This is a genomic window from Flintibacter hominis (assembly GCF_014287965.1).
Lineage (GTDB): Bacteria > Bacillota > Clostridia > Oscillospirales > Oscillospiraceae > Lawsonibacter > Lawsonibacter aceti.
Window position 1 is genome coordinate 513,671 of sequence record NZ_JACOPO010000001.1, and the last position, 56,474, is coordinate 570,144.

Annotated in this window: 55 protein-coding genes (2 of these 55 running past the window's edge); 28 read left to right on the forward strand and 27 right to left on the reverse strand. The window is 57.1% G+C overall.

The genetic code is table 11. The features are described 5' to 3' along the window. From H8S11_RS02450 to H8S11_RS02460, 3 genes are all read right to left on the reverse strand, one after another. Window positions 1-764, reverse strand: the 5' portion of a protein-coding gene (locus H8S11_RS02450) for a M20 metallopeptidase family protein (RefSeq protein ID WP_186852058.1). Its footprint begins 430 nt before the window's first position; 764 of the gene's 1,194 nt are visible here — the first part of the coding sequence; it begins with the start codon at window positions 762-764; its stop codon lies beyond the left edge, outside the window. A 98-nt stretch (window positions 765-862) separates the two neighbouring features. Further along, window positions 863-1,255: a tautomerase family protein gene (locus tag H8S11_RS02455; protein WP_147572106.1), complete on the reverse strand. Its 393-nt coding sequence runs from the start codon at window positions 1,253-1,255 to the stop codon at window positions 863-865. A 147-nt stretch (window positions 1,256-1,402) separates the two neighbouring features. Then, window positions 1,403-2,317 (reverse strand): LysR family transcriptional regulator, encoded by a 915-nt coding sequence (locus H8S11_RS02460; protein WP_186852059.1) that lies wholly within the window; start codon window positions 2,315-2,317, stop codon window positions 1,403-1,405. Window positions 2,318-2,595: 278 nt separating this feature from the next. Here H8S11_RS02460 and H8S11_RS02465 point away from each other — a divergent pair, with 278 nt between their 5' ends. The 6 genes from H8S11_RS02465 (at window position 2,596) to H8S11_RS02490 (ending at window position 9,334) form a co-directional block, all read left to right on the forward strand. Beyond that, window positions 2,596-3,774 (forward strand): M20 metallopeptidase family protein, encoded by a 1,179-nt coding sequence (locus H8S11_RS02465; RefSeq protein WP_186852060.1) that lies wholly within the window; start codon window positions 2,596-2,598, stop codon window positions 3,772-3,774. Window positions 3,775-3,826: 52 nt separating this feature from the next. Then, a complete protein-coding gene (locus H8S11_RS02470; RefSeq protein WP_186852061.1) occupies window positions 3,827-5,374 on the forward strand; it encodes an ABC transporter substrate-binding protein in 1,548 nt (515 codons plus the stop codon). A gap of 139 nt (window positions 5,375-5,513) precedes the next feature. Next, entirely contained in the window at window positions 5,514-6,491 is a 978-nt protein-coding gene (locus H8S11_RS02475; protein ID WP_147572110.1) for an ABC transporter permease, read from the forward strand. After that, window positions 6,488-7,381 carry an ABC transporter permease gene (locus H8S11_RS02480; protein ID WP_186852062.1) on the forward strand — a complete coding sequence of 298 codons (894 nt, stop codon included), beginning with the start codon at window positions 6,488-6,490 and terminating at the stop codon, window positions 7,379-7,381. The genes H8S11_RS02475 and H8S11_RS02480 overlap by 4 nt, the downstream gene beginning before the upstream one ends. 10 nt (window positions 7,382-7,391) lie before the next feature. After that, on the forward strand, window positions 7,392-8,375 hold the full coding sequence (locus tag H8S11_RS02485) for an ABC transporter ATP-binding protein (protein WP_186852160.1): 984 nt from the start codon (window positions 7,392-7,394) through the stop codon (window positions 8,373-8,375). Beyond that, window positions 8,372-9,334: an ABC transporter ATP-binding protein gene (locus tag H8S11_RS02490; RefSeq protein WP_147572113.1), complete on the forward strand. Its 963-nt coding sequence runs from the start codon at window positions 8,372-8,374 to the stop codon at window positions 9,332-9,334. Before H8S11_RS02485 ends, H8S11_RS02490 begins: the two co-directional genes overlap by 4 nt. A gap of 231 nt (window positions 9,335-9,565) precedes the next feature. On the opposite strand, the gene H8S11_RS02495 is transcribed toward H8S11_RS02490, so the two are convergent. The 5 genes from H8S11_RS02495 to yaaA form a co-directional block, all read right to left on the reverse strand. Further along, complete coding sequence (locus H8S11_RS02495; RefSeq protein WP_186852063.1) at window positions 9,566-12,229, reverse strand: ABC transporter permease; 2,664 nt, start codon at window positions 12,227-12,229, stop codon at window positions 9,566-9,568. Between the two features lie 13 nt (window positions 12,230-12,242). After that, window positions 12,243-12,911 (reverse strand): ABC transporter ATP-binding protein, encoded by a 669-nt coding sequence (locus H8S11_RS02500; protein WP_147572115.1) that lies wholly within the window; start codon window positions 12,909-12,911, stop codon window positions 12,243-12,245. Window positions 12,912-13,024: 113 nt separating this feature from the next. Further along, complete coding sequence (locus tag H8S11_RS02505) at window positions 13,025-13,927, reverse strand: sensor histidine kinase (protein WP_186852064.1); 903 nt, start codon at window positions 13,925-13,927, stop codon at window positions 13,025-13,027. Further along, a complete protein-coding gene (locus H8S11_RS02510; protein WP_147572116.1) occupies window positions 13,927-14,586 on the reverse strand; it encodes a response regulator transcription factor in 660 nt (219 codons plus the stop codon). Before H8S11_RS02510 ends, H8S11_RS02505 begins: the two co-directional genes overlap by 1 nt. A gap of 23 nt (window positions 14,587-14,609) precedes the next feature. Next, window positions 14,610-15,371: a peroxide stress protein YaaA gene (gene yaaA, locus H8S11_RS02515; RefSeq protein ID WP_186852065.1), complete on the reverse strand. Its 762-nt coding sequence runs from the start codon at window positions 15,369-15,371 to the stop codon at window positions 14,610-14,612. A 117-nt stretch (window positions 15,372-15,488) separates the two neighbouring features. On the opposite strand from yaaA, the gene H8S11_RS02520 reads away from it, so the two are divergent. Next, a complete protein-coding gene (locus H8S11_RS02520; protein WP_186852066.1) occupies window positions 15,489-15,929 on the forward strand; it encodes an HAD family hydrolase in 441 nt (146 codons plus the stop codon). 98 nt (window positions 15,930-16,027) lie between these two features. On the opposite strand, the gene H8S11_RS02525 is transcribed toward H8S11_RS02520, so the two are convergent. From H8S11_RS02525 to glpK, 4 genes are read right to left on the reverse strand one after another with little or no spacing between them, the layout of a single operon-like run. Further along, the gene (locus H8S11_RS02525) at window positions 16,028-17,218 is read right to left on the reverse strand and encodes an iron-containing alcohol dehydrogenase (protein ID WP_186852067.1); all 1,191 of its coding nucleotides are present in this window, start codon (window positions 17,216-17,218) and stop codon (window positions 16,028-16,030) included. 11 nt (window positions 17,219-17,229) lie between these two features. Then, complete coding sequence (locus H8S11_RS02530; protein ID WP_186852068.1) at window positions 17,230-17,520, reverse strand: hypothetical protein; 291 nt, start codon at window positions 17,518-17,520, stop codon at window positions 17,230-17,232. 33 nt (window positions 17,521-17,553) lie between these two features. Beyond that, window positions 17,554-18,147 carry a GNAT family N-acetyltransferase gene (locus H8S11_RS02535; protein ID WP_186852069.1) on the reverse strand — a complete coding sequence of 198 codons (594 nt, stop codon included), beginning with the start codon at window positions 18,145-18,147 and terminating at the stop codon, window positions 17,554-17,556. Window position 18,148: 1 nt separating this feature from the next. Beyond that, window positions 18,149-19,642 (reverse strand): glycerol kinase GlpK, encoded by a 1,494-nt coding sequence (glpK, locus tag H8S11_RS02540; RefSeq protein ID WP_186852070.1) that lies wholly within the window; start codon window positions 19,640-19,642, stop codon window positions 18,149-18,151. A gap of 176 nt (window positions 19,643-19,818) precedes the next feature. Here glpK and H8S11_RS02545 point away from each other — a divergent pair, with 176 nt between their 5' ends. Further along, on the forward strand, window positions 19,819-21,195 hold the full coding sequence (locus H8S11_RS02545; protein ID WP_186852071.1) for a BclA C-terminal domain-containing protein: 1,377 nt from the start codon (window positions 19,819-19,821) through the stop codon (window positions 21,193-21,195). Between the two features lie 88 nt (window positions 21,196-21,283). After that, a complete protein-coding gene (locus H8S11_RS02550) occupies window positions 21,284-22,372 on the forward strand; it encodes a tetratricopeptide repeat-containing glycosyltransferase (protein WP_186852072.1) in 1,089 nt (362 codons plus the stop codon). Window positions 22,373-22,416: 44 nt separating this feature from the next. On the opposite strand, the gene spoVAE is transcribed toward H8S11_RS02550, so the two are convergent. Both spoVAE and spoVAD read right to left on the reverse strand, forming a co-directional pair. After that, on the reverse strand, window positions 22,417-22,773 hold the full coding sequence (gene spoVAE / locus H8S11_RS02555) for a stage V sporulation protein AE (protein WP_186852073.1): 357 nt from the start codon (window positions 22,771-22,773) through the stop codon (window positions 22,417-22,419). Window positions 22,774-22,840: 67 nt separating this feature from the next. After that, the gene (gene spoVAD / locus H8S11_RS02560) at window positions 22,841-23,866 is read right to left on the reverse strand and encodes a stage V sporulation protein AD (RefSeq protein WP_147572123.1); all 1,026 of its coding nucleotides are present in this window, start codon (window positions 23,864-23,866) and stop codon (window positions 22,841-22,843) included. 174 nt (window positions 23,867-24,040) lie between these two features. Here spoVAD and H8S11_RS02565 point away from each other — a divergent pair, with 174 nt between their 5' ends. Further along, window positions 24,041-25,669 carry a gamma-glutamyltransferase family protein gene (locus H8S11_RS02565; protein WP_186852074.1) on the forward strand — a complete coding sequence of 543 codons (1,629 nt, stop codon included), beginning with the start codon at window positions 24,041-24,043 and terminating at the stop codon, window positions 25,667-25,669. Window positions 25,670-25,686: 17 nt separating this feature from the next. Continuing rightward, complete coding sequence (gene ybeY / locus H8S11_RS02570; protein ID WP_186852075.1) at window positions 25,687-26,193, forward strand: rRNA maturation RNase YbeY; 507 nt, start codon at window positions 25,687-25,689, stop codon at window positions 26,191-26,193. A 39-nt stretch (window positions 26,194-26,232) separates the two neighbouring features. On the opposite strand, the gene H8S11_RS02575 is transcribed toward ybeY, so the two are convergent. Then, entirely contained in the window at window positions 26,233-27,105 is an 873-nt protein-coding gene (locus H8S11_RS02575) for a LysR family transcriptional regulator (protein WP_186852076.1), read from the reverse strand. Between the two features lie 117 nt (window positions 27,106-27,222). On the opposite strand from H8S11_RS02575, the gene H8S11_RS02580 reads away from it, so the two are divergent. The 4 genes from H8S11_RS02580 to recO all read left to right on the forward strand — a co-directional run bounded on the left by H8S11_RS02580 (window position 27,223) and on the right by recO (window position 30,358). Next, window positions 27,223-28,245 carry a YeiH family protein gene (locus H8S11_RS02580; protein ID WP_186852077.1) on the forward strand — a complete coding sequence of 341 codons (1,023 nt, stop codon included), beginning with the start codon at window positions 27,223-27,225 and terminating at the stop codon, window positions 28,243-28,245. 172 nt (window positions 28,246-28,417) lie between these two features. Next, window positions 28,418-29,317, forward strand: coding sequence for a GTPase Era (gene era, locus H8S11_RS02585; RefSeq protein WP_186852078.1), 900 nt, complete (start codon window positions 28,418-28,420; stop codon window positions 29,315-29,317). Window positions 29,318-29,414: 97 nt separating this feature from the next. After that, on the forward strand, window positions 29,415-29,561 hold the full coding sequence (locus tag H8S11_RS02590) for a hypothetical protein (protein WP_186852079.1): 147 nt from the start codon (window positions 29,415-29,417) through the stop codon (window positions 29,559-29,561). A gap of 35 nt (window positions 29,562-29,596) precedes the next feature. Continuing rightward, on the forward strand, window positions 29,597-30,358 hold the full coding sequence (recO, locus tag H8S11_RS02595) for a DNA repair protein RecO (protein WP_186852080.1): 762 nt from the start codon (window positions 29,597-29,599) through the stop codon (window positions 30,356-30,358). Between the two features lie 53 nt (window positions 30,359-30,411). Here the strand turns inward: recO and rpmF are convergent, their stop codons facing one another. Beyond that, the gene (rpmF, locus tag H8S11_RS02600) at window positions 30,412-30,600 is read right to left on the reverse strand and encodes a 50S ribosomal protein L32 (protein WP_147572136.1); all 189 of its coding nucleotides are present in this window, start codon (window positions 30,598-30,600) and stop codon (window positions 30,412-30,414) included. A 46-nt stretch (window positions 30,601-30,646) separates the two neighbouring features. Further along, window positions 30,647-31,150: a YceD family protein gene (locus H8S11_RS02605; RefSeq protein ID WP_147572137.1), complete on the reverse strand. Its 504-nt coding sequence runs from the start codon at window positions 31,148-31,150 to the stop codon at window positions 30,647-30,649. Window positions 31,151-31,318: 168 nt separating this feature from the next. On the opposite strand from H8S11_RS02605, the gene H8S11_RS02610 reads away from it, so the two are divergent. The 9 genes from H8S11_RS02610 to H8S11_RS02650 all read left to right on the forward strand — a co-directional run bounded on the left by H8S11_RS02610 (window position 31,319) and on the right by H8S11_RS02650 (window position 39,853). Continuing rightward, window positions 31,319-32,311: an RluA family pseudouridine synthase gene (locus tag H8S11_RS02610; protein WP_147572138.1), complete on the forward strand. Its 993-nt coding sequence runs from the start codon at window positions 31,319-31,321 to the stop codon at window positions 32,309-32,311. 127 nt (window positions 32,312-32,438) lie between these two features. Continuing rightward, entirely contained in the window at window positions 32,439-33,377 is a 939-nt protein-coding gene (locus H8S11_RS02615) for a hypothetical protein (protein WP_186852081.1), read from the forward strand. A 9-nt stretch (window positions 33,378-33,386) separates the two neighbouring features. Further along, window positions 33,387-33,623, forward strand: a complete 237-nt coding sequence (locus H8S11_RS02620; RefSeq protein WP_186852082.1) for a helix-turn-helix domain-containing protein — start codon at window positions 33,387-33,389, stop codon at window positions 33,621-33,623. Further along, entirely contained in the window at window positions 33,604-34,563 is a 960-nt protein-coding gene (locus H8S11_RS02625) for a hypothetical protein (RefSeq protein WP_186852083.1), read from the forward strand. The genes H8S11_RS02620 and H8S11_RS02625 overlap by 20 nt, the downstream gene beginning before the upstream one ends. A gap of 264 nt (window positions 34,564-34,827) precedes the next feature. Then, window positions 34,828-36,006 carry an ABC transporter ATP-binding protein gene (locus tag H8S11_RS02630; RefSeq protein WP_147572142.1) on the forward strand — a complete coding sequence of 393 codons (1,179 nt, stop codon included), beginning with the start codon at window positions 34,828-34,830 and terminating at the stop codon, window positions 36,004-36,006. Then, window positions 35,993-37,000 (forward strand): ABC transporter permease, encoded by a 1,008-nt coding sequence (locus H8S11_RS02635; RefSeq protein ID WP_243200895.1) that lies wholly within the window; start codon window positions 35,993-35,995, stop codon window positions 36,998-37,000. Before H8S11_RS02630 ends, H8S11_RS02635 begins: the two co-directional genes overlap by 14 nt. Beyond that, the gene (locus tag H8S11_RS02640) at window positions 36,997-37,851 is read left to right on the forward strand and encodes an ABC transporter permease (RefSeq protein ID WP_147572143.1); all 855 of its coding nucleotides are present in this window, start codon (window positions 36,997-36,999) and stop codon (window positions 37,849-37,851) included. The genes H8S11_RS02635 and H8S11_RS02640 overlap by 4 nt, the downstream gene beginning before the upstream one ends. Window positions 37,852-37,922: 71 nt before the next feature. Continuing rightward, on the forward strand, window positions 37,923-39,074 hold the full coding sequence (locus H8S11_RS02645; protein WP_243200896.1) for an ABC transporter substrate-binding protein: 1,152 nt from the start codon (window positions 37,923-37,925) through the stop codon (window positions 39,072-39,074). A 320-nt stretch (window positions 39,075-39,394) separates the two neighbouring features. Continuing rightward, window positions 39,395-39,853 (forward strand): helix-turn-helix domain-containing protein, encoded by a 459-nt coding sequence (locus H8S11_RS02650; RefSeq protein ID WP_147572144.1) that lies wholly within the window; start codon window positions 39,395-39,397, stop codon window positions 39,851-39,853. Window positions 39,854-40,135: 282 nt separating this feature from the next. Here H8S11_RS02650 and H8S11_RS02655 read toward each other — a convergent pair whose 3' ends face one another. Further along, a complete protein-coding gene (locus H8S11_RS02655) occupies window positions 40,136-40,771 on the reverse strand; it encodes a GyrI-like domain-containing protein (protein WP_147572145.1) in 636 nt (211 codons plus the stop codon). A 485-nt stretch (window positions 40,772-41,256) separates the two neighbouring features. Then, window positions 41,257-43,293: an LTA synthase family protein gene (locus H8S11_RS02660; protein WP_186852084.1), complete on the reverse strand. Its 2,037-nt coding sequence runs from the start codon at window positions 43,291-43,293 to the stop codon at window positions 41,257-41,259. Between the two features lie 379 nt (window positions 43,294-43,672). Here H8S11_RS02660 and H8S11_RS02665 point away from each other — a divergent pair, with 379 nt between their 5' ends. From H8S11_RS02665 to H8S11_RS02675, 3 genes are all read left to right on the forward strand, one after another. Next, the gene (locus H8S11_RS02665) at window positions 43,673-44,206 is read left to right on the forward strand and encodes a DUF8052 family protein (protein WP_186852085.1); all 534 of its coding nucleotides are present in this window, start codon (window positions 43,673-43,675) and stop codon (window positions 44,204-44,206) included. Beyond that, window positions 44,203-45,963, forward strand: coding sequence for a carbon starvation CstA family protein (locus tag H8S11_RS02670; protein WP_147572148.1), 1,761 nt, complete (start codon window positions 44,203-44,205; stop codon window positions 45,961-45,963). The genes H8S11_RS02665 and H8S11_RS02670 overlap by 4 nt, the downstream gene beginning before the upstream one ends. 393 nt (window positions 45,964-46,356) lie before the next feature. Further along, on the forward strand, window positions 46,357-47,076 hold the full coding sequence (locus H8S11_RS02675; RefSeq protein ID WP_186852086.1) for a TIGR01906 family membrane protein: 720 nt from the start codon (window positions 46,357-46,359) through the stop codon (window positions 47,074-47,076). Window positions 47,077-47,152: 76 nt separating this feature from the next. Here H8S11_RS02675 and H8S11_RS02680 read toward each other — a convergent pair whose 3' ends face one another. The 6 genes from H8S11_RS02680 to H8S11_RS02705 form a co-directional block, all read right to left on the reverse strand. After that, a complete protein-coding gene (locus tag H8S11_RS02680) occupies window positions 47,153-47,593 on the reverse strand; it encodes a GtrA family protein (RefSeq protein ID WP_147572150.1) in 441 nt (146 codons plus the stop codon). Continuing rightward, on the reverse strand, window positions 47,565-48,536 hold the full coding sequence (locus tag H8S11_RS02685) for a glycosyltransferase family 2 protein (protein ID WP_186852087.1): 972 nt from the start codon (window positions 48,534-48,536) through the stop codon (window positions 47,565-47,567). The genes H8S11_RS02680 and H8S11_RS02685 overlap by 29 nt, the downstream gene beginning before the upstream one ends. A 4-nt stretch (window positions 48,537-48,540) precedes the next feature. Further along, window positions 48,541-50,145, reverse strand: a complete 1,605-nt coding sequence (locus H8S11_RS02690) for a glucosyltransferase domain-containing protein (RefSeq protein ID WP_186852088.1) — start codon at window positions 50,143-50,145, stop codon at window positions 48,541-48,543. Between the two features lie 234 nt (window positions 50,146-50,379). After that, window positions 50,380-51,675 carry an MFS transporter gene (locus H8S11_RS02695; protein ID WP_186852089.1) on the reverse strand — a complete coding sequence of 432 codons (1,296 nt, stop codon included), beginning with the start codon at window positions 51,673-51,675 and terminating at the stop codon, window positions 50,380-50,382. 293 nt (window positions 51,676-51,968) lie between these two features. After that, window positions 51,969-52,748: a TIGR03915 family putative DNA repair protein gene (locus H8S11_RS02700; RefSeq protein ID WP_186852090.1), complete on the reverse strand. Its 780-nt coding sequence runs from the start codon at window positions 52,746-52,748 to the stop codon at window positions 51,969-51,971. Window positions 52,749-52,783: 35 nt separating this feature from the next. Further along, window positions 52,784-54,049, reverse strand: a complete 1,266-nt coding sequence (locus H8S11_RS02705) for a putative DNA modification/repair radical SAM protein (RefSeq protein ID WP_186852091.1) — start codon at window positions 54,047-54,049, stop codon at window positions 52,784-52,786. Between the two features lie 247 nt (window positions 54,050-54,296). On the opposite strand from H8S11_RS02705, the gene glsA reads away from it, so the two are divergent. Continuing rightward, complete coding sequence (gene glsA / locus H8S11_RS02710; RefSeq protein WP_147572156.1) at window positions 54,297-55,214, forward strand: glutaminase A; 918 nt, start codon at window positions 54,297-54,299, stop codon at window positions 55,212-55,214. A gap of 94 nt (window positions 55,215-55,308) precedes the next feature. Here the strand turns inward: glsA and H8S11_RS02715 are convergent, their stop codons facing one another. After that, a complete protein-coding gene (locus tag H8S11_RS02715) occupies window positions 55,309-56,256 on the reverse strand; it encodes a TIGR03943 family putative permease subunit (protein WP_186852092.1) in 948 nt (315 codons plus the stop codon). 57 nt (window positions 56,257-56,313) lie between these two features. After that, on the reverse strand, window positions 56,314-56,474 hold the end of the coding sequence (locus tag H8S11_RS02720; protein ID WP_147572158.1) for a CobW family GTP-binding protein. It continues 955 nt past the right edge of the window; 161 of the gene's 1,116 nt are visible here — the last part of the coding sequence; its start codon lies off the right edge, out of view — the gene reads right to left on this strand; it ends in the stop codon at window positions 56,314-56,316.

The following is a 56,474-nucleotide window of genomic DNA, read 5'->3' on the forward strand; positions in this document are numbered from 1 at the left end:
TTGACTTCGCCAGGGATGACATTGAAGGCGTCGCCGGCATGGATGGAGCACACACTAACCACCGCCTGCTTGGCGGTGACGATTTCGCTGGATACGATGTTTTGTAGAGCGCTAACCGCTAGGGCGGCGGCGGGGATGGGGTTCATGGCTTTATAGGGCCGGGCACCGTGTCCACCTTGGCCAATGACCCGGACCTGGAACATATCGGCGGAGGCCATATATTCTCCGGGCCATACTCCCACTTCACCTACCTTTAGATAGGGCCACCCGTGGAGGCATACCACCTCCTCCACGTCAGGATCTTTCAGGGCACCGGACTGAACGATCTTGAGGGCGCCATACAGTCCCTCCTCCCCGGGCTGGAAAATCAGCTTTACCACGCCGGAAAACCGATCCCGCCACTGGTGGAGCAGCTTGGCTACGCCCAGCAGGACGGCCACATGACCATCATGTCCGCAGGAGTGGGCTGCGCCAGGATTTTGGGAGGAATAGGGGGCACCGCTCTCTTCGGTGAGAGGAAGGGCATCGATATCAGCCCGAAGGCCGGTGACGGGACCATCGCCCAGACCGCCCCGGATGATGGCGACTAGGCCGGTCTCCAGCTCCAGAGGCAGGATCTCTACCCCCATTTCTTCTAGTTGCCGACGAATAAAGGCGGTGGTCTGAAACTCCTGGAAGGAGAGCTCAGGATTCTGATGGACGGTCTGGCGGCAGCCAGTGCAGTATTCCTTTAGGGCAAGAGCTTCTTTCAGCACATCTGTCATAGTGATATCCTCCTAGAAAGAGGGGCACGGGCCCCGTTCAGATGGGATAGGAGCTCGCCCGGTGCCGATAAAAGGATCAGGACCGGGCGAGGGGCGTATTATTGTTGGCTGCGATAGGGATTGATGGGGGGCTTTGGGTCCATGGTCTTCAGTACACCGCGGGCGCACACATTGGAATTGGGATGCTCCTTGAAGATAACAAAGGTATCCCCCTTCTGCTCGCCAAAGACGTCGCCGCAAACCTGGTCGAAGAGCTGTCCCACCTTGTTTTTCTGTTCGTCGGGCTTGCCTTCGGTGGTGTATACGATGAGGACACGTTTCTTAGCGGCGTCGGGGCACATATTTTCCGGCTCATACTCCTGGACCCAGAGGGAGATCGCCATGGGAATCAGGTCAAAAGCTTCACACAGGGCGTTCTTGGTTTCGCTGATAAAACGGGCCTTTTTCTCCGGACCAAAGCCGGCGGGAATCATTGCTGTCACAATAGCCATATTTCAGGACTCCTTTCAAACCTTTTTCTAAAAAATAGCACAAGAACGCTCCGGTGTAAAATGCTAAAAATGTGTGACATCAGAACAAAAACGTATCGGCAGCCCCTTATTGGGGGCTGCCGATGCCATAAAAACACGATGACCAACTCATGTGCCTGAAATAGAGGCCTTCTTTCTTGGAGGCAGGGCGGGAAGCAGGTCATAAAAGGCTTTAGCCGCCGGGTTAGTGTTATACTGGAGCATGGTGATATAAAACATAGCCTGGAGAGAGCTGCCAGTGAGAGGAAACACCCGGAAATTGGAGTCGAGCAGCTTCTTCTGCCCGGCGGTGATCAACGCCACTTTGCGGCTGACCTGAACCGTGAGTTTTTTGGCCTCGTAGGTGTTGACCACAAGGGTGCTGTTGGGGCGGAATCCCAGGAGAGAGCAGCTTTCAATAAAGTTTTTGGGAGATTTTGGACCGCCGGACTCCTGATGAATGACAAAATCCATCCCATTGAGATCCTGAGGGTCCAGCTTGTCCTTGCTAGCCAGGGGATGGCGCTTGCTCATCATCACATAGATATCAGACCGCTTGATTTCCTTATAGATGGTGCCCTCTACAGTGCCGGGGCAACAGGACAGGGAGAAGATGACGTCGAGAAAGCCATGGGCTAGATGGTCCACAAGAAGGCTGTAGTTATACTCCAGGCAAATGAGCTCCACTTTTGGGTAACGCTGAACAAACTGCTCCATGGAGGAGACGACAAGCTCACGCTCGGCGGAGGGACCGAAGCCGATGCGCAGCACCCCTTCATATCCATTGGCGATTAGCCGGGCTTGCGCGGCGGCCCGCTCTAGCCCCTCGGTCAGGAGGACAGCCTCTTGGTAGAAGGATTCGCCGGCTGCGGTCAGGGATACGTTTCGGTTGTCACGGTAAAACAGTTGGAAGCCCAGTTCACGTTCTAGGGAGGAGATATAGCGGCTCATGGCCGTCTGAGCAATATGGCACTCATTGGCGGCCTTGGTAAAATTTAAATGCTTGACCGCCGCGATAAAATAGATAAGTTTTTGTGTGTCCACAGCCAAAACGCTCCTTCCTGTTCGTTGGGTCGCATAGATCAGAAATGTTTTAGAATATTTGAATATTATACTGTAAAACCGGGGAGATTGCAATATTCTCTTGATCTTGGCTCAGTAGCTTGGTGGTGCTATGATAGACAAGGAAGGGGAGAAAGGGATACTTTCTATGCAATTAGCGGCTGATGCCATACATTTTCGATATTTTACAAGAAATCAGGATTATGGTACTTTTGAATAAAAATAGACTGCCTAAAGAAGTATCAGTGGGGTGAATTGCCATGCAGCGGTACCTAAAGCGCGCAAAGGAGTTAGAGTCGGAGATCGTAGAGAACCGCCGGAAGATCCATCAGTTTGGTGGAATTGGGTTCGATATTCAGGAGACTTCGGATTTCGTATTTGAAAAGTTACAGAGCTATGGCCTGCATCCTCAGCGGATGTGCGGCACTGGTATCGTGTGTACCATCGGCTCAGGAGGGAAGACCATCCTGCTGCGGGCGGACATGGATGCCCTGCCAATCCAGGAGGACACTGGCTTACCCTTCGCCTGTCAAAACGGCACGGCCCACGCCTGCGGACATGACATGCATACGGCTATGCTCCTGGCCGCGGCTAAAATGCTGTCTGAGACCCAGGACGAGCTGAAGGGCACCGTCAAGCTAATGTTTCAGCCAGCGGAGGAGGCCTTAAAAGGAGCCACCGCCATGATGGAGGCTGGTGTGCTGGAGAACCCTAAGGTGGACGCTGCCTTTGCCATTCATGTGACTACGGGGCACGAGAATTTCCCCACTGGTAGTATCCAATATGTCCGTGGGGTTGCCTTTGGGGCTTGCGATATGTTCCGTATCACCGTGAAAGGGAAGGAGTGTCACGGGGCCTATCCCTGTCGGGGCATTGATCCTATTAACATCGGAAGCCGTATTGTCACTGCAACTCAGGAGCTGGTATCTATGGAACTGCCCGCTACGGAGGAGGCTGTCATCACCTTCGGAAAATTCCACTCCGGCGAGGCATCCAATATTATCCCCTCAGAGGCGGTGCTGGACGGCACCATCCGCACCTTGTCCAAGGAGGCGAGGACCCTGCTCAAGACCCGCTTCAAAGAGATCGTGGAGCAGACTGCTGCCACCTTCCGGGGACAGGCCATCGTGGAATATCCTCTGGAAACCGGTTTTTGTATCACTGACCCCGACCTCTTTGACCAGTTGAAGCCCACGCTCTGTGCTCTGGCGGGGGAGGAGATGGTCCAGCAGATTGCTCCGGTCAACGGCAGTGAGGATTTTGGGCCTATCAGTGAGATCATCCCCACAGTGTATGTCTGGATGGGGGCCGGAACCCCCAGTGAAGGCTATCCAGAGAAGGTGCACAGCCCACGTACCAAGTTCTCTGAATCAGTCCTGCCCCTGGGCGCGGCTATCCATGCGACAGTGGCGGTAAATTGGCTGGCCCAAAACGCCTAAAACAGCGCATTACTTTATATCAAAGAAGTGAATTGAAAGGGAGGAACTCAATATGAAGAAAAGAAGACTGTTCAGCCTTCTGCTGGCGGCCGCCATGTCTCTGGCCCTGGTGAGCTGTGGAAACGGCGGTGACACCAGCGGGAATGGAACTGCCGACGGCGGGAACGCCAGCCAGGTGGACGCGGATGGCGACGGGTACAAGGACACCGTGAAGTTAGCCATTTCTACGGATCCCAACCTGGACCCGTGGCTGACCGGTATGGCCTATGACTTGAATGTGGGCCGCCAAATCTATGATCCCCTCTTCCGGGAAGGAGAGAACGGTGAAGTAGAGCCCTGGCTGGCCGAAGGCTATGAGATGGTGGATGATACCCATATCAAACTGACCCTGCGCAAGGGCGTCAAGTTCCACGACGGCAACGAGCTGACCACAAAGGACGTCAAGTTCTTCCTGGACAACATTGAAAGCAATGCGTCCGCGGCTTCTCGCTTTGTGTGTTATGACACAGCGAATACTGAGATTATCGACGACTACAACATGGTTGTGGCTCTGAAGTACCCTTATGCTGAGGGCGTCTACCTGATGACCCGTATGTATATCCCCTCCTCTGCCGCCTTCGAGAGTATGGGCGCGGACAAGTTTGCCACTGCTCCTGTGGGTACGGGCCCCTATAAGATGACCCGCTGGGACACCGCAAGTGAGATTGAACTGGACCGTTTTGACGAATACTGGAACGGCCCCGCCGCTACCCCGAAGCTGCTGTTCCGTGTCATCCCTGAGGCGTCCAGCCGCATGATCGAGCTGGAGACCGGTGGCGTGGACTTTGCTTACTCCATCTCTACCTCTGATTATGACCGCGTGAAGGAGACTGAGGGCCTGACTCTGGTAGAGGGTGACTCCTCTCTGTTTACCTCCTTGACCTTCAGTATGCAGGAGCCTCTGTTTGAGCACAAGGACGTGCGCTACGCCTTGTGCTATGCCATTGATAAGCAGTTCCTGATCGACACCTGCTATGGCGGCTATTATACCATCATGGACACTATTTATCCCAAGATGCTCTTTGGTGCCGAGGAAGTGGGCACTGTCCCCTTTGATCCTGACAAGGCGAAGGAGCTGATGGTGCAGGCCGGCTATCCCGACGGCTTTGATATCACCCTCCATGTGGTGGGCGAGGCTGAGAAGCGGGTCTGTGAGGCGATTCAGAGCATGTGGCTGCAGTATCTGAACGTCCGGGCTGAGATCATCCAGATGGACTACGTCAACTTCGAGGCTGCCGGCAATAAGTACCAGGCTGCGGTCCGCACTGGCGCCGCCACCAACCTGACCAGCGCTCTGGTCATCTACAAGACCTCCTTCGGCCGCACCCTGCAGGTGAATGACCAGTATCTGAACGATCTGGTCGAGGCGTCTGACCAGCAGACCGACCCCGCCAAGCGGCTGGAGATGGTCCAGGAGATCCAGGAGTATGTTTATGACCAGCGATATCAGATGGCCATTGCCAACGCGCCCATGGTGTATGCTATGAACGACAAGGCAGAGGGCTTTGAATTCGATATCTTTGGCGCTCCCTTCCTGGCCACCTTCCGCGTGGGCGTCTGATAAGCTCGTCGCGGACAGAGCGAAATGTGAGAAATGCCGCTCTGGGACGGCGGTCTACCTGAAAGGGAGACCGCTGACCGGAGCGGCTTTTCTGATTCGCAGCCAAGCGGAATGAACGTATGTAGGGGGGTATAGACCTTTGATCAAATATATTGGAAAGCGTCTGCTGATGATGATTCCAGTGCTGCTGGGCGTGGTGCTGGTGGTATTCAGCATGATGTACTTTTCTCCCGGCCGGGCCGCCGACTATATGTTGGGCGACATGGCCACAGAGGAGGACAAGCTGGCCTTTGAGGAGCAGAATGGCCTGAACCGGCCTTTCCTGGTCCAGTATGTGGACTATGTATGGGATGTGCTCCATGGAGACCTGGGAACTTCATACAGCAACAAGCGCCCGGTGCTGGACGAGATCCTGGCCCGCTTCCCCAACACTCTGATGCTCTGCTTTGTCAGTATGGTCATCGCTACGGTGGTGGGGGTCACTTTGGGCATTATATCAGCGACAAAACAGTATACCCTGTGGGACAACCTAGCCCGAGTCGGGTCTATCGTGGGCATATCCATGCCGAGCTTCTGGGAGGGCATGATGCTCATCTTGCTGTTCTCGGTGGGGCTGGGGTGGCTGCCTCCTTCCGGCTTTACTTCCTGGAAATGCTGGATTTTACCCGCTGTTACCATTTCTACGGTGCCCTGCGCGACTATCATGCGGATGACACGCTCCAGTATGCTGGAGGCGATTCGCCAGGACTATGTCCGGACGGCAAGGGCTAAGGGGCAGAGCGAGCGGGTGGTCATCTGGAAGCACGCCCTGAGAAACGCCCTCATTCCCGTGATGACGGTCATTGGACTGAACTTTGGCCGTCTGCTGGGCGGTATTGCTATCTGCGAGGCCGTCTTCGCCGTCCCTGGCGTGGGCAAGCTGATCGTGGATGCCATTCCCATCAAGAACACGCCGCTGGTCCAGGGTGGTATTCTGTTTATCGCCTTTGCCATGTCTATCATTAATCTGATTACCGATGTGCTCTACGCATATGTGGATCCCCGGATCCGCTCGCAGTATGTCCGGCGCAAGGCGCCCAAGAAAATGGCCGCCGTGGAAGGAGGGGAGAGTAAATGAGCAATGCCGCTACCGCTGTGCCTGAGACACGGCTGAGAGACAGGGCAAAGAACAGCCAGACGCGGGAGATTATCAGCCGATTCATGAAAAATAAAGTGGCTGTAGCTGGATTTTTCATTATTCTGCTCCTCGTTTTTTGCGCCCTTTTCCCCTCACTTATTGCACCCTATTCCTATGAAACCATGAGTACGGGTCCGAGCTTTGCCAACCCCAGTGCGGAGCACCTGTTTGGTACCGACGAGTTCGGCCGTGATATCTTTAGCCGCGTCATCTACGGGACCCGTACCTCCCTGGCCATCGGGCTGCTGTCCGTTCTTATTGCCTGTGTCCTGGGTACCATTTTGGGCTGTATCTCAGGCTATTATGGAAACCTGACCGATAATCTGATTATGCGGGCCGTGGATATTCTGCTGGCTATCCCCAACCTGATGTTGGCCATCTCCATCGTGGCCGCCCTGGGCCGCAGCCAGACCAACCTGATCCTGGCTCTTGGAATTGGTGCCACCGGCGGTTTTGCCCGCGTGGTCCGTGGACAGATCCTTACCGTCAAGGAACAGGAGTACATCGAGGTGGCACGCGCCATCGGAGCTAGTGACTTTCGCATTATTTTTTGCCATATCCTGCCCAACTGTCTGGCGCCTATCATTGTGCAGATTAGCATCAGTGTGGGTTCCTCTATTTTAGGTGCTGCCGGTATGAGCTTTATCGGACTGGGTATCGCGCCTCCCAACCCCGAGTGGGGCGCAATGCTGTCCGCAGGCCGCAGCTTCTTCCGAGACCACTGGTTTGTGGAAACATTCCCAGGCCTGGCCATTATGCTAGCTGTGTTTGCCTTTAACCTGTTCGGAGATGGCCTACGGGACGCTTTAGACCCCAGACTGAAGACTTGAGGTGAGCATGATGAGTGAAAAACTGTTAGATATTAAAAATCTGGCCGTTCATTATGCCTCCGGTAAGGATACGGTCAAGGCCGTCAACGGTATTAGCTTCGGTCTGGAAAAGGGAGAGTCTTTGGGACTGGTGGGTGAAACCGGGGCCGGTAAGACCACCACCGCCCTGGCCATCATGGGTCTGGTGCCCAATCCTCCAGGAAAGGTGGTCAACGGTGAGATCCTTTTTGAAGGGGAAGACCTGCTCCAAACCAGCCAGGCTGATATGCGTAAGATCCGGGGCGCCAAGATATCCATGATCTTTCAGGACCCCATGACCGCTTTGAACCCGGTCCTTACTGTGGGTGAGCAGATCTGCGAGGTCATCCACCTTCATCAGAATATCCCCCGGACAGAGGCAACTCAGAGGGCGGTCCAGATGATGGAGTTGGTTGGTATCGAAGGGAGCCGCTACAACGACTATCCTCACCAATTTTCCGGCGGTATGAAACAACGTATTGTGATTGCTATCGCCCTTGCCTGTAACCCGGAGCTGCTGGTGGCCGACGAGCCCACCACTGCCTTGGATGTAACCATCCAGGCCCAGGTGCTGGACCTGATTGAGAAGCTGAAGGCCGACTTTAACACCTCGCTGCTTCTGATTACCCACGATCTTGGCATTGTGGCCGAGGTATGCGACAAGGCTGCGATCATGTACGCCGGACGCATCGTGGAGTATGGCAATCTGGAGCATATTTACAACAATACTAAACATCCCTACACCGTAGGTCTCTTCGGATCTATCCCAAACTTTGATGAGAATGTCCGTCGGCTCAAGCCTATTCCGGGACTGATGCCGGACCCCACCCGGCTGCCTGAAGGCTGTGCCTTCGCACCCCGCTGCCCCCATGCCACTGATCGGTGCCGCCAGGCTCCTATTCCAGTGGTGGAGGTGGAGCCTGGACACCTGGTGGAGTGCGTCCTATTTGAACAGCAGGGGGTGGCTGGAGCATGAGTGCGCTGCTGGAAGTCAAAAATCTGAAAAAATATTTCCGTACCGCCAGGGGCACCCTTCATGCGGTGGACGATGTTTCTTTTTCCGTCGAGGAGGGCAAGACCCTAGGTGTGGTAGGCGAATCGGGGTGTGGTAAGTCTACCCTGGGCCGCACCATTCTCCGTCTACATGACGCCACAGAGGGTCAGGTGCTCTATCAGGGGCGGGATATTACCCAGGTGAACCGCCGAGAACTGAAGCAGCTCAGGCAGGATATGCAGATGATATTCCAGGACCCCTTCTCCTCTCTGGACCCCCGTATGTCCGTCAGCCAGCTGATTGCGGAGCCGCTGATCATCTATAAAAAGTGCTCCTCCAGAGCTGCGCTGATTCAAAAGGTGGAGGAGCTGATGGACACCGTGGGACTGGCCCGCCGCCTGGTCAACACATATCCCCATGAATTGGACGGAGGCCGCCGCCAGCGTATCGGTGTCGCCAGAGCCCTGTCCCTGGACCCTAAGTTCATCGTCTGTGATGAGCCGGTTTCCGCCCTGGACGTGTCCATTCAAGCCCAGATCCTGAATCTGATGCAGGACCTGCAGGAAGAACGGAACCTGACCTATCTCTTTATCACTCACAATATGTCAGTGGTGAAGCATATCTCCGACCGCATCCTGGTCATGTATCTGGGTACTGTAGTAGAGCTTGCTGACGCACAGGAGATGTTCCGGAACCGTCTCCATCCCTATACCAAGGCCCTGCTGGCAGCGGTACCCATTCCGGCCCTGCGGGAGAAGCAGCCTCGCAAGCTGCTGAAGGGGGAAATTTCTTCTCCCATCGACCCTAAACCTGGCTGCCGCTTTGCCAGCCGATGCCCCTATGCCACAGAGCTGTGCCGGACCCAGTCCCCTGGGCTGGAAGAGGTACTGCCCGGACACTATGTGTCCTGCCACCGAGTTAGGGAGATCAATCAGCTTTGAATGGGAATAGGACCGGCACGACTTGGTTTTCCATGAAAGCAAAGGCCCCGCACTTCTTTGTGCGGAGCCTTTGCTGTAGAATTTTTGATACAGGTAGCTTGGCAAGAAGAATAGACGCCCCTTCCAAAAAAATACAGCCCCAAATGTCTGCTGCGCATCTGGGGCTGTATTTATATTTGCTGGCTTACTCCAATCTCCAGCTCCAGCGGTCGGGGAAGGAAATCACATTCCCTATTCGGAATCCCGCAGACGCTCCACGATGGTATGCTTGGCTACTGAGCGGTATACCGCCAGAGGGACAAGAGAGCCCAACAGGGCGAATACAGGGGCCGTGGCCAGGATGGGGGCTAAGGTGAAGCGGTAGGTGAAGAACCAGAACATGCTCTGCAAGGCGGAGAAGGCAATCGGGCCCAATACCAGGGCCAGCACCAAGGCCAGGAGCACCGAACCAAGGGCGTACAGCAGCCCCTCCCATACCAGCATCCGCTTGAGCTGTCCACCTGTCATGCCGATGGACTGGAGGACGGCCAACTCCCGCTTTCGGGTGATGATGCCGGTGAGGATCGCATTGAAAAAGTTCAGCACCCCCACCAGTCCAACGATGCCGCTGAGGGCCCCGCCTAGCAGTAGGAACATGGAGCGCATCCCCTCGAACTCCGCGGCATAGGTAGACTTGCTCTCATAGTCGAACTGAGGATTCACATTCTCCGTGTAGTCCGCCAGGAAGGACTCCATAGCGGGGTTGGCCTCATCCGTAGTGTCGAAGGCATAGTACATGACGCTGTCTGTGCCCGTGTCCTGGATAAAGGTCTGGTCGTTCATAATAAACTCGTCCGCCCCGTAATAGCGGTAGCTCAGGGCCATGGGCACTGTCACCAGGGCGGCCACCTCGTACTCGATATCTCGGTACTTTACGGCCCGATCCACCCAGTTGGCGCCCTCGGGCACATTCTCCCAGGGGCCATATATCTCGCCAGTGTCAGGGTTATAATACTCGTACTCTTCCACATAGCGCAGGGTGACTGTGTCTCCCAGCCGGGCCCAGTGGGAGTCCATCTCGGGCTGACCATAGTCGTCGTCACTATACACAGCGGCCACATACCGCCCGCCAGGCTCGTTGAGCTTGGACAGGTCCCCCGCCAGCACTGTCAGGTGGTCCAGAGGGAACTGCTCCATGCCGTAGAGCTGCACCCGGTCGGCCAGCAGGCCCTCCTCGTTCCGGTCCATGAAGTGGACCTTGCTGTCCAGTTGTTCCGGGGTGTTCCATTTGCTCCAGACGGAGCGGTAATACTCCTCGGTGACGAATTCCAGAGCGGAAGAGGTCTTGCCGTAGACCAGGCCGCCGTCAGTGATGCCGCCCTGGGCGTCGATGGCGGAAATGACGTCCTCGGTAACATCCATCTCGCTGTTGTAAGCGTCACCGCCAGTCTGGAACTGGCCAGCATCGGCCACGATAAAGTCGCTGGCGGTGAAGTTGGATACATATTTGTCCATGTCAAAGCCGTTGGTAAAGGTGACCGTCACAGTGAGCAGCACCACGGCCAGGGATAGGGAGAGGACGGTGACCGCGGTCTTGACCCGGTTCCGGCCCAGGTTGGCCTGGGCCATAGAGAGCAAGGAGACGCCTTTGGCGTTCCTCTTTCCTCCATGCCGCACCGCTCCGCCCTCGGCGTATCGTACCGCCTCGATGGGGGACACCCGTGCGGCCATCCGCCCAGGCTTGCGGCAGGAGATCAGAACCGTGACCAGAGCGAACAGGGCGGAGGCCACAAAGATAGCCGGGTTTACTGATACCACGTTGGACACCGCGTTTAGTTGGCGGATGATCACCGGAGTGAGCTGTCCCCCCACCAGCCAGCCCAGCAGCAATCCCAGAGGGATGCCCACCAGAGACAGGGCCAGGGCCTGGTGCCGGATGATCCGGCGGAGCTGCCGAGGGGTGGTGCCGATGGTCTTGAGCAGGCCGTAGAAGCGGATATCGTTGGCCACTGAGATCTGGAACACATTGTAAATAATGAGATAGCCGGTGAAGATAATGAGGAGCAGGATCGCGCCGATGGCCAGCAGGAGGGTGGGGTCCATGCTGCCGGAAAGCTGGGCGCCGGTGTAGCCCCAGTTGACACCAGTGTGGATATAGCCCGGCTGGGTAGAGCTCTGACCCTGATAGCCGTGGTTGGTCAGGATCTCCTCTAGGTCGCCGGCGATGTTCCGGGCCCCATTTTTCAGCATCACGTCCAGATTCCAGGAGCCGGTCATGCCGTCTGTGGTCTGGCCCGGCACCACGCCGGTCTCTGCCAGGACGGCGTCCACCCGGCTCTCCGGGATGAGAATGTGGTTGGCCACGATGGCCTCGTCGTACTCCCACCAGCCGCACAGGGTAAAGGTCTGGGTGGTCGTGCGGCCGTCCACATCAAAGGTGACAGTAAATTGTTCCCCCAGTTTAGGTTCTACTCCCAGCAGCTCCAACACATGGGTATCAGTGGCGGCCTCATTCGTGCCCTCCTGGGGCAGACGGCCCTCCACTGGGTCGCAGAACTGCCAGTGGGCCTCGTTTGCATCGGACCAGCCAATCTCCACATGTGACTTGTTGAAGGGCATCTCGCTGGGCATACCCAGAAAGCGCCGCAGGCCCCACTGACCGATGAGAGGGTCGTCCTTCAACTGGTCAAACTGTTCCTCCGTCAGGTACTTGAAGCCGCCATGGGAGAAGCCGCCCACCTGGCGAAAGTTGTTCTGCTGGATGCCGTCGTTAATGGACATGGCAATGGTGAACAGGGAGGTGAATAGCACCGTGGTCAAAGCGATGGCCAGCACCGCCACAATGTTGCGGGTGCGGTTGGCCCGAAGACTCCTGTGAGAGAGGGTCCGGATACATTTGCCATTGGATACCTTCATAGAGCCCACCTCCTCACCGTGCCACGATCCTGCCGTCCTCAATGCGAACGATGCGGTCGGCTAGTTGGGCGATCTCCTCGTTGTGAGTGATCATAACGATGGTCTGGGCAAATTTTTGACCGGTGACCTTCATCAGGGAAAGCACATCCTGACTGGTCCTGGTGTCCAGATTACCCGTAGGCTCGTCTGCCAGGACAATGGCCGGTTTGGTCGCCAGGGCCCGGGCGATGGCCACCCGCTGCTGCTGGCCTCCGGAGAGCTGGCCAGGGAGATTTTGGAGCTTGCTCTCCAGGCCCAGAGCGGAGATGACCTGCCCCACGTACGACTCGTCAACCCGGCCCCCGTCCAACTGGATGGGCAGGACGATATTTTCGTACACGCTGAGTACCGGCACCAAATTGAAGGACTGAAAGACGAAGCCGATTTTCCGCCGCCGGAAGATGGTCAGGGCTTCGTCCTTCAGGTCAAAAATTTTCTGCCCGTCTACGGTGACAGAACCGGAGGTGGGCCGGTCCAGACCGCCCAGCATATGGAGCAGGGTGGATTTCCCGCTTCCTGAGGTGCCCACGATAGCTACAAATTCCCCGTCCTCCACGTTCAGGTCCACTCCGTCCAAGGCTTTTACCAGAGTGTCGCCAGAGCCGTAGTATTTTCTTAAATCCTTGGTCTGTAAAATTGTCATTGTGATATCTCCTTTATGGAAAAGTGGGGGCGTATGCCTACGCTCCCCACTATACCAAGACAATCTTTCCACAATCTTTCTCAAATCTTTCACTGTTGTAAGATTTGAAGATTTTATTCCTTGGGCAGATACAGGGAAAACCGACTCCCCTGGCCGGGGCTGGAATTGAGGCGGATATATCCGCCCTCACGAGTTACCACCTCTCTAGCCAGATAGAGGCCGATCCCGAGGCCCTCCTGGTCCCGGACGGCCTCGCCCCGGTAGAAGCGGCCAAAGATGGCCCCCTGTTCTCCCTCCGGGATGCCGGGACCATTGTCCTCTACCTGAATGGCGCAGAACAGCTCGAACTCCCGGACGGAGAGGGCGACCTTGCCCCCCTGCGGGGTGTATTTCAGGGCGTTGTCTACGAGGTTGTAAAGGGCTTCCGCGGTCCACTTCTCATCAAACCTGGCCTGGGCAGAGGTGGGCTCCGCCGTGAGAGAGAGCCCCCTTTCCCTGGCCTTCTGCCGCCCCTGGATCAGAACCGCGTCCAGCAGCCGCTGGACGCCATGGACCTGTGGGTCCATGGCGAAGATGCCCGTTTCCAGACGGGACGCCTTCACTAAGGTCTGAATGAGGAAGGACAGCTTTTCCCCCTGCTGGGCCAGTACGGCGGCCTGCTCCGCCTGCTCCGGAGGCAGGTCCCCCTCAGCCAGCAGGGAGGCGTAGAGCAGGATATTGGCAATGGGAGTCCTGGTCTGGTGGGAGATGTCGGAGATCAGCGTCTGGACGACCTCCCGCTCCCGCTCCAGATTTCGGGTGGAGGAGGCGGAGCCATTGAGAAACCGGGCCAGCTTGGCCTCCAGAGCGGAGGGAACGGATTCGTCAAAGGCGTTTTCCCGAAAGCTTCCGTCCACAGCGGCGGACAGCATTTCATCCAGCCGCCGGAGGGTCCGGCGGCCGCTGTACCACTGGTACAGGCCGAAGCCCAGGCCCAGAAGGGCCAGTACTAAACAGACATAGCCGCCCGCTCCCATCACTGGATCTCCCAGGTGTAGCCAAGGCCATATACCGTCTTAATGGGGGCGTCCCCCAGTTTGGCCCGCAGGCGGCGCACCGCCACCGACAGAGCGTTTTCGTCCACAAACTCGCCCCCATCCCATACTCGATCCAGGAGCTGCTCCCGGGTCAAGGTCTGGCCCCGGTGTTCCACCAGCAGACGGAGCAGCCGCTGTTCCGTCTTGGACAGCTCGATCGCCTCTCCGTTCCGGGAAAAGGCCATGCCCGCAAAGTCAAAGGAGAAGGGGGGCAGCTCCACCACTTCGCCTCTGGGGACGGCCCCCCGGCGGAGCAGATTGTTTACCCTGGCCCGGAGGACAGCGAGGGAAAAGGGCTTTGTCACATAGTCGTCCGCCCCCAGCTCCAACCCGGTCACCTGGTCGCTCTCCAGGTCGTTGGCAGTGAGGATGAGAACGGGCACCTGGCTCACAGAGCGTATCTCAGTCAGCAGTTCCAGGCCGTTCCCGTCGGGCAGATTGAGATCCAGAATGACCAGGGAGATGGGTAGCTGGGCGAACAGCCGGCGGCCCTCGGCCAGAGTCCGGGCCAGATGGGGCTCCCGGTCCCCAGCGGCCAGGGCCAGGGTGATCCCCCGGCCAAGTGCCTGGTCGTCCTCAATGAGCAAAAGATGTTCCATAGGTCCTCCGCTTTCCAGAAAGCTCAGTCCTCTTTGGCCCTGGCCTTCTTGATAAATACATAGTGAGTGGGGGTGGACCGCTCCTGGGAGAAGGAGTACCCCAGACGGTCAAAGGCTTGCATGGCCTCCGGGCTCTCTGACAGGTGTTCGGTGAGATAGCGGACCATTTCACCACGAGCCATTTTGCACTGGGTGCCCTTTTCCAGTACCCGGCCCTCCCTCAGTTCCCCGAAGGTACAGGAGATGACGGTCATTCCCTGTGGCAGATGGTCGGTCACCGCTCGGCTGTATTCCCGTGAGGCCAGATCGACCAGAAGGTCGTCCTCCTCCGCCAGCGCCTGGGCTAAAGAGGGACCCCAAAACTGGTACAGAGACTGACAGCCCGACCCGGCCAGTCTGGCCTGCATCTCCAGCCGGTAGGGGGTGACTCCGTCGAAGGGGCGCAGCACCCCATAAAAGCCGGACAGGATGCGCAGATGCCGGTCTAAATAGTCGAACTGCTCCCAGGAGAACAGGTGGGGGGCCATATAGCGGTACTGGATGCCCTCATAGGCCAGGACTGCTGGAGTGAGTCCTTCCTCCAGCTCCATATGCTGGAGCCGCTCATAATTGAGTGAGGCGATGGCGTCATTACAGCGCCACAGGGCCTTTAGCTGGTCGTAGGACATGGTTTTCAGCCAGTCACAGAGCAGCCGGGTCCGATCCAAGAACCGGGGGAGGCCCCGGATCTCCATGGTATCCGTGTCCACGTTCATTTTCTTTGCCGGGGAGATGATCAGCTTCATAATATCCCTCCTTGGGACAGTATAAAACAGTTTCAGTAAAAAGGAAATGGGAATTGTAATTTTAGGGGGAAGAGGTTAAAATAGGACCGGACAAATCAAACTGAGGAGGGATCGGTCATGCGTCTGCAAGGCGCTGTTTTTGATGTTCCAGACACTCTGCTGGACCGAGAGGGGAGACCGCTGACCGGGCTAATGCCCTTTTTGTCCCTGCTTCGGATGGAGGGGGTGCTGCTCTATCTGGTTTCTGAGGAGGAGCGGCGCGCGCTCCAGCCTAAGCTGGAAGCCGCGGGACTGGCCGCCTACTTCCGGGGTGTATTGTATACTGGGGAACAGGGGAGAGGGATAGAGGACCCGGAGCTCTATGAGAAATGTGTGCGGCGCCTGGGGACCGCCCGCCCAGCTACTCTGGTGTTTACCGCTCGGGAGAAGGTCCTCCGCTGTGTGAGGGAGGCTGGCTTCCAGGTCGTACTGGTAGGCAAGGAGCATCCGGAGGAACTCCGGGCCCTGGCGGACGAAGTGGTAGACAGCTATGAGGATATGACCAAGAAAATGTGTTGAAGAAGCGGGACGCCTGGCGATAGCCAGGCGTCCCGCCTTGTTGTGAAGCGAAGGAGAATGGGGCAGCGGCACAAGGAGATGGCCGGCCCAGCTTCCGCTCAGTGATTCGCCATTCGATAGATGGCCAGGATGTCGTCGTGGTCCAGCACCCGGAAGGTGCCGATGGTCCGGGTCCCGAAGAAGGTACAGCGGCGGGTCAGCTCCTCCAGCTCCTTCTCAGACTGGAGGCCGCAGCCCAACTCAGAGAAGCAGGTGGGCATATCCAAAGAGTGAAAGAAATACACAGTCGCATCGATGGCGGATAAAGCCAGCTCTCGCTCTGTGCGGCCGGTGGGGTCCAATCCCCAGACCTTGACACCGAACCGGGCGAAGCGGGACACATCGGCATCCAGACAGTAGCGGGCCCAGCTGCCCCAAACGGCAGACAGGGTGGCACCGTGGGCAGAATCGAACCGGGCACTAAGCTCATGGCCCAGTTGATGGGGGGCAAAGTCCTTCTTCCCGCCCAGACCAGTCAGGCCGTTGTGGGACAGGGAACCGGCCCACATCAGTTCACTCATGGCCTGGTAGTCGCCGGGATGGTCCATGGCTCGCCGGCCGCTGGAAATGACCACTCGAAGCAGCCCCTCCGCCAGCTCGTCGGTGAGTTGGTTGGTGGTGATGGGATTGAAATAGCGGTCCATGGTGTGCGACATGATGTCCACCACGCCACAGGCCACCTGATAGCGGGGCAGGGTGGCGGTGAGATCGGGGTTTAGGATGGCAAACCGGGGACGGTGCAGATCGGAACCAAGCCCTCGCTTTTCCAGGGTGTCATCCTTGGTCAGAACGGCGGAGTCGCTGCTCTCGCTGCCGGCCGCGGGAATGGTCAATACCACCCCCACAGGCAGGGACCGCTCCAGAGGGACCTTTTTCATCCACAGGTCATCCCACAGGTCCAGCTCCGGGTTGGCGACTCCATCGGCGATGGCCTTAGCCGTGTCGATGACGCTGCCACCTCCAATGGCCAGCAGAAAGTTGGCCTGAAAAGCCTCCGCCCGCTGGATGCCGGATAATACCAGACTGAGTCTGGGATTTGGCTTTACACCACCCAGCGTGTCGCAGGACAGCCCGCTCTGCTCCAGAGAGGCCAGGACCCGACTCAGCAGCCCGCTTTTGACAGCGCTCTGGCCGCCATAGACCACCAGCACCCGGGAGCCCCCTCGGCGGGCGATCTGCTCTCCAACCTGCTCCTCAGTACCACGCCCGAAAATGATCTGTGTAGGGGAATAAAATTGAAAGGCTTCCATTGTTGCTCTCCTTATTCTTCGTTTACTATCGCGGCCTGCTCCTCCAGCCACTGGACGGTCTGCTCCAGCCCCTCCCCGCTAAGGGGGAAAGAGGCGGTGGAACAGATATGGCTCAACGCTTTGGTCAGCGGACCCCTCCAGAACTCTATGTCCAGGGTGGTATGAGAGGGTGCGTCAGGGGTATCTGGGGCAGCTTCGTGGGTCACGGGCTGAATAAAAAAGCGGGCCTGTCCTTTACTGCCATACCAGGTATTGCCATTCTCCCAGAATAGCAGGGTAGGGATTTCAATAGGGGGTAACATAGGTATCACTCCTGCCTGTGGTATCCGCCCTTCTTACAGGGCGGATTCAATGAAATGATGGTCGTGGGCTTCCCAATATTTTTTGTACTGCCGGTCTGTCTGCCCATCCAAGTTCAACTGATACATCCGAAAGACAACCGGCATATTCTTAGGCTGCCACAACTCCTCATAGGTGTATTGATATTTCATGCCGAGATTTTGCATCACGCCGCCGCTCCGGGGATTGTTCCGGTCGTGGGTGGCGGTGATATAGGGAATGCCATCCGCTCTCAATCGCTGTATAACGGCCTTGCAGGCTTCGGTAATGATGCCCTGATGCCAAAACTCATTACGAAGGCCGTACCCTAGGTCGTGGCTGTCGTCCATAGCCACGTTGACGTATCCCACAGGTATGTCGTCGTAGCGGAAACAAACGGCATACCGGTAGCCCCGCTCCTGTCCATAGGAGGCCGCATACCGCTCCAGGAAAAAAGATCTGGCCTCCTCCATGGTATGCAGCGGGTACCAGGGCAAAAACCGATTTGCTTCTTCATCACGGAAAATAGAGAAAAGGGCATCCAGGTCGTTTTGTGTAAATTTCCTCAGGATTAGGCGCTCTGTCTCCAGCCGTGGCGTATTTAAGCCCATGTCAATCGTGTTCCTCCCAGTCCAAGCTGCGTCCTACGGCCTTGTGCCAGCCGCGCAGCAGCCGCTGCCTGGTATCTGCCTCCATATACGGGTCATACCGCTGATCCAGGGTGCGCAGGGCACGGATTTGGTCTAGATCCCGCCATACCCCCACAGCCAGGCCGGCCAGATAGGCCGCGCCAAGAGCGGTGGTCTCCCGGATGGCCGGCCGGCAGACGGATTTGTTCAGAATATCAGCCTGGAACTGCATTAGAAAACGGTCCCTGCTGGCCCCGCCATCAGCATTCAGCTCCCGAAGGGCAATCCCAGTGTCCTTTTCCATGGCATCCACCAAGTCCGCCACCTGATAGGCGATAGACTCCTGTGCCGCCCGGATGATATGGTCACGGGTGGTGCCCCGGGTCAGTCCCACCAGGGCACCCCGTGCGTACATATCCCAGTGGGGAGCACCCAGGCCGGTGAAGGCCGGGACGAGATAGACCCCGCCGGTATCCGGAACCTTGGAGGCGTAATACTCCGCGTCTCGGGCCTCCGAGATGAAGCGCAGCTCGTCCCGGATCCACTGGATGACGGCGCCGCCTACGAATACGGAGCCCTCCAGAGCGTACTGGACCTTTCCGCTCAAGCCGATGGCGATGGTAGACAACAGCCCGTTCCGGCTTCGGCACAACTGGTCACCGGTGTTCATCAGAAGAAAACAGCCGGTGCCGTAGGTGTTTTTCGCCTGACCGGAGGAGAAGCAGGTCTGACCGAAGAGGGCGGCCTGTTGGTCGCCGGCGATGCCAGAGATGGGTACCTCCACCCCCTGGAGATTGACAGTGCCGTACACTTCACTGGAGTCTCGGACCTGGGGCAGCATGGAGATGGGGATGTCCAGGGTGCGGCAGATACGGGTGTCCCAGCAGAGGTTTTGGATGTCATAGAGCATGGTACGGCTTGCGTTGGTCCGGTCGGTGACATGGACCTTTCCACCTGTCAGCTTCCACACCAGCCAACTGTCCACTGTACCGAAGAGCAAATCGCCCGCCTGGGCCCGTTCCCAGGCTCCCTCTACATGCTCCAGTATCCATTTGACCTTGGTGGCGGAGAAGTAGGCGTCAATGAGCAGTCCCGTGCGGTCCTGAATATACTGGGTGAGCTCCTTGTCCTTTTTCAGCTTCTCACACAGAGGGGCGGTGCGGCGGCACTGCCACACGATAGCGTTGTAGACCGGCCGCCCGGTATGTCTATCCCACACGATGGCCGTTTCCCTCTGGTTTGTGATGCCGATAGCAGCCACCTCCTCAGGAGAAACGCCGGCCTGGGCCAGCACTTCGGTGAGGACGGAGTATTGACTGGACCAGATCTCCATGGGGTCATGCTCCACCCAGCCGGGCTGGGGGTATATCTGTGAAAATTCCCGCTGCGCCACCCCCGCGATATTCTGATCCTGATCGAAGAGAATGCAGCGGCTGCTGGTGGTGCCCTGGTCCAGGGCGATGACATATCGTTTCATGGGCGTCCCTCCCCTTGAATATGCTCTTATTATGACAGAAAAACAGAGGGCTGTAAAGACCGGAGCGGGAGAGGACGGCCTGCCCATTTGACAGGCCGCGCACAGGCGCGTTGATTCAGCATAGGATGGAATGTGGCATCGCCACACCCATTTTTTACCGTGCAAAGGAGCGTCTTATGAGAAGATACTGTGCTTCTGAGTGGGAGCAGAATCGCCGGGACGGCGTGGTCGCCTATCTGAACGGCGGCACCAGCTCCAGCTGCGGCTGTGGCTGCGGTCAGTCCGGCTCTACTTCCTGCTGCCCCACTCCTTGTCCTCCCCCTTGCCCGCCTCCCTGTCCCTGTCCTCCTCCCTTCCCGTCCATGGTAGGCCCCACCGGGCCGACCGGACCCCAGGGCTATCCTGGTCCCGTTGGTCCCACTGGCCCCACCGGACCTCAGGGAATCCCCGGCCCAGCCGGCGTTACTGGCCCCGCTGGTCCTGCTGGCCCTGCTGGCGCGACTGGCGCTACGGGTGCAACTGGTGCCACCGGAGCTACCGGCGCCCAGGGCCCCGCCGGCCCGACCGGCCCGACCGGTCCCACTGGTCCTGCTGGCCCTGCCGGCGCAACCGGTGCCACTGGTGCTACTGGCGCTCAGGGTCCCGCCGGCCCCATCGGTCCCACCGGCCCCGCTGGCGAGGGGCTGGAAACTGTGACCACATTCGCGCTAGGCACACCCTATGCCCAGGGGGACTTTGTGACCTATAACGGCAGCCTGTACCGGGCCCGGATCGCCAATCCCAGCGGTACTCCCGGCACATCCGCTGACTTTGAGTTGGTGTCTGTCCAAGGCCCTACCGGCCCCACGGGTCCTGTAGGGGCGACTGGAGCCACCGGGGCCACTGGCGCTGCCGGAGCGGCCGGCGCTACTGGCCCAACTGGCCCTGCCGGCCCTGCGGGTGCCGCTGGTCCTGCGGGCCCGACCGGCCCGACTGGTCCAACTGGCGCTGCTGGTGCTGCTGGCGCTACCGGAGCTACCGGAGCGGAAGGCCCCACCGGGCCGACTGGCCCGACTGGTCCTGCCGGCCCTGCCGGCGCAACTGGTGCCGCCGGAGCCACAGGCGCGGAAGGTCCTACCGGGCCCACTGGACCGGCTGGAGCAGCCCCCGCGCTGAACGCGCTCTACGCCACCAATGTGGGGTCCCAGACCCTGGCAACCACCGGCGATGACGCCAGCTTCGACACCAATCAGGTGGAGGAGGGAACCGCCATCACCCATACCACGAGCACGGCCACCTTCACCCTGGGAGAAACCGGTATCTACCGGGTCTCTTACTCGGTGGTGGCGACCAATACAAGCTCTACTGGTACTGTGGGCGTGGAGCTGGAGAACAACTCTACCCCTGTCCCTGGGAGCGAGAGCCAGGCCACCATTTCCACTACCAATGATCTGGCCACTCTGGCGGCCAGTGTCCTGGTGAACGTCACCGGGACGGCTACCATTACCCTGACTTCCACAGAGAACAACGTGACTCTGACCGAGGCCGGGATCGTAATCCAGAAGCTGAACTGACCGAAAGACCCCAATGGGGCCTAAACAGGGCGGGCGGCACACCGTGCCGCCCGCCCTGTTCCTTATCTGAAAGAGGAGGGCGAGCGCCGTGAAAGTGGTGGTATATGCCATCTGTAAAAATGAGGCTCAATTCGTAGACCGCTGGATGGACTCTATGGGAGAGGCGGACCAGGTAGTGGTGCTGGACACCGGCTCCGAGGACGACACTGTGGAGCGGCTGCGAGCCAGGGGGGCTCTGGCTAAGGTAGAGGTCATCTCCCCCTGGAGGTTCGATGTGGCCCGCAACCGGTCCATGGAGCTGGTGCCGGAAGACGCGGATATCTGCGTATGTACAGATCTGGATGAGGTATTTCATCCTGGCTGGCGGGCCCGGTTGGAGGAGGCGTGGCTGCCAGAGGCGGGCCAGGCTACATACCGCTATACCTGGTCCTTTAACCCGGACGGCAGCGAGGGGGTTACCTTCTGGTATGAAAAGGCCCATGCACGCCACGGCTATCAGTGGGTTCATCCGGTGCATGAGGTGCTGAAGTGGATGGGGACTGGAAGGCCAGGCCCCACAGTGGTGGCGGAGGGAGTCCAGCTGGACCACCACCCCGACCCTTCAAAGTCTAGAGGGCAGTATCTTCCGCTGCTGGAGCTGTCGGTACAGGAGGACCCTGAGGATGACCGGAATGTCCACTATTTAGGCCGGGAATATATGTACAGGGGCCGCTGGGACGACTGCATCCGTACCCTGAAAAGGCATCTTACCATGCCGAGCGCCACCTGGCGGGATGAGAGGGCGGCCTCCATGCGGTACATCGCCAAGTCCTATCTGAACAAGGGGGAGCGGGCACAGGCCCGGGACTGGTACCTGAGGGCCATCGCTGAGGCACCCCATCTGCGGGAGCCCTATATGGACCTGGCGCTTGCCCTGTATGAGCAGGGGGAGTGGGACGGGGTGCTCTACTTTACTGGCTGCGCCCTGGCCATCACCTACCGGCCCAGGTCTTATATCTGTGAGGCTGCCTCCTGGGGCTCTCTGCCCCACGACTTGCGCTCCATTGCCCTCTTCCACACTGGGAGGCTGAAAGAGGCCCGTGAGGAGGCGAGGAAGGCTGTGGAGCTGGAGCCAGACAACGAGCGGCTCCAGGGAAATCTCAAGCTGCTGGAGAACAGTCCGAAAGAAGGCGGGTAACAAGCGGGCCCCATCCAATGGATGGGGCCCGCTTGTGTTTTGATCTAACTTTTGGGCTTCGGCTTAAAGAGAAGGGCCACTACAAAGCCGAAGAAGATAGCGGCGGTGATACCGCCGGCCGCGGCGGTGGACCCGCCAGTGAGGGCGCCCAGAAATCCGTCCTCCGCTACCGCCTTTTTGACCCCCTTGGCCAGCAGGTGGCCAAAACCCGTGAGGGGTACTGTGGCGCCGGCTCCTCCCCAGTCCACTAGATGCTGGTAGAGCCCCAGGCCGCTGAGGATCACCCCGGCGGTCACATAGGACACCAGGATCTTGGCGGGGGTAAGGGGAGTCTTATCAATCAAAAGCTGGCCAATAATACATAGGATGCCGCCGCAGAGGAAGGCGTTAAGATATTCCATGATTACGCACCTTTCAAACAAGATAGAGGTCCCAGGTATGGGCGTGATGCCCGAAGACAGCCGGCGGTCACGCCTGGGGGGATCGCTGAGTAGAAATGGCGATGGCGTGGCAGATGCCGGGTACGCTCTCCCCCTGGAACGCGGAGGTAGGAGAGTGGAGAGCGCCGGTGGGGCAGAAAAGAATGTTGTTCCATTTGCCCTCCCGCATTCCATTGAGCAGGTAGCCCGTCAGCACCGAGGCTGCGCAGCCGCAGCCGGAACCTCCGCAGTGGACATCCTGACTCTGCGGGTCGAAAATAAGCATCCCGCAGTCGGTGTGGTTGGACAGTTCCAGCCCGTCCTGCCGGAGCAACTCCAACAGCAGCTCGCTGCCCAGATTACCCAGGTCGCCTGTGACGATCAGGTCATAGTAGCTCGGCGCCCGGCCGGTGTCCTTTAGGTGGGTGGAGATGGTGTCATAGGCGGCCGGGGCCATGGCTGCCCCCATGTTGTTGGTGTCGGTGATGCCCTTGTCCACAATCTTGCCTACCGTCACATGGGTGATATAGGGGCCGGGGCCCTCCCGTGCCAGAATAGCAGCTCCGGCAGCGGTAGTGGTCCACTGGGCGGTGGGAGTTCGCTGGCCGCCGTACTCCAGAGGGGTGCGGTACTGGCGCTCGGCAGTGCAGAAGTGGGAGGAGACTACCACTCCGGCCCACTCCCCGAAGCCGCCATCCAAGGTCATAGAGGCCAGAGCCAGCCCCTCCCCCATGGTGGAGCAGGCCCCATAGAGGCCGAAAAAGGGAATCTCCTGGCCGCGTGCGGCGAAGGAAGAACCGATGCACTGATTCAGCAGGTCGCCGGCAAAGAGCCAGTCTATATTAGAGGCAGGTTGGCCCGCCTTATTTAAGGCCAGAGCCAGGGCCTGCTTCTGCATGGCGCTCTCCGATTTCTCCCAGGTGGACTCGCCGAAGGTGTCGTCAGTCCCGATATAGTCGAAGGAGCTGGCCAGAGGGCCCTCACCCTCCTTCTTTCCTACCACGTTGGCGTGACCGGCGAAGGAAGGGGGACAGGCCAGGGTGACTGTCTGGCTGCCTGTTTTTTTTGTCGTCAAGGGAAACGCCTCCCAATAGAGAATGAAGATGACCATAGCTTGTCCGAAGGGGAGAGAAATATGCCCGAAGCATAAGGAAGAGGCGAATAAAAATTTCTTTTGCTTTCTTCTGTTCAAAAGGGCCAGATTCCTGTATAATGGGGGCTGCAAAGGAAAGAAAAGGAGAGAGGACCTATGCCCCAATTCGACCCACAAAAATATTCCTATCCTTCCCGCCGGAATGTAGTCTATGCCCGCCGCGCAATGGCCTGCACCTCTGTGCCTCTGGGGGCCCAGATCGGCCTGGATGTGATGAAGGCCGGAGGAAACGCTATGGACGCGGCTGTCGCCATGGCCGCAGCCATGCCCATCCTGGAGCCCACCGGAAACGGCCTGGGCTCAGACTGCTTTGCCCTGATCTGGGTAGAGAAGGAGAAGAAGCTGTACGGACTCAACGCCAGTGGCGTGGCTCCCATGGCGCTGGATGCGAAGATGGTGAGAGCCATGGGGCACAGTGAGATGCCCAAAACGGGCTGGCTGCCGACCATGGTGCCGGGGGCCCCCGCGGGCTGGGCGGCGATCAATAAAAAATTTGGCGCCAAGCCCCTGTCCGAACTGTTTGCTCCAGCCATCTCCTATGCCCGGGAGGGATATCCTGTCCCGGTCAATCTGGAGCCCCAGTGGGAGAAGGACTCCCAGCGTATTGCCGCTGCCCGGTCCAAGGAACCTGCGCCTCACTCCTATTGGTGGAATACCTTTATGAAGGAGGACGGCACCCACTACCGGGCCGGTGAACTGTTCCGCTGGGAGGAGTATGCCCAGACGATGGAGGAGCTGGCCGCCACAGACTGTGAAAGCTATTACCGTGGTCCTCTGATGGAGAAGATTGTGGCCTTCAGCCGAGAAACTGGGGGGTATTTCTGTGAGGATGACTTCAGAAATTACCAGCCCATGTGGGTGGAGCCCATCACCACAGACTATAAGGGCTATACCGTGTGCGAGATACCGCCCAACGGCCACGGCATCACAGTGCTGATGGCGCTGAATATCCTAAAGGGGCTGGAGCTGTCCCAGGTGAAGGACTGCGCCGACACCTACCACAAGATCCTGGAGTCCATCAAGCTGGCTTTCGCGGACACTAAGACTTATGTGGCGGACCCCCGGTACATGAAGACCAAGGTGGAGGATATGCTGTCCGAGGAGTACGCCGCCCAGCGCCGGGCCCTCATCTCTGACAGGGCGCTGATGCCGGAGGCGGGAGCCCCCTCCTGCGGCGGGACCATCTACCTGTGTACTGCCGACCCAGAGGGCAACATGGTATCCTTTATCCAGAGCAACTATACCACCTTCGGCGCCGGCGTGGCCATCCCCGGCACTGGTATCTCCTTACAGAACCGGGGCGCCAACTTCTCCCTGGAGGAGAACAGCGACAACTGCCTGACCGGAGGGAAGCGGTCCTATCACACCATCATCCCCGGCTTTATGATGAAGGACGGAGATGCTGTTGGCCCCTTCGGCGTCATGGGCGCCTTCATGCAGCCCCAGGGCCATGTGCTGGTGGCGGTGAACACCATCGACTATCATATGAATCCCCAGGAGGCGCTGGATGCCCCGAGAATTCAGTGGGTGGGCGGAAAGCATATCCAGTTGGAGCGGGAGGTTCCCGCCCACATCGGCAGAGAGCTGGCGGACATGGGCCATGAGGTGGAGGTTTTGAACACCAACATCACTATGGGCCGCGGGCAAATCATTTGGCGGACGGAGAACGGAATGCTAGTTGGCGGGACCGAGCCTCGGTGCGATGGCACTGTGGCGGCCTGGTAAGGGCAGGGGTGGAAGATATGCTGCTTGGCAAAGGACAAAAGGGGACGTCCCACTGCGTGTGTGTGGACTGTGAGGAGGACTGGCCCTACGAGTCAAAGCTCCAGCGGGTTATCGAGGCAGCCTTGGAGACGGAGGGGGTGGACGTGCCCTGCGCCGTCGATGTGCTTATCACAGATGACGCAGGCATCCATCAGGCCAATCTGGAAACGCGAGGGGTGGACCGGCCCACCGATGTGCTGTCCTTTCCCATGTTCGAGCTGTCTCCCGGAGAAAAGCCCAGAGCCGAGTGGGCGGACCCAGACACGGGCAAAGTCTTTTTGGGGGATATGGTGATCTCCCTGGAGCGGGCAAACGAGCAGGCCGAGGAGTACGGTCACTCCCTGGAGCGGGAGCTGTGCTATCTAACGGTACACTCGGTCCTCCATTTGCTGGGCTACGACCACCTGGACGAGGGCCCGATGAAGCGGCAGATGCGGGAAAGAGAAGAAAAAATTTTGACGGAGATGGGTCTTGACCGGACATAACACAGCGGAGCCAAGTCATAGGACTTGGCTCCGTCTGTTCTATTTGGGACAAAGACATTCGTCATAAAAATTCTGACAGGCTTTGTGGGACATACTGTGCCTGGGGTAGACAAAATAGAGGGGGCGCAGGATCTGCCAATCGGACAGATGCAGATAGGTCAGTGTACCACACGCCACCTCCTGGGCGGCCACCTGCTCATACATGAAGCTGACAGCATGAGTTGCTTTCAGCAGTTCCTTAATCATTCGGAAGCTGCCGCACTCCAGTACAGAGGAGAAGGATTGGGGAGAGCAGCCGGCTTGAAAGAGTCTGTTTTCCAGAATGGCGCGGGTGCCTGATCCGGGCTCACGCAAAATGAGAGGATAAGAAAACAGATCTGTCAGCCTGTGTTCTTTCTGTGAAAGAGGATGGCTGGCGGCAGCCACAGGTAAAAACCGGGCAGTATGAAAAATGTGGCTGCAGAAGTCATTGTCATAAAAGATCCCTTCGATGAGGGCACAGTCCAGCTCTCCCCGAATACAGGCGGACAGCATTCCTTCCGTATTGCCTACATGGAGCGCCAGGGGACGGAAGGACTGGGCCAGAAAGGGGGCCAAAAGAGGGGGAAGATAATAGTCGGCAATGGACAGGGTGGCACCGACCCGGAGAGTCTGGGCGCTTTGGTTGAGCTGCTCCAGCAGCCTGTGCTCGTTGGCCGCCTGAAAGGTGGCGTATCGATACATCAATTCTCCCGCTCGGGTGAGGGCGAGCTGATGGCCTGTGAAGTCGATGAGCTGGGCACCGTAGTGCTCTTCCAGCTTTCGGATGTGTTGAGAAACGGCGGGCTGGGTGATATGAAGGGCCTGGGCGGCCAGTGTATAGCTGCGCAGCTCCACTACAGTGAGAAAGGTCTGAAGTTTTTGGTCCAGCATATGTTCACGTCCATTAAAAATATTTATTATATATAATATAACATAATTTGATTTTATAATCAACCGGTGTTATGATGAGTGTGACCAGAGGGAAATATTGCAAAAGGAAGTGGAGCTATGAAGGTGTTGAACCGGATAGGGGAGCTTATTCCCGGACTTTTACTGGCATTGGCTATCGCGGCTTGTGCCAAATTCATTGAGGGTCTACTGCCGATCCATCTCATTGGGGCGTCAGTCATTGCCCTGTTCATCGGTATGGGACTCAACCAGATCAGGAAGCCGAGCGATGGTGTGGCCAAGGGCCTGAAGTTCACATCCAAAAAAATTCTGAAATTCGCCATCATTCTCTTGGGAGCCTCGCTGTCCATCAAGGTAGTGCTCAATGTAGGCCGGCTGTCCCTGGTAGTCATGATGTTTACCCTGCTGACCTGCTTCGGCGGTGGATATTTTGTGGGGCGGGCACTTGGCCTGAACTGGAAGCTGTCTAACCTGATTTCTGCCGGGACGGGGATCTGCGGAGGCTCTGCGATTGCGGCCATCGCCCCGGTGATCGATGCGGAGGATAAGGATATTGCCTATGCCATGTCGGCCACTTTTCTATTTGACATGGTGATGATCGTCCTTTTTCCTATTATGGGGCAGGCCATGGGATTAAGCGATATGGCCTATGGACTATGGGCCGGGACGGCGGTGAACGACACCTCCAGCGTGGTGGCGGCAGGATACGCCTTTTCAGAGGGAGCCGGCGATTTTGCCACAATGGTGAAGCTGACTCGCACCTTGGCCATCATCCCCACTGTGCTGGTATTCAGCCTGATCGAGGTGCGGGAGAAACGGAAGGCCGGGATAGTGTCTCAGGGAGAAAAAGTGAAGATTACCTCTATCTTTCCCTGGTTCATCCTGTGCTTTTTGGGAATGGCAGCCATTAACAGCCTGGGAGTGTTTCCGCAGGAGCTGTCTTCTGGCTTAAAAGAGCTGAGCAAATTCCTAATGGTGGCAGCTCTGGCAGCCATCGGCTTAAATACTGATTTCCGGGAAATGCGTAAATCTGGCATTAACCCCATGATTCACGGATTTATTATCTCTGCCTTGGTGGTAGTAGTGGCAATCGCGGTCGAGTATTTTATGGGCATTGTGTAACACGGTCGGCAAACGACCCGCCAAATCGGCGGGCCGTTTGCTATTTTCCGTCAAATATGATAAAATAAAAAGCAGAAAAGGGAGAGGTGGCCTTTCTCTGACTTGAAAGATAATAATAAAAAATATTTGTAGACGGGAAATTGTTCACACCTGAGAAAGTGAGGATTATCTTATGCCGATTATCAAAAAATCCGGTATCATTACTCTGTGCGGCCGGCCCAACGTAGGCAAGTCCACATTGATAAACACCCTGGTGGGGGAGAAAGTAGCTATCGTTACCAACAAGCCCCAGACCACTCGGAACCGCATCTGCGGTATTCTGACACGGGGAGAGAGCCAGTTTGTCTTTGTGGATACGCCGGGTCTGCATAAAGCCCGTACTCGCTTGGGGGACTATATGGTGAATGTGGTCAGGGAGAGTGTGGCTGACGTAGATGCGGTGGCTCTGCTGGTGGAGCCCATCCCGAATATTGGGGAGCCAGAGGCACAGCTTATCGCCCGCGTCAAGACCCTGGGCTGTCCCGCCGTGTTGGTCATCAACAAGGGGGATACGCTGGAGCGGAAAGACAAGCTCCTTGAAGTGATACAGCTTTACAGCCAGGAACACGACTTTCAGGCCGTGGTTCCTATCTCCGCCAAGACCGGCGAGGGGGTGGAGGAGCTGCTGGGCGTGCTGGAGGGCTTCCTTCCCGATGGGCCCCAGCTCTTCCCGGAGGACATGACCTCCGACCAGCCGGAGCGGCAGATGATGGGGGAAATCTTACGGGAAAAGCTGCTTCTGTCCCTGGATAAGGAGATCCCTCATGGGACCGCGGTGGAGATTACCCGTTTCGTAGAGCGGGAGGACGAGGTCATTGAGGTAGAGGCCACCATCTACTGCGAAAAGAACAGCCATAAGGGTATCATCATCGGCAAGGGCGGTGCCATGCTGAAAAAGATATCCACCCTGGCCCGGCAAGATATGGAGCGATTTATGGGGACTAAGGTGTACCTCCAGACTTGGGTAAAGGTCAAGGAAAATTGGCGTGATAATCCCGCGGCAATTCAGAATTTTGGCTACCACCAGGATTGATTGCAGCTGACGCCAGCAATAAACAGAATTTCCCGGTCATACTTTCCATGAGAAAAGCCCAGTCTAATTGCGGAGAGATTTGTGGGAGGACTGGAGTATGAATGAGAACGGACTGTGGAGCTTATTTTGGGAAACTGGTCTGCCAGAAGCCTATCTGATGCTCGCGGCCCTGGACCGGGAGGGACCGGCACTGCCGGCCAGGTCGGCGTTTCGGCCTCAGCCCAAGGAGGCGGACCGGGCATAGTCTGAAGCTGTGCCCCGGTACATAGGAGATACGCTATGCATATGACCACTAAGGCTCTGGTCCTCCGTCAGGTGGACTATAAGGAGTCGGATAAGATCCTGACGCTCTTTACCCAGGAGCAGGGGAAACTCACTGCCTCCGCCCGGGGCTGCCGAAAAAAGGGGAGCGCCCTGGCCGCGCCATGCCAGCTATTGGCCTGGTCAGAAATGGTGTTATACGACTACCAGGGGCGCTGGACCGTGAAGGAGGCGTCCACGGAACGGCTGTTCCAGGGGGTGAGGGATGACCTGGAGCGGCTGGCTTTGGGCTGCTATTTCGCCGAGGTGGCGGAGCTATTGGCAGTGGAAGGGGTCGCCAGTTCTGAGCTGCTCTCATTGATATTGAACAGCCTGCACGCACTGGATAAAATGAAAGAGAAACCCCTCGCGTTGGTTAAGGCGGCCTTTGAACTGAAGGCCATGTGCCTGTCTGGATACGAGCCGCTGCTGGACGGCTGTGCCGTCTGCGGCAGGACCCCGCCGGAGGAGCCGCGCTTCCATCTGCGAGAGGGCGTGGTCCACTGTGCTGCCTGCCGGGGAGAGATGGGGGAGGGCATCTCCATGCCTCTCAACCTCCACGCGCTGCGGGCTATGGAGCATATCGCCTATGGAGATCCAAAGCGGCTCTTCTCCTTTTCGATAGGCGGGGAAGGGCTGACCAAGCTGGCGGATCTGACAGAGGCATATCTCCATACCCAACTGGAGCGGGGCTTTCAGACACTGGATTTTTACAAAGGGATACAGACCGGAGGGATATGATTCAAAAAAAGCCCGCTGTGGAGTTCCACAGCGGGCTTTTTCCGCAATATTCATTACTGCTGGGCCTCGACCTGGCCAAATGTGTGGCCGTTATAGGTCAGACAATTCTTGCACATCCGGTGAGGCAGCCGGAACGCCCCGCACTTGGGGCAGGTCACGATACCGGGAGTTTCCAGCTTCCAGTGGGAGCTGCGCCGCTTATCGCGCCGGGCCTTGGACACTTTTCTCTTAGGAACCGCCATGGGTGACACCTCCTTCGGTTTACGTGCCGTGCGGCACTTCGACTACTCACTCAGTTTCGCCATCCAACAGCTGCGCAAGGGCCGCCAGTCTTGGATCTACTTCAGGTCTGCACCCGCAGGGACCGAGATTCAGGTCAGCCCCGCATTTGGCACACAGCCCTTTGCAGTCGTCTGAGCAAAGGTTTTTGGTATCCATCTCGAGTACGAAAGCCTCCGTCACCACCTGGTCCAGATCCAACTCAGTTCCATCCAGAAGGATGATCTCGTCGTTCTCCTCATCCTCCAGGGCCTGGGCAACCAGACTGTCCAGCCGGACCACCTTTTCACGGGAAAATTCTTTCCCGCAGCGGTCACAGACCAGATCCAACAGGGAACTGACCGTCCCCTCCAGCACAAGAGCGCCCGCGTGGTTGGTCACGCTGCCCTGGGCTAGAACGGGGCGGGTGATGGGTTTCCTCCCATAAAATTCCAGACCGGACAGGTCTGCCTGGAACTGGAAGGTCTTGCGGGCGTCTGGCTTATGAATGATATCTTTCAGATCCAGACGCATGGCTTCCTCCTGGGTTTGACCCTAAACTCGCATAATGGTACGGAAAGTATTATAGAGAAAAGTTCCCAACTTGTCAAATCTTTTTTTCTGATTGACAAATATAATTTTTTATGGTCCAATTTTGGGAAGATAGGGCACTTTTTACAGCCTTTGTAGGAGAGAGCCGCCATGAAAGAATTTACCATTGGAAAAAATGACGCAGGTCAGCGGCTGGACCGCTGGCTGGCCAAGACGATCCCCCTGCTGCCTGCCCCGCTGGCCCAGAAGTATATCCGCCTCAAGCGGGTAAAGGTCAACGGAAAGGGCTCCAAGCGGGACATCCGGCTGAATGTGGGAGATGTGCTCCAGTTATATATCAACGACGAGTTCTTTGACCGCCCCACCCCGGAAAACGCTTTTTTGTCCCTGTACCAGCCGAAGCTGAATATCCTGTATGAGGATGAGCATATCCTGCTGCTGGACAAGCGGCCCGGCCTGGTGGTCCATCCGGATGAGAACGAGCGAGTCAATACCCTGCTTACCCATATCCAGGCTTACTTATATCAGAAGAAGGAGTGGTCTCCCTATTGGGAGAATTCCTTTGCGCCAGCCCTGTGCAACCGTATCGACCGGAACACGGGGGGCATAGTCATTGCGGCTAAGACGGCGGAGGGACTCCGGGTGATGAACCAGAAGATCAAGGACCGGGAGTTAAGCAAATACTACCTGTGTGTAGTCCAGGGCAGGATGGCGCCCAAGGAGGGGAAACTGGAAGGCTATCTCTTTAAGGACGAGGTCAAAAAGCAGGTCTATGTCCGCGGCCGGCCGGGGCCGGGGGCCAAAACTGCCGTTACCTTATATAAGACGCTTGCGGTGAAAAATGGCCTGTCCCTGGTGGAGTGCGACCTGATCACCGGGCGGACCCATCAGATCCGTGCCCAATTCGCCCATGCCGGACACCCCCTCATCGGGGACGGCAAGTACGGCAGTGAGCGGGAGAATCGAAAGTATGGCCGCCATGGGCAGGCCCTGTACTCCTATAAGCTCGCCTTCCACTTCACCACCGATGCCGGACCTCTGGAGCACCTGAATGGCCGGACCTTTCAGGTGGAGGACGTGGACTTTGTCCGGGAGTATTTTGGAGCTTGGCCAGAGGCCGGGAGAGAGCCGTCCTCCCGGTGAATAGGCTGGAAAAGAGTCGGGGCAGCCTCGGCTCTTTTTTATTGAATATATTATTGACAAACAATAATTTTTTTGATATCTTATATTTAAAATTATTGTTAAACAATAATTGAAGGGCGGAATAGATATGAAGAAAAAACTGTGGATGCTAACAGGGGGAGCCATTCTGGGGCTGCTGGCGGCTCTGGCCGGAGGGCTGTTGTCCGCCAAAGCCGGGTGGAGCACGATGAATGACCCTCTCCTATCAGTAGGGCGGGGTCTAAGGGTGCTGTCCCTGTCTGGCTTTGGGGGCGACCTGCTGGCCTGGTTGGTAGTCCTGCTGGTCAGCGGGGCGCCCTTGCTGCTCCTGACTCGGATAGGGAAGAAGGGCAGAGGGATGGAGGATCTCCTTCTTGGCTTGATGGCCCCTGTGATCTTCTGCTGGCTCTTTTATTTGGCCAATCCGACCCAGCTGGGGGAGACCGCGTCCCAGATCTTCCCCTTAGCCGGAGGGTGTACGGTGCTGTCTATGGGGGCGGCGTGGCTGGTTTTGAAGCTGCTCCGGGGCCTGGATGGGGCACCCACCCAGCGCCTGGCTGCCGCCTTTGGGGCGCTGCTCTCCGGCTGTGCCCTGCTGTGTGCCTTTTCCGTGGCCTACGGAGGGACCGCCGGGGTAGCTGCCCAGTGGGCCCAGGTGGTGGAAGGCAACACGGACCTTGGAGGGCTGACGCTGCCAGTCCTGATTGTTCTGGGGGTGCTGAACGCCGCCCCCGGCCTGCTGGTAGCTGTAACTATGGTTTGGGGCTCCGAGCTGGCCCCCGTCCTGGGGGGCGGCACCTTTGACCAGGCGGGGGCGGAGCTGTGCGGCCGTGTTGCTCTGGCCTGCAAGACGGCGGCGCAAGCTACTGTGACGCTGACTGTCTTTGCCAACCTGCTCCAACTGGCCCTGGTGGGGGAGCTGCTTTCCGCCAGCTTCTCCATCACCCTCCCGCTGTTCTCACTGGCGGCCTCCGCCGGGCTGTTTCTCCTGTGCCGCTGCCTTCAGCGGGGGGCGGTCCTCCAGGAGGACAACGACTCCATCATTTGAGGGAAAGCTATGGCGATCAGAGTATATTTGAGCGACGTGCTGAAGGAGCGGGGCATGACCTCTAAGGAGCTATGTGCCAAGGTGGGAATTACCGAGGCTAACCTGTCTATCTTGCGCTCCGGGAAGGCCAGCGGTGTGCGCTTCCACACCATCAATAGGATATGCTACTATCTGGACTGTCAGGTGGGGGACATTCTCCACTTTGACGGACGATTGGAGGACAAAGATGAAGAAACTGTGGACTAAGGGGAAGACAGGAGCGGCGGTCGTCCTGCTGGCCTGCTTTCTGGCGGCCCTAGCCGCCAGCACTTCTGGCAGCCGACTGGCCCGGCCAGAGAGGGAGGACCCCGGAGCGGACCAGTTTATCGGTTTTCACATGGTATTGGAGAAGATGCCGAAGGAGGGGGAGGAGATCCCGGTGGACCAGAGTCACTGGGTGGAGTACGGCACAGAGGAAATGAAAACAGAGGACTTCGGCACCCTGTCCTTTCCCAAAAAGATTTTAATTGGACGGTTTACCGACGATCCTCACGGACAGGACTATGAATTTCCAGGTCTGCCTGGCCTGAACTGCTTTTTGGCCGAGGAGGAGCTGGAAGAAGGCGGTACTCAATATGCCGGTACCAGCGGCCTGGCGGGCGCTCATATTAAAGTGGGCGATGAGGAAGAGTCCATCAGCGGAACGGTCTACTTTGGACCGCCTTTGGATGACAGAAACTGGAATACAAACGAGTTTGACTACTGCTGGACTGCCTATCAGGTGTACCAGATGGAGGATGGCACGGTCTATCTGGACGGCAGTGGAAACAGCTACGGCGGTATGGGGGGATTTACCACTAAGGTCACAGACACCCAAACCAAGACCGCCGATGGGGAGGAGGAAATATTCTCTTTTACGGCGGAAGTAACGATGGAATCTGTGGAGCGGGTGACAGAGCTGGAGGTCCGCTGGTACGGAGAGGAGGAGCTGCTGGACCGTAGGACGCTGACCATGGAGGAAGTGGGAGAGGGGCTGTCCCTGGAGCGGCCCCAGGGGGCGGTCTGGGCCCTTGTGACCCAGAGGGACCGGACTGGAGACACAGAGCGGTCTGTCTACACTCTGGGGACGGAAGCGGGCGCTTCCCACCAGCTGGTCCAGCTGGATGAGCGGGGGATGGGCCGCGTGGTTTATCTGAATTTGGATTAGGATCGGCGGGAGAGGGAAAGGACCCTCTCCCGCTGTCCTGTTTGGGTCCAAAACCGGTCTGGACATGCTGCGGGGGAGCGGAGGGGAAAAGTCAGAAAAAATTTTAGGGAAAATCATTGACATTTGGGGTATGACCGGATATAGTGTATCTCGCTATCCGTGAAAACCCGGCCCCCCGGATGTCCACAGCGAGCGGACGCCGAACCGGGTGAATAAATCGAGGGAGCTGACAAGTTTTTATCAGACTAAAGGGGGATAAGCGAGATGTCCAAGGAGCTGATCCGTCTGTCCAACTGCACCATGTCCTTTGACGGCGAAGTGGTGCTGGATGGAATCAATTTGTATATCAACGACAAGGAATTCCTCACACTGCTGGGTCCCAGCGGGTGCGGCAAGACCACCACACTCAGAATCATTGGTGGTTTTCAGACGCCCACCTCTGGCGATGTTTTTTTTGACGGTGTGAGGATTAATGCTGTTCCGCCCCATAAACGGGCGGTGAACACGGTATTCCAGAAGTATGCCCTGTTTCCCCACCTGAACGTATATGAGAACGTGGCCTTTGGCCTGCGTATCCCGAAGGCGGATGATAAGGGGAAAAAAGTCAAGCTGCCGGAAAAGGAGATCCACCAGCGTGTCATGGAGATGCTGGAGGTGGTCAACCTGAAGGGCTTTGAAAAGCGGCACATCAGCCAGCTGTCCGGCGGCCAGCAGCAGCGGGTGGCCATTGCGCGGGCCCTGGTGAACCGGCCCAAGGTGCTTCTGCTGGACGAGCCCTTGGGCGCCCTGGACCTGAAGCTGCGCAAGGATATGCAGAATGAGCTCAAGCGCATCCAGCAGGCTATGGAGATCACCTTTATTTATGTTACCCACGACCAGGAGGAGGCCTTGGCCATGTCCGACACTGTAGTGGTCATGGACGGCGGCAAGATCCAGCAAATCGGCACTCCTGAGGACATCTATAATGAGCCGAAAAATGCCTTTGTGGCCGACTTTATCGGTGAGTCCAATATCATCGACGGCATCATGCGAGAGGACGGAGTGGTGGAGATCTTCAACCGGCGGTTCCAGTGCCTGGACGGAGGCTTTGAGAAGGACGAGGCGGTGGATGTGGTCATCCGGCCCGAGGACGTGGATATCGTCCCCGAGGACCAGGGCCAGCTGAGGGGCACGGTCACCAACGTGACCTTCAAGGGAATGCAGTACGACATCATCGTAGACTTCTATGGCTTCAAGTGGCTGATCCAGACTACCGACCTGTCCCCCGTGGGCAGCCGCATCGGCATCAAGATTGATCCCGATGGCATCCACGTTATGAAGAAGAGCCAATACTCCGGGATGTTTGGCGACTACTCCTCTTACTCCGAGGAGTACGAGGAGATCGGCGACGCCTCCCTGGAACCGGACGAGGCGGATGGGGAGGACGGAGATGAAAAGGAATAAGCTGCTTTCCCTGTTTGCCGCCCCCTATGTGTTGTGGATGGCGGTATTCACCATTGTCCCCATCTTTATGGTGGTGTTCTACGCCTTTACCACGGCGAACAGCGCCGAATTGATCGCGGCGGGCAACTGGAGAGAGGCGTTTACCCTGGATAATTTTGCCCGGATGGGTACCTACGCGGTGGTTTTTACCCGCTCCTTCAAGCTGGCCATCATTGCCACGGCTATCTGCGTCCTCATCGGCTATCCCTTGGCCTACTTCATGGCCAAGGAGGGCCCCGGCTTTCAGAAGATGGCCATGGTCATCATTATGCTGCCCATGTGGATGAACTTCCTCCTGAGGACCTACGCCTGGATGTCCATTCTGGACAACAGCGGCATTCTGAACCAGTTTTTCCAGGCGGTGGGCATCATAGATCTGGGCAATTTATTGAATGGCTGGCTCAATGATGTCTGCGCGGCCATCAACACGACGGTGCTGCCGGCCCTGAAAGATCTGCCGGGGATCGGGGAACTGCTGCCAGCCGATTTCCTGCTGGATGTAGCCCGGCCGACCAATATGAAGTTTTTTAAGCTGCTCAACACCCAGGGCGCTGTGGTGCTTGGCATGGTTTACAACTACCTGCCCTTTATGATCCTGCCCATCTATTCGGTGCTGCTTAAGCTGGACAACTCTCTGCTGGAGGCAGCCAGGGACTTGGGGGCCAGCTCTGCCCGGGTATTCCGGAAGATTACCCTGCCCCTGTCCCTACCCGGTGTGCTGTCCGGCATTACTATGGTGTTTGTTCCGGCCGTTTCCACCTTTGCAATCTCCAAAATGCTGGGCGGCGGCACCCAGATCATGCTGGGTGACCTGATCGAGATGCAGTTTCTGGGCAACGCCTACAACCCGAGGCTGGGCTCGGCTATCTCCCTGGTAATGATGGTCATTGTGGTCACCTGTATGTGGATTATGAATCGCTTTGGAGAGGGCGAAGAACAGGCGGTGACGCTATGAGAAAAAATGGTATCGCTTCCCGTGCCTTTATGGTCATGGTGTTTCTGTTCCTGTATGCCCCTATCTTTCTGCTTATCATCTTCTCCTTTAACGAGGGAAATAGTAACGCGGTCTGGCAGGGCTTTTCTCTAAAGTGGTATCAGGAGCTGTTCAAGGACCGGATCATTATGCAGAGCGTATATACCACGCTGACGGTATCCCTGATCGCCACAGTGGTATCTACTGTTGTGGGCACCTTTGCCTCCATCGGTTTTTACAATATGCGCCGGCGTTGGCGGGAGCCCCTGGTGACGGTCAACAACATCCCAATGATCAACGCCGATATCGTCACCGGCGTGGCGCTGTGTCTGTTCTTCGTGGCTGCCTTCGGCGCCTGGAACGGTTTTGTGGAATGGATGGAAACGACCCATCGGCTTACCGCGCCCAGGCTGTATATGGGCTTTGGCTCCTTACTGATCGCCCATATCTGCTTTGATATCCCACATGTGGTGCTGTGCATCATGCCCAAGCTGAGGCAGATGGACGGCCACCTCATCGACGCGGCCCAGGACCTGGGCTGCACCTGGATGCAGGCGTTCTGGAAGGTCGTGGTGCCCGAAATCAAGCCGGGCATTGTGTCCGGCGCGCTCATCGCCTTCACCATGAGCGTGGATGACTTCGTCATCTCCTACTTTACTGCCGGCTCCTCAGTGTCCACCTTGGCCATGACTATTTACGGCATGACTAAGAAGCGGATTACCCCTAAGATCAACGCCATTTCCACCCTGCTCTTTGCTACGGTGCTGCTCCTGCTCATTATCAACAATGTGAGGGAAGCCCGATTGGAGAAGGCCAGAAAGCAAAGACGATAATCACCCTATTTTGTTCTCAGGGCCTGCCGGCCTGGAGATATATTCTTAAAAATTACTGGAGGAATGATAAATTGAAAAAAATCGCAGCCTTGACCCTCGCCATGACCATGGCGCTGGGCCTGTTCCTGTCCGGATGCGCCATGGAGGACAATGGAGGGGATACCGCGGGGAGCGGCAGTACCGGCAGCGCGGGCAACAACAGCAGCGGCACCAACACCGGAAAGCGGGTCGTCAATGTGTGCAGCTGGGGTGAGTATATCGACACAAGCCTGATCGATGAATTTGAGGAGAAGACCGGCATCGAGGTCAACTACCAGACCGCCGAGAGCAACGAGGCGCTGTATTCTACCCTGGCCCTGGGCGGAGCGAACTATGATGTTATCGTCCCCTCTGACTATATGATCTCTCAGCTGATTGAGGAGGGGATGCTTCAGGAGCTGGACTACAGCAAGATCCCCAACTTTGAGAAGATCGACCCACGATTCCGGAATCTGTCCTATGATCCAGAGAATCTGTATACCGTACCGTACACCTGGGGTACTTTGGGCATCATCTATAACACCACTATGGTAGACGAGCCCATTACCAGTTGGAGTTCTATGTTCGATGAGAAGTACGCCGACAATGTGGTGATGATCCGCAACTCCCGTGACGCCCTGGGCATTGCGCTGTACTATCTGGGCTACTCCGTCAATACCACTGATGAGAGTGAGATCCGTGAGGCCTATCAGCTGCTGGCTGATGCCAACGCCAAGGGCGTCTATCAGGCATTCTATATGGACGAGATCTTCCAGGCCATGGAGCGGGGCAACGCCGCTATCACCGCCTATTACGCCGGCGACTACCTGACCATGCGGGAGAACAACCCTGATTTGGCCTATGTGGTGCCTGAGGAGGGTTCCAACTGGTTTGTAGACGCCATGTGCATTCTGAAAAACGCTCAGAATGTGGACGAGGCCCATGAATGGATCAATTTTATTGCCTCCACCGAGGCCAACCTGGCCAACATGGACTATATCTGGTATGCCTCTCCCAACAGCGAGGCGCTGGAGCAGTACCCCGCTTGGTACGAGGAGCAGTACGGCGAGCCTCTGGATATGGAGCTGTATGAGATTATGGCCGCTCCCCAGGAGGTGTTGGACCGGTGCGAAGCCTATCTGGTCACCCCGCCCGATATCCGCAATCTGTACAACGAGCTCTGGACTCAACTGGGTATTAACTGAAACAGGCCCGCTATCTCTGAAAAGAGATAGCGGGCTTTTTATGTGGCCGGTAAAAACCTTAAGAGGGGATGGAGGACTCAATTAAGATCAGGGGGGAGACCGTCGTTGGATACCGATAGCTAGAGAAGAGATACCTCTGGCAGTGAAAAAGAATCGGGAGTATACTATTGATATTCACTTCTTGACTACGGTGCGGGATAAGGATATCTGTTATAGAAGAAAAAAATTGCTTCCGCAACCGCCGGTTGCGGAAGTTTCAACCATAGTTGATAGTATGTAACTAGGAATGGCGGTATAGTGCTTATAGGGAGGGAAAGAAGATGTTGTCTGAAAGGATCTATCAGTTCAGGCGGAACAGCGGGCTTTCTCAGGAACAGCTGGCGGAGAAAATAGGCGTTTCAAGACAGGCTATCTCCAAATGGGAGAGTGGAATATCAACGCCTGAATTAGAAAAACTGTTAGCATTGAGCGAGTGCTTTGACATTACTATCGACGAACTTGTGAAAGACGAGGCATTTACTCAAGGGACAAATGAAGTGCCACAGGAACTAGAAAAAACCAAAGATCCAAAAGCAATCGAAATGAAAGTGGGCATAGGGCTTTGCTTGGTGGGTGCTATCTGTCTGATCCTGTTCGGAGCTATGATGGTTTTGAGTCCAAGCGCAGCGGAACAGCTTAATGCTGCTTCAACAGTTACTTTGAGCGGATCTGGTATACTTATCATTCTCTGCGTGCTTTCGATGGTTATAGGATTAGCACTAATATTGCGAAAAAAATGAATTGGGGGGCAGGCATATGAAAAAGTTGAGTTATTTGTTCACGGCGCTCGCGATTGTACTATCTGACATAATGTGTTTCGTGGTTGCCTATCATTACCGTGATATGCTTTGCGGTATTGAGCACTCCTGCTACAGCGCGCCGGCCAGCGTTGCCTTTCTGTATGCCGTTCCGTTTAGCGTTGGGATCATCATATGTACGGTTGTGGCATATACGCTTCATAAAAAATAATATAAAGAGGCCCCTCCCTGGAGGGAAGGGCCTCAAATTGGACTGACAAAGACTTATGCCTTTTTCTTGATGGGATGGCGGATCACTGTTTTCCACCGTTCAGGCGCCACTTTTCTCGCGTCGGACAGATAGATCTCGTGATGCAGGCGGTCGGCTGTGAGATCTGTCACATATCCATGTTTTTCTAAATATTCCTCCATCAGAGCCACGGTCTTGGGCTCCTCGTCAAATGGGCCAAGATGCATGATCTGGACGCACAGACCCTCATGGATCGTCAGGAATTCGGCCGATGAGCAGTCTATCCGCTTCTTCTTCTCAGCAGTTTGGACTGCCCAGCCAAAGTGTTCTCTGGTCACAAAATCCGGCAGACGAATGACGGAGATCCAGTGAAAGTCCTCTTTACGCCCATAGCCCGCCCCGGCTGTACCGCCCTGCCACCAGAACCCTTCCAGTGGGGGAACGACATACTCAAAAAAGCCCTCAATCTTATAATCGCTCTTGTAGCTCATTTTTAACGTGTACGCAACGGCATATAGGATACTGATCGCCCGCTGGTACGCGCCGCCCTCTGCATTGGGATCTCCCTCGCCTCTCACTGCGATGTAGTTGGTGGACGGGACCTCTACGATCTCCGGCCTGTCCTTTGGCATATAAAATTCTTTGAATTCTTTTTTGAAATCAAAGGCCATATAGTTGTCCTCCTTATGCCACTGGTGTGTGCCCCGGTCAGTGGGGCTTCAATGATGGGATATTTGTAACTATACAATATTTTTAGGCTCTCTTCAAGGTGGGGAACAGGATCAGAGAACGGCTGCCGCGATACCCATGGATATCCAGGACACCTTGCTGGAATGTACCATAGGCCTGTTCATGGAAGGTTCATGAATTATTTGCAGTTCTGTGAAAAATTCCCTGGGCGTACATGGTATCCTAAGATTAGGTCAAGGGTGGATACCCGCTGACCCATTCTTTGAAATGACGGACAATGGGCCGTCTGGGCCGATGACGCCCTACTGCGCCGGCCCCCGGACTTCTCTATCAGGCAGAACGCCAGGAGAAGGACCGGCCCGCTCACTGCTGCCCCTCAGCCGGCCTCGGGGCGGCAGACCAAAAATACCCCGCCCGCGGGTTTGATATACAGGAAAGACGCCCCCTGGATAACCAGGGGGCGTCTTTAGTCAGTAGGGGAGTGGAAGAGAAGACGGTAGTAATCTGTATCCAGAATGGAGGCGGAATAGGCCACCCGATTTTGTACCTCATTGACCAGGGGGACCAGGGCCTCCAAATCGGTTTCGCTGCCGTCCCAGCGGGTGAACAAGTCGTCGGAGGAGTTGTAGTAGCCCCGCTCGTTAATAAAGCTGTAATCGGCGAAAATCACCAGCTCCGGGCTGTCGGACAAAATGTCCGACCCCATGAGCAATCTGGAGTCATATTCCAAATCAAAGAGGTTAGATAGGGTTGGCATTACGTCCAGGCTGGAGCAGTATTTGTCCACATAGACCGGCTCCTCCAGGTCGGCGCTCCACAGGATCAAAGTATTTTCATAGATCTCAAATATTGGGTCCACCGGGTGGCCCAACAACTCGCTGTACTCCTCGTCAGTGAGGCCGTAGGGGTAGTGGTCGGCGGACAGGACAATGACCGTATCCTCCAGTTTTCCCGCCGCCTCCAACTGCTCTACCAGGCTCTCCACAGCCAGCTCCAGCTCGATTTGGCTGGCAAGATAGCACTTGACCGGGTCGCTGTACGGCAGGTCCTTGACCTCGTCCCAGTGGCGGGCAGACATGATATTCTCCTCCAGCGTATAATTCAGGTGGCCGCTGACTGTCAGGCAGTAGACCATGAACTGGTCCTCATCCACAAACATGGGGACAATGGTATCCATCATCATCTCGTCAGAAGGGGGAAAAATCCGCCCAGCAGCCAGATCGTCGGCAGGAATCACATCCTCCGCCCGTAACCCCTGATTGATGGCATAGTACTCATAGCCCATATTGGAGTGGGATAGATTCCGGTCGTAGTAGTCGTAGAGGTAGTCGTGGAAGGCCATGGTCCGGTAGCCTTCCTTGCGGAATTGGGTACCCAGCGCGAAGGGCATATAGTTGTCCGAGGATTGGGAGTAGCTCCAAACACCCGACTTGGGGATCAGACTGGTAGTGGTAACATACTCACCGTCCGAGGTGGATACTCCCCACAACGGGGTATAGAAGTTCTCAAATACAAAGCCCTGGTGGGACAGCTTCCACAGAGTGGGGGTGCGCTGGGGATCCATGGCCAGGGTGGAAAAGCCCTCTGCCACGATCCAGACCAGATTTTTACCCTTAAAATAGCCGGTCCACTGGTTTTTAGCCGTGGGTTCCCGCTGGGAGAACCACTGATGCATCGCCAGCATATCTGCATCCGTTTCCTGCCGGATGAGAGTGTCAAAGGGGAGGTCCATCACGTGGTCGCCGCTGCGGTTTGGCGTGGAACCGTTCACTTCTGTGCCGTCAGGCTCCTGGGAGATATCCGGGTCGGCAGGTTGGTCTGGGTCGATGCCAAAGAGGACCCGGCGGATCTCCAACTGTGTCTGGGTCATCATGCCGAAATATTGCGTTTCCAGAGCCGGGACAGCGGCCTGGGTGTAGATATACCGCAGGGACATGGCGCCGCCGCTGCACAGCAGCACGATGCACATGGTGGCCAACTGGATAGCGGCGGCCATGACCGCCCATCGTCTCCTCTGGCCCCGGACCAGAGGAGGATGGTCTGGGACTAGCCGCTGGCGAAAGAGGAAGGACAGAATCACCGGAATGGCCATCATCAGCACAGGGAACCAGTTGACTAATACCTCCATGGTGGCCATATCGCCAAAGGCCCCGGCGACCATCGCCATCTTGGTCAGAGAGAAGATGGTCAGAAAGGTCTTGAACAGGTGATAATAGATGGCCTGGGCCCCGATCCACAGGGAGAGGAGCAGCGTGAGCAGAGGTAACAGGACCCGGCCCTGGCGGGGGGGCAGGCCGCCGCACAAGAGTCCCAAGAGGAGGGCCACAGGCAGAGTGAACAGTAGGGTGAACAGCATTCCAACAGGGGACAGGGAGTAAAAGCAGTACAGCTTCAAGAATAATTCTTCATAGTAGATGACCGCGGCGAAAAACAGGGAAGGGAGGGCAAGCCTCCGCCACCGCTCTGGGATAGGAAGGCCCCGAAGCGGAACAGATCCGTTCATGATTAAGATCCTCCGGCTAAGAAATGTATTTTTATTCTAGTCCATTCCCGTTAGGCTGTCAATGCAGGGAAGGCGGAGAGAAAAAATTTAAGATTTTATGCCCTGATAAAAAACCGCTCAAAAATTGTACAATATGAATAAAATATGGAGAGAAATAAGGCGCTTTTTGACCTGAAGATAGCAAATACTACTTGCAAATTTTTCTACAATCTGATATGATAGCGATGATATTAATAGATTGTTCATAATTCCCGCAGGTTTACACCAGGGAGCCTCTGTGTTCAACAGGGCGATCACACAAAACAGCCGTCCTTTGTAAGTCTGGCTGTTTTACTATGTCTGTGGGCGGGAGCTGGAAAGCGAGGATACCTTGTCCCGAATGAGTCAACTGGCGCTGGACCGCTTGAAACGGGCCTATGCCGCCTATTACGATATTGAGGATATAGAAGACGGTACTCCGCTCAAGGCGCTGTGCGCCTATCATATGCGGGATAGCCAGTATGTTCTGGTCAAAAAAGCGGAGCTGTGGGCGGCGGAAAACCATGAGTATCTCTATCTCTGTGCGGTGGACCACCTGGATGAGGGGGCTGTGGACCAGATCTTTCAGCGGGTGCTGGAGGACGGAGAGCCCCGTGTGCACCCCCATATACAGCATATGTATACCTATCTGACGGCGGTGACGCTATATGACAGCGCCGAGCCCCAAGCCCTGGCCAAGCTGAGGAAGCTGAAGAAGCGCCGGGAATATAAGCTATCGCTCCATGGATGGATGGAGTTTAGAATAGCCGCCGTGGACCTGTCCACGGGAGAAATCACTGTCAACCGCGCGGGAAGAGCGATCCAAAAAGATCTGAAGCGGCTGACAGGGAGTATCATCTCTGCATATCATTTAGGAGAGGAGAAAACGCAATGAATGCAATGTTAGTTGTTATCGTTGGCATCGCCATTTTGATCGTAGGCTACATCTTCTACGGCGGCTGGCTTGCCAAACAGTGGGGTGTTGACGACTCCAAGGTCACCCCAGCTCATGAGCTGGAGGACGGCATGGACTACGTCCCTGCCAAGGCCCCTGTCCTGATGGGACACCACTTTTCCTCCATCGCCGGCGCCGGCCCCATCAACGGCCCCATCCAGGCCGCTGTCTTTGGCTGGGTTCCTGTGGTGCTGTGGGTTCTGATCGGAGGTATCTTCTTCGGCGCTGTCCATGACTATGGCGCCCTGTTCGCCTCCATCCGCCACAAGGGTCAGTCCCTGGGTGAAGTGGTGGCACTGAACATCGGTGAGCGGGCTAAAAAGTTGTTTCTGACCTTCTCTTACCTGACCCTGGTGCTCGTGGTGGCCGCCTTTGCCTCCATCGTGGCCAGCACTTTCCAGGCCACCTATGTAGACGGTGTGGTGGATGTGGCCGCTTCCGGGACGAATGCCTCTGTGGCTATGATTTCCCTGCTGTTCATTATTATGGCTATTCTTTTTGGCTTTTTCGTCTACCGTCGGGGCGCTTCTCTGTCCGTAGCTACCATCGTGGGCGTCATCGGTATCGTGATCTGCCTGGCCATCGGTCTGAAGTGGCACCCTATCTACCTGTCCAACACCGCTTGGATGTGGATTATCGGTGTGTACATTCTGATCGCCTCCGTGGCCCCCGTGTGGATTCTGCTCCAGCCTCGTGACTATCTGTCCTCCTTCCTGCTGTACGCCATGATGGTCATCGCGGCCGTGGGCGTGATCGGCGCCGGCCTCACCGGCGCGGACGCCGCTCATATGGATATGCCCGCCTTCACCGGCGCATATGACACCATCGCCCCGACCGGGACCTCTCTGGGCTATGTCTTCCCAGCTCTGTTCGTTACCATCGCCTGCGGCGCCATCTCCGGCTTCCACTCCCTGGTGGGCTCCGGCACCACCGCTAAACAGCTGGACCACGAGCGGGACGCCAAGCCCATCGCCTACGGCGGTATGCTCATCGAGTGCGCCCTGGCTCTGATCTCCCTGTCCGCCGTGTCCTTCATCTGGAACGAGTACGCCTCCGGCGAGATCGTAACTCCCACACAGGTATTCGCTACCGGCATCTCCCGCATGGTCGCCTCCATCCCCGGCCTGGCTGGCGCCCAGAGTACCATCAGTTCCCTGCTGGTCCTGACCGTGTCCGTGTTCTGCCTGACCTCTCTGGACACCGCCACCCGTCTGGCACGGTACATGTTCCAGGAGTTCTGGCTGGAGCCCGGCCAGACCTATAAGGATGCCACCGGCTTCAAGGCCATCCTGTGCAACCCCTTCGTGGCCACTGTCATCACCGTGGTGCTGGGCGTTGGCCTGGGCATGACTGGCTACTCCAAGATCTGGCCCCTGTTCGGCGCAGCCAACCAGCTGCTGGCCGCTCTGGCCCTGCTGACTGTGTGTGCCTGGCTGGGCAACATCGGCCGCAACAACAAGATGTTCTATATCCCCATGGCTTTCATGCTGGTGGTCACTCTGACTTCTTTGGTCCAGACTATCACCACCCAGGCTGGTAAGATTATGGCCGCTGGCGGTATGCCTCTGGACAAGGCCGGCAATTTCGACTGGGCTCCTTATGCTCAGTCTATCTTGGGTGCCGCCCTGTTTGTGCTGGCCATCGTACTGGCTGTGGAGGGCTGCAAGACCATCTTCGGCAAGAAGAAGGCCGCCTGATTTTTCCATCCGAACGACAAAAGCGGACCCGGTACGCCGGGCCCGCTTTTTGTTGCGGTGCCGGACCAACTGTGTTATGATTAAGATAATCTGGAAAAGGTGAGTCAGCGGCCGGTGAGGGAGCGCAGCGCTCGGTTACTGTGTTCCTGCTGGTCCTGACAGCGGCCTATGGAGATTTCCTACATGTGGATGCCACAGGAGGTTTCACCTGTTTCCTCTGGGGCCGACGATTTTTGTGCTGTGATATTTGTGTGGAAATTATCGATAGTCCGGGGAGCGCCCAGGTGGCTGGAGCACGTTTCCGGTGTCGGTATGTGTGTGGGGGGGACCTGACCGGTCAGGTGCGGCTTGCCTTATCCCTACTTCCAGATGCTGTATTGCGAGGTCATGACTATGAAAACCAGTAAACCGCTGTCCCTGCTGCTTTCTCTCCTCACCGCCCTGGCGGTTCTTAGCGGCTCCATCGCCGCCCCTCTGCTATGCCGCCCATTTTACTACGCGCATATCGACGCACTGGGGCTGGTGGAGTATACTGGCCTGACCAGGGAGCAGATCACAGAGGCGTTTGACCAGATGATGGACTACTGCCTGGGCCAGCGTCCGAACTTTGCCGCCGGTGTGCTCCCCTTTTCAGCCTCCGGGGCCAGCCATTTTGCCGATGTGAGGGGGCTGTTCCTCCTGGACCTGTGGGTACTTGTACTGTCCCTGGCCGGACTTGTGGTCCTGTTTTTCTGGTGCAGGAGAAAAAAGGCTCGCCCCCATTGTTTTCTTGGACGAGGTCCCGGATTCTGGGCCGCGTCCGCGCTGGGTGCTATCTTCCTGGTGGTGGGCGGACTGGCGGCCTTGGACTTTGACCGGGCCTTTGTGGTGTTCCATGCTCTGTTTTTCCCAGGAAAAGAGAACTGGCTTTTTAACTGGTGGGAGGACCCGGTTATCCTGATTTTGCCCCAGGAATTTTTCCGGAACTGTGCCGTTTTGGTGCTGACTCTACTGCTAACCTGGTGCGCCGTCCTGATTGGGGCGGACCTGTGGGCCGCCAGTATACGGAAGAAGCGGCGGGAGGAAGTGAGTAGGCAGGGAGGCTGTTCTGGCTGCCCTGGCTGTCAAGGATAAAAAGGCGGTGTGTTCTGATAAAGAACACACCGCCTTTTATCTTCGGTCCTAGGGCTGTACCGAAAACCCCAATTTTTTATTTCGCCCGGAAGGCGAAAAAGCGTTGACCAAAGTAATTCAGAATCACAAACAGACCGGAGCCGGCTAGTAGGGTAAGGTTACCTTCCCATTGTGGGCTAAGACCCATACCGGCCAGCAGCCAGCCCATGAGAGGCTGGGCTAGACCGTAGGCCAGCAACCAGCAGACGGTGATATTGAGCGCGAATCGAAGGACGACCCCAGCCCCTTTCTCCTGGTTGCGGAAGGTGAAGTGCTTATTCAAAAAGAAGCTGACTACACTGCCTACAATATAGTTAGCGGCGGAGGAGACCCACTCGCCCACCTCGCCCCAGGTGTAGAGTCCCGCTAGGTTGTAGAGCCCGAACATGACGCCATAGCCGACCAGGGTATTGACAATCCCCACCAGGATGAAACGGAAGAAGGTGGGATCAAATATCTTTTTTAGCAGTTCCTTCATCCCGGTCCCCCTCGCATCGTTCGGCCACGATATACCGTGGCCGGTCCTTGATTTCCTCATAGATTTTGGCGATGTAATAGCCGATGATGCCCAGACAGATCATCAGGATGCTGCCGATGAACAGCTGGAGCAAAATGATGGTGGTAAAGCCCTCCAGCGCGTTGCCAGAGGCCCACTGCCATAGAGAGTGGATGCCCAGCACCACCGAGCAGAGAAAGACCACTACGCCCAGCAGGGTGACCAGTTGAAGGGGGGCGGCGGAGAAGGAGGTGATGTTGGTGATGGCGTATCGGACCAGGCTGCGGATGGACCACTTGGACTCGCCCTCCAACCGAGGCTGTACCTCAAACTCCACTTGGGTGGTCTGAAAGCCGATCCAGGAGGAGAGGGCACGGAAAAAGGCATTTTTCTCCCGCATAGCGAGCAGGGTATCCACCGCTCGGCGGTCCAACAGCTTGAAGTCGGAGGCACGGGACATATCAATGCCCGTAGCCCGGCTGATGATGGAGTAAAAGCTTTTAGCCGCAAAGGTATGCAAGGGGTTTTCCTTGCCACGACTGGCCTTGACCCCCTCCACAACCTGGTAGCCCTCCTGCCACAGGCGGTACATCTCCACCGCCTTCTCTGGCGGGTGCTGCAGATCACAGTCCATGACTAAAGTGCAGTCTCCACGGGCCTGGGCCAAACCGGCGAAGATGGCGGCCTCTTTGCCGAAATTCCGGGAGAAGCGGACCCCACGGACCTGGGGATGGCGGCCCGCCTGTTCCTGAATGACGGTCCAGGTGCGGTCCCGGGAGCCGTCGTCCACGAATACTAACTCATGGGGGATGTCCGCATCTATCAGGATGGCGGTAATGGTGTCCGCCGCCCGTGGGATAGAGGCCTCCTCGTTGTAGGAGGGCAGAACGACGGACAGCAGGCCGGATCTTAGGGTGTCTTCCATTTGCTTATCTCCTGTTCTCATAAGCGATCTCGAAGTCAGATTTTGGGGTGTACTCCTCCTGGAGCTTCACAACCACTCGGCCGTCCACCATCTGGACGCTGCCCTGGGCGGGGTAGAGGGGCATGGACTGGAACTCCGGAGAAGCGGCCACAGCGATCATGGTGTCCTCGTCAGGTTCCGCCACGGGAATGTTGAGCCAGTCGTTCAGGTAGTAGTAGATGTGCTTGTTCAGGGGGGCCACTGTATCACGGGGGACACTGTAATGGTCCACCTGATCGTAGATGTCAATCTGGGCCGTCAGCTGATCTTCCGGGATAGCGCCCACGATAGCGACCTCCATCCCCGGCTCATAGCCGGGGCAGGCCTCCACACGGGCAAAAAGCCGGGTGAGATAGCTCTCTGTAGCCCGGTGGGCCTGGGCGGAGGCGGTGTACAGCAGATTGTTGGTATTCAGGCAGAACACCAGCAGAAGCACTCCCCACAGGACAGCGGCGGGAGGGACCCAGGCCCCAGGACCGGCGGAGGCCCCTTGACTGTCCAACAGCCCGACGGCCAGGAGGACCAGAAGATAGACAGATACAAAGGCGTATTTCATTAGGGGAGTAGGGACAGACCATGGGCTGAGGATCTGGCCAAAGTCCATGCCCAGAGGCAGGAGGGCGACCATAGACAGGGCGGTCAGGGGCCGCCACCTATCCCGATAAAGCCCCTTTTTCCCCAGGTGGAGGAGAAAGCAGGCTCCCCCCAAAGCCAGAGCGGCCAGATCCAGAATGACCATCCACAAATCAGCGAAGCCGTTGGCGGAGCCGGGAAGAAAAAAGAAGGACACCACCTGTTTATAGGAATCCAGGATAAGCCGGGGAAGCTGACCGAAGGGATAGCCGGAGCTGGCGGCGTCCATTCCCAGATAGGATAACAGCTCCAGGCCCTTGAACTGTAGGAACAGCAGAAGGACACCGTAGTACAGCAGGGCGCCGGCAGCCAAATAGGCCATCAGCCGGAGACCTAGGCGGAGGGTGGATTGGAAGGTGAACTCAGGGTCCAGAGCAGCCCGAAACACTGCCAGTAGGGACAGAGAGATGGCCACAGTCACATAGGCCTGATAAGTCCCCATGGACAGAGCGAGAGCCACCACTCCAGCCGCCCAACTCAGAAGGGTTCCCCGCCTAGCCAGCCAGACGGACAGCACCGCGAGCAAAATAGCCAGACAGTAGGCGGAAGCGGTAAACAGGTATAAAAAGGTGTATCCCATCACTGGGAAAGCAGCCATCACCGCACCGGCTAGCCCAGCGAGTACCCGGCTGTCCAGCCGAAGCAGACTGACGGTCAGGGCGGCGGCGGTTCCCAGGAGGAGCAGGGACAGCAGGCCGATGGCCGCCGGCATCTGGGTGTAACTGTTGAGAGCGGAGGCGTAATGGAGAAACCAGCGGCCGGAGATAGTCATCTGTTGAAGATCATGGACCCGGCTCAAGCCGTCAGAGTTGGGGATGAGGTTGGTGAAGGCGTACAAATGGACTAAAAGGCCTGTGATCAGGCAGCTGAAAAAGGCGGTCCGCTGGGCGGGAGCGATCCGGCGCCACAGACCGGCGCCCCGTTGGTCAATGGTCATAAGTTCCCTCCTATGTGGGGGCCAGTGTACATAAAATCTCATTCCACATTATAGGCCGTTTTGCGGGATATTGCAAGGGAGAGGAAAAAAGTAGAGGAGAAATTTGGCGGGCCCAATGGACGTATAAACAGTATCACCTTACAGCGGATGGCCAAACAGTGCACGGAAGGAGGATTGGGAAAGAAAACAGGTCCCGGACCATAAGGTCAGGACCTGTTTGCTGTTATGGGAGGACTATCCCTGGCATTCTAGGGCCCAGATTCGCTTGTCCCGCCGGAAGAGCAGGCAGGTGGCCACACCCAGAAAGCCCATGGCCAGGAACAGCCCGGCGGCGCCGGCGCCCTTTCCGGTCCCAAAGAGGGCAGCCCAGAGACTATCTGGACCAAGAGCGGCGGCGAGAGGCTCAAACACCTGATCTACCAGAAAGCCGCCCAGCAGATAACCCACCGGAATGGTGAAGAACTGAAAGGAGTTGCGGGCGGCGTATACCCGCCCCTGGATGTCCACAGGGATCCTGGATCGGAATAGGGCGTCCAGATTGGCGTTCATGATGGGAATACCCACCCAGCCGAGGGCGGCGCCCACACACCACAGAGAAAGATCACGCCCCAGGGCGAGAATAAAATTTTCTGTGGACATTGCCAACAGCAGGGTATTGCAGATGACACGTACCCGGCTTTTTGGGGCCGGTAGGAGGGAAGCGGCTATGCTGCCCCCAAGCATGGACACACCGCTGACGCTCTGGACCAGGCCCAGGACGTTTTCGCCACCCCAAGGACGAGTAAGGGCCAGGGCAGGCAGGGCCGCGTTGAACATGGAGGCCGTCAGGTTGATGGCGGCCAAAAAGAGAATCAGATCTAAAATACCTCGGTTCTCACCGAGATAGCGGAGACCGGCCTGGGTGGAGCGTAGAAGGCTCTCCGTCCGCTCCGGCTTTGGTCCCTGCGGAATGGGGATGAATAGCAGCAGGGAGCAGAAGGCCAGCAGAAAGGTAGCCAGGTCAAAGAGAATGACCCACTCCAGTCCCAGCAGGGTGTATAGGGCAGTGCCCAGGGCGGGAGCCAGCATATTGTTCAGCGAGTAGGACAGAGAACGAAGGCCGCTGACCCGTTGGTAGTGCTTCTCCGGTGTCAGCAGAGTGACCGCCACGTCAGCGGCAGGCTGCTGAACTGTGTTCATCAGGCCGGTCAAACCGTTGAGAAGGTATAGGTGCCACATATGAAGCTGACCGGATGCCGCCAGCAGAAGCACGGTCGAGGTGCACAGGGCGGCAAAGGTGTCGCAACAGAGCATGGTAGCCTTCTTATTCCAACGGTCGCTAAGAGCACCTGCGAAGATGCTCACCAGCACATATGGGGCATAGGAGCATACGGAGAGCAGGGCTGTGGTCAGGGCGGAGCCCCGATCCTGATACGACCAGAGCACAAGGGCGAAACTGGTCATGGAGCTGCCCAGAGTGGACAGCAACTGGGTGAACCAAAGGATCAGAAAGGACTTCAGCTCACCAATAAAAGAAAAGACAGATGACATGGGACTTTGCTCCTTTTTTGTTTTATAGGGATAAAACAGGCGCAAAGTCCGGCAGGGGCGGTAAGGAATGAGAAAATACACGCTCCACGCAAATCCGCCCGGTCAGACTTTGCGCGGAGCCGCTCCAATGGCAAGCTTCATGGTGCTGTCCTCCTAAGATGCCCATATTCGGGCAAGCTCGCCGTAGCATCACCGGCGGCAGGGACAATGATACCACGGAATAGGGCGAGAAACAAGGGGCGGCCTTACGGCAGCCACGGAGGGTGTTGTCAGAGCTTGCACTGGCGTTAAGGTCAGCCATGGACCTCCGGCAGGGCACGGTCCCACTCCTTTTGGAACTCGGTCATCATACCCCAATACCGCTTAGGCATCTGGGTCATGCGGCACCTGGGATTTTCCCGTCCCCGGATGGAGATCGCATCATAGAAGGATCTCCACAGGCGGCGGTAGGCCAGCTCGCTCTCGCCGGCCGGTCCCAGATGAAAATCTTCCACTGGCAGGATGGCCCACTGGTTCGGCTGGTGGAACAGCGCCTCGCCATGAGTGCGGTCGTGGAGGACGAATCGCTCCTGGGGATATCGAGAGCAGAAATGGGGACGAAGTAGGGGGAGGACCCGGTTCTTGGGCTCAATCTCTCCGACCAGCACGCCGCCCTGGTCGGAAAAGCGGACAAAGCCAGTGTATAGGTGCGCCTCGTTGTTCAGTTGCTGGACCGCTTTCCGTACCTTGTCCACAGTCGGGTCGGTCAGATCCCGGACAAAGGCCGGGCCCCGCTCATAGCCCAGGCGGATAAGCCTCCAGAGCCACAGCTCCTTCTCCGGCAGACAAGTGAGAAATCCGCGAGCGGCCAGTTCCCGCCCCTCATGCCCCAGCTTGGGGGAGAAGGAGCGGTATACACGCTGGGCGTGCTCCTCCACGGTGATAATGGTTCTCTGGGGGTACAGAGAGCAGTAGGGGTCCTCCGGTGTGCGGAACTCAACTGGTTCTTCCTGATTGACATATGTTTCAAAAACACAGGTGAGAAAACCAGAAAAGGTGCCGTCATAGTGGCAGCATACTTGGGTCCAAGGCATGAGATCACCTCCTGAATAGTATGGAGTAGCCCGCTTCAAACAGCTTGGTCGAACAGAGACAGCTGCTCGCCCATGGGGGAGGTCTGAGCGGGGGGCTCCAAAGCGAGCAGGTGGCGCAGCAGGCCGTCCTCGCTGACCCGCAGTCCCTCCAGGCAACGACCGGAACAGGTGAGGAAGTACTGGGCTCGTTTCAGTACCACGCCCAACCTCTTTAGACCCTCAAAGGTCAGTGGACCCACCCGTCGGGCGGTGAGGATACGCCGGGCGCTTGTTACCCCGATACCTGGCACCCGGAGAAGGGCCTCGTAGTCGGCCCGGTTCACCTCTACCGGAAAAAATTGCAGATGCCGCAGCGCCCAGCAGCACTTGGGGTCCATCCTGGGATCCAGATTAGGCTGGCTCTCATCCAACAGCTCCTCTGCCCGGAAGTGGTAGAAGCGGAGCAGCCAGTCCGCCTGGTACAGCCGGTGCTCCCGTAGGAGCGGGGGCTTAAAGTCCTGGAAAGAGGGGAGGAGAGGGCTGGTGGATACGGGCATATAGGCGGAAAAAAAGACCCGCTTTAGACAATATCGGTCATAAAGTCCTTGGGTGAGGGCGAGAATGTGCCGGTCACTCTCCGGCGTGGCCCCTATAATCATCTGGGTGGACTGTCCCGCGGGAGCGAAGCGGGGGGTATGGCGGTATAGTTTCAACTCCTGCTTGGATAGGGAGATGCCATCCCGGATCTGCTTCATTGGGGCCAAAAGGGCCTCCTTTTTCTTGTCCGGTGCCAAAAGGGCCAAACTTTTGGCACTGGGCAATTCGATATTGACGCTCAACCGGTCGGCGAGCAGGCCCAGTTGGTGGGTGAGGAGGGGATCGGCCCCCGGAATGGCCTTAGCGTGGATATAGCCCCCAAAGCGGTACTCTGTCCGCAGCAGGTGGAGAGTCTGAATCATCAATTCGGTGGTATAATCCGGATTCCGAATCACAGCTGAGGAGAGGAACAGACCTTCGATGTAGTTCCGGCGGTAGAAGCCCATGGTGAGATCACACAGCTCTCTAGGGGAGAATGCGGCACGCCGGACGTCGTTAGTCCGTCGGTTGATACAGTACAGGCAGTCGTAGATACAGATGTTGGTCATCAGCACCTTCAAAAGAGAGACGCAGCGCCCGTCGGCGGAGAAGGTGTGGCAGCAGCCGGTCATGGAGGCGCTTCCGATGGTTCCGGAGCGTCCTGCACGGTCCAGTCCACTGGAGGTGCAGGCAGCGTCATATTTCGCAGCGTCTGCCAGGATATTCAGCTTGTCTAGCAGTTCCATGGTGTTCGCCTCCAACACAAATGTAGAACATTTGTACTATACAATTATAGTAAGAAGGAGCGAGATGTCAAGAGGAAAAATCTTTCTACCTTGGACATTTCGCGAGATGCCACTGTTTTGCGCATTGACCTATGTATTCTGAAACGGGGAAGAATTTATGCTTTCATTGACTTTATTATGAAAGTCAGCTATAATAAATCCATAAAAATGGAGTGCTCCTGTTGAAAAAATACAAGGAGGATGGGGAATGGAAGAGTTGTTGGAGCAGTTACTGGAGGATTGCCGGCCCTATACCCAGCAGGGAAAGGTGGCCACTTATATCCCGGAGCTGGCGAAGGGAGATGCCAATGACCTGGGGATTTATGTGCTCCGCAGCGATGGGCGGCACTATCAGGCGGGGGACTACAAGAAGCGATTTACCATCCAGAGCGTGGTCAAGCCTATCCTCCTGCTGCTGGCGCTGATGGACAACGGGGAGGAGTACGTCCGATCCCGGGTGGGCGTAGAGGCCACGGGCAAGCCCTTTGACGCCATCAATGTCACGGACCAGACCTTGTTCAGCGACCACTTGAACCCCATGGTCAATATGGGCGCCATCGCCATGTGCACTCTGATTAAGGGAAAGGACTATGAGGAGCGATTCCGGCGCCTGCTGGACCTGACCAGGCAGCTGGCCGGAGACCAGGAGATCGATCTGGATCAGCAGGTCTACCTGTCGGAAAAGCGGACGGGAAATAAAAACCGGGCACTGGCCTTTCTGCTGAAGACCTATGGCATGATCGAGGACGATGTGGAACAGGTGCTGGACTGCTATTTCAAAGCCTGTTCCATCTCGGTGAACAGCAAGGACTTGGCCCACATCGGTTTTGTGCTGGCCAACCGTGGGAAGCTGCCTCAGACAGAGGAGCGGATCTTCCCCAGCCGGTATGCCACCTATGTCAACGCCATTTTGATGACCTGTGGGATGTACGACGGCTCAGGAGATTTCGCGGTCAATGTAGGCGTGCCGGCCAAAAGTGGAGTGGGAGGCGGCATTATGGCTGTGGTGCCCACCAGAATGGGAATCGGTATCTTTTCCCCTGGGCTGGATGGAAAGGGAAACAGCCTGGCAGGTATTAAGGTGTTGGAGGAGTTGTCTAAGCGGATGTATCTAAGTATTTTCTGATAAGGGAGGGGGGAGCGATTGAGTTTGCGGATGCTCCCGGCCAAAAGGGAAGAAAAAAGCGGCGCCCGGTACAAAGTACCGGGCGCCGTTCTGCTTATCTGAAATATACCAGGGGATCCTCAGGGCGCTCCGCCTTCTCCACCGACTGGGCGTACAGGACCACGCCCTCTCCATCGTAGACGTCGGCGCGCTCCCACCGGATCTCAGCGGTGACCTTGACCCACTCTCCCTTTTTCAGGGAGCGGGCTCTGTCATACTTACAGAGGAAACCGAAAAAGCGGATATCCTCGGCACAGCAGGTCATGGCGTTGCGGCCGGGGACGAAGGTGCCACGGGGCAGCTTGGAGCCGGTCATGGCCTGGGTTTTCATGGTGATGGTCTTGCCCACATACCGGTCAGGGTGCTCCTGGATATCCAGGTACCAGATGCCGTAATCCGGGTCCTCCAAGGTGATGTGGTCCTCCTCCAGGGAGTAGGGGAGGATATCCTCCACCTCTAACTCCTCCCCCTTCTCGTCCTCAAAGACGATCTCGCACATACGGTTCACCGCCCGGATGGACCGCTTCCAGCCGGCCATGGGCATATCGGGAGTGCAGCGGTTGAAAAGGACCATATCCGCCTCAGTCACCATGTCGATGAACATGGACTGCATATTGGCCAGATACATCTCAAAGGTGGTGCCGTCCACCACATGGATGGCCTGGTACAGCCCCCAGGTCTTGGGCAGCTTCAGCTTGCGCAGAAGGTCCACCGGCCACATCCCATTGAACTCCATCAGGACCCGTTCCGGCTGATAGCGCCGGTCTACTTCCTTCAGAAATTCGGTGTTGAGCTGCTCCTGCCCCTCGATGGGGACCAGGCGACAGTTGCGCTGGGAGAGAAACTGGGGGTCGTACTCCTCCTCGCCATCCTCGCACATGAGGAGGACGGTGCGCTGACCGTCGTTAAAGTAATCCATATTCAGTGTGTCGGTAAGAAGGGTGGTTTTGCCGGCGTCCAAAAAGCCGGTGATAAGATACAGGGGGATCCTACTATCGGGCATGATCTTCACCTCGTGGTATGATATGGATGGGCGGCCATGGGCCGCCCATCTAGCAAATTAGGCCAGCAGGAACAGCTTTTCCAGCTGGTCCTCCTTCAGCTCGGAGCCGATGACACACAGCCGGCCGGTATAGTCGGCGCCACCCTCACGGATTTGGAACTCCTCAGGCACCAAGTCGAAATGGAGCCAGGTCTGCCCGTCGTCACAGGGCACCATGC

What these genes read in the sequence shown, in the direction of transcription:
- H8S11_RS02455 (WP_147572106.1), bottom strand. Translation starts at nt 1,255, where the DNA reads ATGGCTATTGTGACAGCAATGATTCCCGCCGGCTTTGGTCCGGAGAAA.
- H8S11_RS02465 (WP_186852060.1), top strand. Translation starts at nt 2,596, where the DNA reads ATGCAGCGGTACCTAAAGCGCGCAAAGGAGTTAGAGTCGGAGATCGTA.
- H8S11_RS02470 (WP_186852061.1), top strand. Translation starts at nt 3,827, where the DNA reads ATGAAGAAAAGAAGACTGTTCAGCCTTCTGCTGGCGGCCGCCATGTCT.
- H8S11_RS02480 (WP_186852062.1), top strand. Translation starts at nt 6,488, where the DNA reads ATGAGCAATGCCGCTACCGCTGTGCCTGAGACACGGCTGAGAGACAGG.
- H8S11_RS02485 (WP_186852160.1), top strand. Translation starts at nt 7,392, where the DNA reads ATGAGTGAAAAACTGTTAGATATTAAAAATCTGGCCGTTCATTATGCC.
- H8S11_RS02490 (WP_147572113.1), top strand. Translation starts at nt 8,372, where the DNA reads ATGAGTGCGCTGCTGGAAGTCAAAAATCTGAAAAAATATTTCCGTACC.
- H8S11_RS02495 (WP_186852063.1), bottom strand. Translation starts at nt 12,229, where the DNA reads ATGAAGGTATCCAATGGCAAATGTATCCGGACCCTCTCTCACAGGAGT.
- H8S11_RS02500 (WP_147572115.1), bottom strand. Translation starts at nt 12,911, where the DNA reads ATGACAATTTTACAGACCAAGGATTTAAGAAAATACTACGGCTCTGGC.
- H8S11_RS02505 (WP_186852064.1), bottom strand. Translation starts at nt 13,927, where the DNA reads ATGGGAGCGGGCGGCTATGTCTGTTTAGTACTGGCCCTTCTGGGCCTG.
- H8S11_RS02510 (WP_147572116.1), bottom strand. Translation starts at nt 14,586, where the DNA reads ATGGAACATCTTTTGCTCATTGAGGACGACCAGGCACTTGGCCGGGGG.
- yaaA (WP_186852065.1), bottom strand. Translation starts at nt 15,371, where the DNA reads ATGAAGCTGATCATCTCCCCGGCAAAGAAAATGAACGTGGACACGGAT.
- H8S11_RS02520 (WP_186852066.1), top strand. Translation starts at nt 15,489, where the DNA reads ATGCGTCTGCAAGGCGCTGTTTTTGATGTTCCAGACACTCTGCTGGAC.
- H8S11_RS02525 (WP_186852067.1), bottom strand. Translation starts at nt 17,218, where the DNA reads ATGGAAGCCTTTCAATTTTATTCCCCTACACAGATCATTTTCGGGCGT.
- H8S11_RS02530 (WP_186852068.1), bottom strand. Translation starts at nt 17,520, where the DNA reads ATGTTACCCCCTATTGAAATCCCTACCCTGCTATTCTGGGAGAATGGC.
- H8S11_RS02535 (WP_186852069.1), bottom strand. Translation starts at nt 18,147, where the DNA reads ATGGGCTTAAATACGCCACGGCTGGAGACAGAGCGCCTAATCCTGAGG.
- glpK (WP_186852070.1), bottom strand. Translation starts at nt 19,642, where the DNA reads ATGAAACGATATGTCATCGCCCTGGACCAGGGCACCACCAGCAGCCGC.
- H8S11_RS02545 (WP_186852071.1), top strand. Translation starts at nt 19,819, where the DNA reads ATGAGAAGATACTGTGCTTCTGAGTGGGAGCAGAATCGCCGGGACGGC.
- spoVAE (WP_186852073.1), bottom strand. Translation starts at nt 22,773, where the DNA reads ATGGAATATCTTAACGCCTTCCTCTGCGGCGGCATCCTATGTATTATT.
- H8S11_RS02565 (WP_186852074.1), top strand. Translation starts at nt 24,041, where the DNA reads ATGCCCCAATTCGACCCACAAAAATATTCCTATCCTTCCCGCCGGAAT.
- ybeY (WP_186852075.1), top strand. Translation starts at nt 25,687, where the DNA reads ATGCTGCTTGGCAAAGGACAAAAGGGGACGTCCCACTGCGTGTGTGTG.
- H8S11_RS02575 (WP_186852076.1), bottom strand. Translation starts at nt 27,105, where the DNA reads ATGCTGGACCAAAAACTTCAGACCTTTCTCACTGTAGTGGAGCTGCGC.
- H8S11_RS02580 (WP_186852077.1), top strand. Translation starts at nt 27,223, where the DNA reads ATGAAGGTGTTGAACCGGATAGGGGAGCTTATTCCCGGACTTTTACTG.
- era (WP_186852078.1), top strand. Translation starts at nt 28,418, where the DNA reads ATGCCGATTATCAAAAAATCCGGTATCATTACTCTGTGCGGCCGGCCC.
- H8S11_RS02590 (WP_186852079.1), top strand. Translation starts at nt 29,415, where the DNA reads ATGAATGAGAACGGACTGTGGAGCTTATTTTGGGAAACTGGTCTGCCA.
- recO (WP_186852080.1), top strand. Translation starts at nt 29,597, where the DNA reads ATGCATATGACCACTAAGGCTCTGGTCCTCCGTCAGGTGGACTATAAG.
- rpmF (WP_147572136.1), bottom strand. Translation starts at nt 30,600, where the DNA reads ATGGCGGTTCCTAAGAGAAAAGTGTCCAAGGCCCGGCGCGATAAGCGG.
- H8S11_RS02605 (WP_147572137.1), bottom strand. Translation starts at nt 31,150, where the DNA reads ATGCGTCTGGATCTGAAAGATATCATTCATAAGCCAGACGCCCGCAAG.
- H8S11_RS02610 (WP_147572138.1), top strand. Translation starts at nt 31,319, where the DNA reads ATGAAAGAATTTACCATTGGAAAAAATGACGCAGGTCAGCGGCTGGAC.
- H8S11_RS02615 (WP_186852081.1), top strand. Translation starts at nt 32,439, where the DNA reads ATGAAGAAAAAACTGTGGATGCTAACAGGGGGAGCCATTCTGGGGCTG.
- H8S11_RS02620 (WP_186852082.1), top strand. Translation starts at nt 33,387, where the DNA reads ATGGCGATCAGAGTATATTTGAGCGACGTGCTGAAGGAGCGGGGCATG.
- H8S11_RS02625 (WP_186852083.1), top strand. Translation starts at nt 33,604, where the DNA reads ATGAAGAAACTGTGGACTAAGGGGAAGACAGGAGCGGCGGTCGTCCTG.
- H8S11_RS02630 (WP_147572142.1), top strand. Translation starts at nt 34,828, where the DNA reads ATGTCCAAGGAGCTGATCCGTCTGTCCAACTGCACCATGTCCTTTGAC.
- H8S11_RS02635 (WP_243200895.1), top strand. Translation starts at nt 35,993, where the DNA reads ATGAAAAGGAATAAGCTGCTTTCCCTGTTTGCCGCCCCCTATGTGTTG.
- H8S11_RS02640 (WP_147572143.1), top strand. Translation starts at nt 36,997, where the DNA reads ATGAGAAAAAATGGTATCGCTTCCCGTGCCTTTATGGTCATGGTGTTT.
- H8S11_RS02650 (WP_147572144.1), top strand. Translation starts at nt 39,395, where the DNA reads ATGTTGTCTGAAAGGATCTATCAGTTCAGGCGGAACAGCGGGCTTTCT.
- H8S11_RS02655 (WP_147572145.1), bottom strand. Translation starts at nt 40,771, where the DNA reads ATGGCCTTTGATTTCAAAAAAGAATTCAAAGAATTTTATATGCCAAAG.
- H8S11_RS02660 (WP_186852084.1), bottom strand. Translation starts at nt 43,293, where the DNA reads ATGAACGGATCTGTTCCGCTTCGGGGCCTTCCTATCCCAGAGCGGTGG.
- H8S11_RS02665 (WP_186852085.1), top strand. Translation starts at nt 43,673, where the DNA reads ATGAGTCAACTGGCGCTGGACCGCTTGAAACGGGCCTATGCCGCCTAT.
- H8S11_RS02670 (WP_147572148.1), top strand. Translation starts at nt 44,203, where the DNA reads ATGAATGCAATGTTAGTTGTTATCGTTGGCATCGCCATTTTGATCGTA.
- H8S11_RS02675 (WP_186852086.1), top strand. Translation starts at nt 46,357, where the DNA reads ATGAAAACCAGTAAACCGCTGTCCCTGCTGCTTTCTCTCCTCACCGCC.
- H8S11_RS02680 (WP_147572150.1), bottom strand. Translation starts at nt 47,593, where the DNA reads ATGAAGGAACTGCTAAAAAAGATATTTGATCCCACCTTCTTCCGTTTC.
- H8S11_RS02685 (WP_186852087.1), bottom strand. Translation starts at nt 48,536, where the DNA reads ATGGAAGACACCCTAAGATCCGGCCTGCTGTCCGTCGTTCTGCCCTCC.
- H8S11_RS02690 (WP_186852088.1), bottom strand. Translation starts at nt 50,145, where the DNA reads ATGACCATTGACCAACGGGGCGCCGGTCTGTGGCGCCGGATCGCTCCC.
- H8S11_RS02695 (WP_186852089.1), bottom strand. Translation starts at nt 51,675, where the DNA reads ATGTCATCTGTCTTTTCTTTTATTGGTGAGCTGAAGTCCTTTCTGATC.
- H8S11_RS02700 (WP_186852090.1), bottom strand. Translation starts at nt 52,748, where the DNA reads ATGCCTTGGACCCAAGTATGCTGCCACTATGACGGCACCTTTTCTGGT.
- H8S11_RS02705 (WP_186852091.1), bottom strand. Translation starts at nt 54,049, where the DNA reads ATGGAACTGCTAGACAAGCTGAATATCCTGGCAGACGCTGCGAAATAT.
- glsA (WP_147572156.1), top strand. Translation starts at nt 54,297, where the DNA reads ATGGAAGAGTTGTTGGAGCAGTTACTGGAGGATTGCCGGCCCTATACC.
- H8S11_RS02715 (WP_186852092.1), bottom strand. Translation starts at nt 56,256, where the DNA reads ATGCCCGATAGTAGGATCCCCCTGTATCTTATCACCGGCTTTTTGGAC.